46 protein-coding genes (2 of these 46 only partly in view) are annotated in these 57671 nt (G+C 32.8%); 19 read left to right on the top strand and 27 right to left on the bottom strand.

What is annotated here, in order from left to right:
- Together rho and KKQ79_RS10425 are read left to right on the top strand one after the other, a co-directional pair.
- Positions 1 to 1790 carry the 3' portion of a transcription termination factor Rho gene (gene rho / locus KKQ79_RS10430; protein WP_213190085.1) on the top strand. It extends 13 nt beyond the left edge of the window, so 1790 of the gene's 1803 nt are visible here — the last part of the coding sequence; the start codon falls outside the window, past its left edge; the stop codon is at positions 1788 to 1790.
- Positions 1791 to 1968: 178 nt separating this feature from the next.
- Positions 1969 to 2568 (top strand): superoxide dismutase, encoded by a 600-nt coding sequence (locus tag KKQ79_RS10425; RefSeq protein ID WP_213190084.1) that lies wholly within the window; start codon positions 1969 to 1971, stop codon positions 2566 to 2568.
- 69 nt (positions 2569 to 2637) lie between these two features.
- Here KKQ79_RS10425 and KKQ79_RS10420 read toward each other — a convergent pair whose 3' ends face one another.
- Together KKQ79_RS10420 and KKQ79_RS10415 are read right to left on the bottom strand one after the other, a co-directional pair.
- The gene (locus tag KKQ79_RS10420; RefSeq protein ID WP_213190083.1) at positions 2638 to 3057 is read right to left on the bottom strand and encodes a DUF6146 family protein; all 420 of its coding nucleotides are present in this window, start codon (positions 3055 to 3057) and stop codon (positions 2638 to 2640) included.
- A 95-nt stretch (positions 3058 to 3152) separates the two neighbouring features.
- On the bottom strand, positions 3153 to 4358 hold the full coding sequence (locus KKQ79_RS10415) for an endonuclease/exonuclease/phosphatase family protein (RefSeq protein ID WP_213190082.1): 1206 nt from the start codon (positions 4356 to 4358) through the stop codon (positions 3153 to 3155).
- A gap of 252 nt (positions 4359 to 4610) precedes the next feature.
- Between KKQ79_RS10415 and KKQ79_RS10410 the strand changes: the two genes are divergently transcribed.
- Positions 4611 to 7448: a carboxypeptidase-like regulatory domain-containing protein gene (locus KKQ79_RS10410; RefSeq protein ID WP_213190081.1), complete on the top strand. Its 2838-nt coding sequence runs from the start codon at positions 4611 to 4613 to the stop codon at positions 7446 to 7448.
- Between the two features lie 18 nt (positions 7449 to 7466).
- Positions 7467 to 9536, top strand: a complete 2070-nt coding sequence (locus KKQ79_RS10405) for a DUF5689 domain-containing protein (protein ID WP_213190080.1) — start codon at positions 7467 to 7469, stop codon at positions 9534 to 9536.
- Positions 9537 to 9773: 237 nt separating this feature from the next.
- On the opposite strand, the gene KKQ79_RS10400 is transcribed toward KKQ79_RS10405, so the two are convergent.
- From KKQ79_RS10400 to KKQ79_RS10375, 6 genes are all read right to left on the bottom strand, one after another.
- A complete protein-coding gene (locus KKQ79_RS10400) occupies positions 9774 to 10244 on the bottom strand; it encodes a DUF6702 family protein (protein WP_069800189.1) in 471 nt (156 codons plus the stop codon).
- Between the two features lie 79 nt (positions 10245 to 10323).
- Positions 10324 to 11043 (bottom strand): LOG family protein, encoded by a 720-nt coding sequence (locus tag KKQ79_RS10395; protein ID WP_213190079.1) that lies wholly within the window; start codon positions 11041 to 11043, stop codon positions 10324 to 10326.
- A 78-nt stretch (positions 11044 to 11121) separates the two neighbouring features.
- Positions 11122 to 11841, bottom strand: coding sequence for a nucleotidyltransferase family protein (locus tag KKQ79_RS10390; RefSeq protein ID WP_213190078.1), 720 nt, complete (start codon positions 11839 to 11841; stop codon positions 11122 to 11124).
- A 29-nt stretch (positions 11842 to 11870) separates the two neighbouring features.
- On the bottom strand, positions 11871 to 12281 hold the full coding sequence (locus KKQ79_RS10385) for a RapZ C-terminal domain-containing protein (protein WP_213190077.1): 411 nt from the start codon (positions 12279 to 12281) through the stop codon (positions 11871 to 11873).
- Positions 12282 to 12977: 696 nt separating this feature from the next.
- Positions 12978 to 13382 (bottom strand): GxxExxY protein, encoded by a 405-nt coding sequence (locus KKQ79_RS10380; RefSeq protein ID WP_213190076.1) that lies wholly within the window; start codon positions 13380 to 13382, stop codon positions 12978 to 12980.
- 254 nt (positions 13383 to 13636) lie between these two features.
- On the bottom strand, positions 13637 to 14662 hold the full coding sequence (locus KKQ79_RS10375) for an aminoglycoside phosphotransferase family protein (RefSeq protein WP_213190075.1): 1026 nt from the start codon (positions 14660 to 14662) through the stop codon (positions 13637 to 13639).
- Positions 14663 to 14717: 55 nt separating this feature from the next.
- On the opposite strand from KKQ79_RS10375, the gene xrtF reads away from it, so the two are divergent.
- Entirely contained in the window at positions 14718 to 15245 is a 528-nt protein-coding gene (gene xrtF, locus KKQ79_RS10370) for an exosortase family protein XrtF (RefSeq protein ID WP_213190074.1), read from the top strand.
- Positions 15229 to 15663, top strand: a complete 435-nt coding sequence (locus KKQ79_RS10365; RefSeq protein ID WP_213190073.1) for an exosortase F system-associated membrane protein — start codon at positions 15229 to 15231, stop codon at positions 15661 to 15663. The genes xrtF and KKQ79_RS10365 overlap by 17 nt, the downstream gene beginning before the upstream one ends.
- Here the strand turns inward: KKQ79_RS10365 and KKQ79_RS10360 are convergent.
- The 9 genes from KKQ79_RS10360 to KKQ79_RS10320 form a co-directional block, all read right to left on the bottom strand.
- On the bottom strand, positions 15660 to 16667 hold the full coding sequence (locus KKQ79_RS10360; protein ID WP_213190072.1) for a cation diffusion facilitator family transporter: 1008 nt from the start codon (positions 16665 to 16667) through the stop codon (positions 15660 to 15662). The genes KKQ79_RS10365 and KKQ79_RS10360 overlap by 4 nt on opposite strands.
- Positions 16668 to 16729: 62 nt before the next feature.
- Positions 16730 to 17737 (bottom strand): aspartate-semialdehyde dehydrogenase, encoded by a 1008-nt coding sequence (locus KKQ79_RS10355; protein ID WP_104793170.1) that lies wholly within the window; start codon positions 17735 to 17737, stop codon positions 16730 to 16732.
- Positions 17738 to 17931: 194 nt separating this feature from the next.
- Positions 17932 to 18369 (bottom strand): hypothetical protein, encoded by a 438-nt coding sequence (locus KKQ79_RS10350; protein WP_213190071.1) that lies wholly within the window; start codon positions 18367 to 18369, stop codon positions 17932 to 17934.
- Positions 18370 to 18447: 78 nt separating this feature from the next.
- Positions 18448 to 21066 (bottom strand): TonB-dependent receptor, encoded by a 2619-nt coding sequence (locus KKQ79_RS10345; protein WP_213190070.1) that lies wholly within the window; start codon positions 21064 to 21066, stop codon positions 18448 to 18450.
- A gap of 175 nt (positions 21067 to 21241) precedes the next feature.
- Complete coding sequence (gene nadC, locus KKQ79_RS10340) at positions 21242 to 22114, bottom strand: carboxylating nicotinate-nucleotide diphosphorylase (RefSeq protein ID WP_069800087.1); 873 nt, start codon at positions 22112 to 22114, stop codon at positions 21242 to 21244.
- Positions 22115 to 22150: 36 nt separating this feature from the next.
- Positions 22151 to 23725 (bottom strand): L-aspartate oxidase, encoded by a 1575-nt coding sequence (nadB, locus tag KKQ79_RS10335; RefSeq protein ID WP_213190069.1) that lies wholly within the window; start codon positions 23723 to 23725, stop codon positions 22151 to 22153.
- 116 nt (positions 23726 to 23841) lie between these two features.
- Complete coding sequence (gene rnhA, locus KKQ79_RS10330; protein WP_104793173.1) at positions 23842 to 24318, bottom strand: ribonuclease HI; 477 nt, start codon at positions 24316 to 24318, stop codon at positions 23842 to 23844.
- Positions 24319 to 24405: 87 nt separating this feature from the next.
- A complete protein-coding gene (gene dnaB / locus KKQ79_RS10325; protein ID WP_213190068.1) occupies positions 24406 to 25971 on the bottom strand; it encodes a replicative DNA helicase in 1566 nt (521 codons plus the stop codon).
- 164 nt (positions 25972 to 26135) lie between these two features.
- Entirely contained in the window at positions 26136 to 27371 is a 1236-nt protein-coding gene (locus tag KKQ79_RS10320) for an MFS transporter (RefSeq protein WP_213190067.1), read from the bottom strand.
- A gap of 59 nt (positions 27372 to 27430) precedes the next feature.
- Between KKQ79_RS10320 and KKQ79_RS10315 the strand changes: the two genes are divergently transcribed.
- Positions 27431 to 27766, top strand: coding sequence for a DMT family transporter (locus KKQ79_RS10315; RefSeq protein WP_104793176.1), 336 nt, complete (start codon positions 27431 to 27433; stop codon positions 27764 to 27766).
- Here the strand turns inward: KKQ79_RS10315 and KKQ79_RS10310 are convergent, their stop codons facing one another.
- Genes KKQ79_RS10310 through KKQ79_RS10300 form a run of 3 tightly spaced genes read right to left on the bottom strand, consistent with a single transcriptional unit; the run spans position 27767 to position 29838 of the window.
- The gene (locus KKQ79_RS10310; RefSeq protein ID WP_213190066.1) at positions 27767 to 28066 is read right to left on the bottom strand and encodes a type II toxin-antitoxin system RelE/ParE family toxin; all 300 of its coding nucleotides are present in this window, start codon (positions 28064 to 28066) and stop codon (positions 27767 to 27769) included. It lies immediately after the preceding gene.
- Positions 28050 to 28289 (bottom strand): hypothetical protein, encoded by a 240-nt coding sequence (locus KKQ79_RS10305; RefSeq protein WP_069800101.1) that lies wholly within the window; start codon positions 28287 to 28289, stop codon positions 28050 to 28052. Before KKQ79_RS10305 ends, KKQ79_RS10310 begins: the two co-directional genes overlap by 17 nt.
- A 46-nt stretch (positions 28290 to 28335) precedes the next feature.
- Positions 28336 to 29838, bottom strand: coding sequence for a GH3 auxin-responsive promoter family protein (locus KKQ79_RS10300; RefSeq protein WP_213190065.1), 1503 nt, complete (start codon positions 29836 to 29838; stop codon positions 28336 to 28338).
- A 136-nt stretch (positions 29839 to 29974) separates the two neighbouring features.
- Between KKQ79_RS10300 and mfd the strand changes: the two genes are divergently transcribed.
- Genes mfd through pth form a run of 3 tightly spaced genes read left to right on the top strand, consistent with a single transcriptional unit; the run spans position 29975 to position 34731 of the window.
- Entirely contained in the window at positions 29975 to 33325 is a 3351-nt protein-coding gene (gene mfd / locus KKQ79_RS10295; RefSeq protein WP_213190064.1) for a transcription-repair coupling factor, read from the top strand.
- 29 nt (positions 33326 to 33354) lie between these two features.
- Positions 33355 to 34128 (top strand): hypothetical protein, encoded by a 774-nt coding sequence (locus KKQ79_RS10290; RefSeq protein ID WP_213190063.1) that lies wholly within the window; start codon positions 33355 to 33357, stop codon positions 34126 to 34128.
- Positions 34129 to 34167: 39 nt separating this feature from the next.
- Positions 34168 to 34731, top strand: coding sequence for an aminoacyl-tRNA hydrolase (gene pth / locus KKQ79_RS10285; RefSeq protein ID WP_213190062.1), 564 nt, complete (start codon positions 34168 to 34170; stop codon positions 34729 to 34731).
- A 105-nt stretch (positions 34732 to 34836) separates the two neighbouring features.
- Here the strand turns inward: pth and KKQ79_RS10280 are convergent, their stop codons facing one another.
- The 6 genes from KKQ79_RS10280 to KKQ79_RS10255 form a co-directional block, all read right to left on the bottom strand.
- Complete coding sequence (locus KKQ79_RS10280; protein ID WP_213190061.1) at positions 34837 to 35961, bottom strand: hypothetical protein; 1125 nt, start codon at positions 35959 to 35961, stop codon at positions 34837 to 34839.
- A complete protein-coding gene (locus KKQ79_RS10275; protein WP_213190060.1) occupies positions 35945 to 36661 on the bottom strand; it encodes a phosphatase PAP2 family protein in 717 nt (238 codons plus the stop codon). The genes KKQ79_RS10280 and KKQ79_RS10275 overlap by 17 nt, the downstream gene beginning before the upstream one ends.
- Before the next feature lie 280 nt (positions 36662 to 36941).
- The gene (locus KKQ79_RS10270; RefSeq protein WP_213190059.1) at positions 36942 to 37577 is read right to left on the bottom strand and encodes a carbonic anhydrase; all 636 of its coding nucleotides are present in this window, start codon (positions 37575 to 37577) and stop codon (positions 36942 to 36944) included.
- A 103-nt stretch (positions 37578 to 37680) separates the two neighbouring features.
- Positions 37681 to 39270 carry a SulP family inorganic anion transporter gene (locus KKQ79_RS10265; RefSeq protein ID WP_213190058.1) on the bottom strand — a complete coding sequence of 530 codons (1590 nt, stop codon included), beginning with the start codon at positions 39268 to 39270 and terminating at the stop codon, positions 37681 to 37683.
- A 147-nt stretch (positions 39271 to 39417) separates the two neighbouring features.
- A complete protein-coding gene (locus tag KKQ79_RS10260) occupies positions 39418 to 39711 on the bottom strand; it encodes a hypothetical protein (protein WP_213190057.1) in 294 nt (97 codons plus the stop codon).
- Between the two features lie 13 nt (positions 39712 to 39724).
- The gene (locus KKQ79_RS10255; protein ID WP_213190056.1) at positions 39725 to 40402 is read right to left on the bottom strand and encodes a carbonic anhydrase; all 678 of its coding nucleotides are present in this window, start codon (positions 40400 to 40402) and stop codon (positions 39725 to 39727) included.
- Between the two features lie 332 nt (positions 40403 to 40734).
- Between KKQ79_RS10255 and rimP the strand changes: the two genes are divergently transcribed.
- From rimP to KKQ79_RS10225, 6 genes are all read left to right on the top strand, one after another.
- On the top strand, positions 40735 to 41202 hold the full coding sequence (gene rimP, locus KKQ79_RS10250) for a ribosome assembly cofactor RimP (RefSeq protein ID WP_213190725.1): 468 nt from the start codon (positions 40735 to 40737) through the stop codon (positions 41200 to 41202).
- A 56-nt stretch (positions 41203 to 41258) separates the two neighbouring features.
- Positions 41259 to 42494 (top strand): transcription termination factor NusA, encoded by a 1236-nt coding sequence (nusA, locus tag KKQ79_RS10245; RefSeq protein WP_213190055.1) that lies wholly within the window; start codon positions 41259 to 41261, stop codon positions 42492 to 42494.
- A 60-nt stretch (positions 42495 to 42554) separates the two neighbouring features.
- The gene (gene infB / locus KKQ79_RS10240; protein WP_213190054.1) at positions 42555 to 45428 is read left to right on the top strand and encodes a translation initiation factor IF-2; all 2874 of its coding nucleotides are present in this window, start codon (positions 42555 to 42557) and stop codon (positions 45426 to 45428) included.
- A 293-nt stretch (positions 45429 to 45721) separates the two neighbouring features.
- The gene (locus tag KKQ79_RS10235; protein ID WP_213190053.1) at positions 45722 to 48580 is read left to right on the top strand and encodes a SusC/RagA family TonB-linked outer membrane protein; all 2859 of its coding nucleotides are present in this window, start codon (positions 45722 to 45724) and stop codon (positions 48578 to 48580) included.
- 14 nt (positions 48581 to 48594) lie between these two features.
- Positions 48595 to 50145, top strand: coding sequence for a RagB/SusD family nutrient uptake outer membrane protein (locus KKQ79_RS10230; protein ID WP_213190052.1), 1551 nt, complete (start codon positions 48595 to 48597; stop codon positions 50143 to 50145).
- A 73-nt stretch (positions 50146 to 50218) separates the two neighbouring features.
- Positions 50219 to 51573 (top strand): IS3 family transposase gene (locus KKQ79_RS10225; RefSeq protein WP_213190656.1). Its coding sequence is split into 2 segments (ribosomal slippage): positions 50219 to 50693 and positions 50693 to 51573, totalling 1356 coding nucleotides; the frame shifts between segments, so codons are not numbered across the junction.
- A gap of 46 nt (positions 51574 to 51619) precedes the next feature.
- Here the strand turns inward: KKQ79_RS10225 and KKQ79_RS10220 are convergent.
- Complete coding sequence (locus KKQ79_RS10220; RefSeq protein ID WP_213190051.1) at positions 51620 to 52282, bottom strand: hypothetical protein; 663 nt, start codon at positions 52280 to 52282, stop codon at positions 51620 to 51622.
- 181 nt (positions 52283 to 52463) lie between these two features.
- Here KKQ79_RS10220 and KKQ79_RS10215 point away from each other — a divergent pair, with 181 nt between their 5' ends.
- The 3 genes in view from KKQ79_RS10215 to KKQ79_RS10205 are tightly spaced (at most 37 nt apart) and all read left to right on the top strand, a layout consistent with a single transcriptional unit that may run on beyond the window.
- On the top strand, positions 52464 to 54383 hold the full coding sequence (locus KKQ79_RS10215; protein ID WP_213190050.1) for a putative porin: 1920 nt from the start codon (positions 52464 to 52466) through the stop codon (positions 54381 to 54383).
- A 9-nt stretch (positions 54384 to 54392) separates the two neighbouring features.
- Entirely contained in the window at positions 54393 to 55961 is a 1569-nt protein-coding gene (bshC, locus tag KKQ79_RS10210; protein WP_213190049.1) for a bacillithiol biosynthesis cysteine-adding enzyme BshC, read from the top strand.
- A gap of 37 nt (positions 55962 to 55998) precedes the next feature.
- Positions 55999 to 57671 carry the 5' portion of an amino acid ABC transporter substrate-binding protein gene (locus KKQ79_RS10205; protein ID WP_213190048.1) on the top strand. It continues 226 nt past the right edge of the window, so 1673 of the gene's 1899 nt are visible here — the first part of the coding sequence; it begins with the start codon at positions 55999 to 56001; the stop codon falls past the right edge of the window.

The following is a 57671-nucleotide window of genomic DNA, read 5'->3' as shown; positions in this document are numbered from 1 at the left end:
AAACGTTAAGGTCTAAGTCCTTATCGGAACTGACCAAAATCTCAAAAGATTTAGGCGTTAAAATTCCTAGAAATAGTACTGAAGAAACCATCGTCTTTGCTATTTTAGATTTCCAAGCTTCTAATCCGAAAGTAACAAAGGAATATTTTAACGCTACCGAAAATACTATGGAAGAAAAACAAGAATCTCCAAAACCTAAAGCGAAAGCTCCTGCAAAAAAGAAAGTAGCGACTAAAACCGTAGAAAAACCTGCAGAACTCTTCGAAGAAACTACTCCTGAAGCGAAACCTGAAGAAGTAACAGAACCGAAAGTAGAAGCAGCAGAAAAACCTGCGGAAGCAAATACTTCTTCTAAAAAGCAAAGAAAAAGAATTGCTCCTAAAACAGAAGAAAAAGCTACAGAAACAGAAGCTGCTGCAGAAACTACAGAAACTACAGTAGTTGCAAAAGCCGAAGATACAGAGCCAGAAATTCCACAGGCTGCTTCTCATCAAAATCAGCAGAAGCAACAGAATCAGCAAAAGCAAAAACAGCACCTACAGAATCAGCAAAATCAACAAAAAAATAAAAACCGTAATCAAAACGGCAATGGTGCTCAAAATAACCAAAATCAAAATCAATCTCACGGAAACCAAGAAAACGCCGAAGAAAATCCACCTAAAAAAGATTTTAACTTTGACAATATTGTAACAGTAGAAGGTGTTTTAGAAATTTTACCAGACAACTACGGTTTCCTTCGTTCAGCAGACTTTTCTTACATTTCATCACCAGATGATGTATTTGTTTCTACACAACAAATCAGAAATTATGGACTTAAAACGGGTGACTCTGTAAAAGGAATTGTAAGATTACCTAAAGAAGGCGAAAAATATTTTTCTCTACAGAGAGCTTTAGAAGTAAATGGTAGAGATTTAGACTTTATAAAAGATAGAGTAGCATTTGAATACCTAACGCCACTTTTCCCGCAAGAAAAATTTAATTTAGCAGGTAAAAATGCTACGATCTCTACCAGAATTGTAGACCTTTTTGCTCCGATTGGTAAAGGACAACGTGCCATGATTGTTGCCCAACCAAAAACGGGTAAAACCATGCTATTGAAAGAAATTGCGAATTCTATTTCGGCGAACCATCCAGAAGCATATATGATGATTCTTTTGATTGACGAAAGACCAGAAGAAGTTACAGATATGGAACGCAGTGTAAATGCAGAAGTAATAGCTTCTACATTTGATGAATCTGCAGAAAAACACGTGAAAGTAGCGAATTTGGTTTTGGCAAAAGCACAAAGAATGGTAGAATGTGGTCATGATGTGGTGATTTTATTAGATTCTATCACCAGATTGGCAAGAGCTTACAACACCGTAACACCAGCTTCAGGGAAAGTGCTTTCTGGTGGTGTAGATGCAAATGCTATGCACAAACCAAAGAGATTTTTCGGGGCTGCTAGAAAAATAGAAAACGGCGGTTCACTTACCATTATTGCAACTGCACTTATTGATACAGGTTCTAAAATGGACGAAGTAATTTTCGAAGAATTTAAAGGAACGGGTAACATGGAACTTCAATTGGATAGAAAAATTTCTAACAAGCGTATTTTCCCAGCAGTAGATTTAGTGGCTTCTTCTACCAGAAGAGACGACTTATTGCATGATGACGTTACGCAACAAAGAATGTGGATTCTTAGAAAATATTTAGCAGATATGAATCCTCTAGAAGCAATGGAATTTGTACAAAAACAAATGCAAACCACTAGAAATAACGAAGAGTTCTTAATGTCTATGAATAGATAAAAGACTTTCAATATAAGATTTAGTTAAAAAGTAAGAACACGCATTTTGCGTGTTCTTTTTTTGTGAGGAAGGTAATATTTGGTTTCATCTATGTTAAGTATAAAATTTTTAAAAAAAATTATAAATGAAAGTATGATGAGAATTTTTATCTTTGGAGAAATTTAAAAACATAAACATTATGTCATTCGAATTACCAAAATTAAATTACGCTTATGATGCTCTTGAACCAGTAATTGATGCAAGAACTATGGAAATTCACCATACAAAACATCATCAAGCTTACGTAGATAACCTAAACAATGCTATAAAAGGTACAGAGCACGAAGGAAAATCAATAGAAGAAATTTGTAAAACAGCTTCTGATGTTCCTGCTATTAGAAATAATGGTGGAGGTCATTTTAATCACACGCTTTTCTGGGAAATTCTTACTCCAGGAGGAAGCAAAGAGCCTGTAGGAAATGTAAAAACAGCTATCGAAGCTTATGGTGGTTTTGAAAAATTCAAAGAAGATTTTTCTACGGCTGCTAAAACGAGATTCGGTTCTGGTTGGGCTTGGTTATGTAAAAAAGAAGATGGTAGCTTAGAAGTTTGTTCTTCGGCTAATCAAGATAATACTTTAATGCCAGGAGTGGGTTGCGGAAATCCTGCAATTCTAGGTTTAGACGTTTGGGAACATGCTTATTACTTGCATTACCAAAACAGAAGACCAGATTATGTTTCAGCATTTTTTGAAGTAATCAACTGGGATAAAGTAGAAGAAAATTATAATAAATTATAATCACTTTTAATTTCAATAAAAAGGTTCAGAGTAATTCTGAACCTTTTTTTGTTTTCTACATTTTAGAAATTATCTTACTTCTGTCATGCTTAAACCTTGTAGCTTTAGACCGTATTTCCATTGTACATACGCAAAAACCTGGTAAAGTTTATACTCGAATTTTAAGCCGTATTTTTCATTTGGGGCATAGTCAATAGAAGATTCTATGATGTTTCTATATCTTCCAGAATAGTAATAACTGTTCCATTCGTTTACAAGGAAAGTGTTTCTAGATTTCAAATATTCTTCGGAGTAAAAGCTCATTGGTTTTGCAATGGCGTTTAAGAAATAATCATATTGAGTATCAATTACGTCTAAATCCCATTCTCCATCATCATTTTTCTCTGGCTTCATTGCGGTTTGGTTATTGGCATCTTTAGCAATATTTTGTGGGCTACTACAGCTGATAATTAAGCATATTGTAGCAATAATTAGAAATAATTTTTTCATGATGAGGTGGTTTTATTTTAAAGTAAAGTTAATCATAAAAAACAAAAACCGCTCCAAAAGAATTGAAGCGGTCTAATATTTAATTTATTTACAGCTTATTGAGCTGGTGTAAATTCTTTTTGTAAAACTACTAAAGAAGGGAAGTGGTCACTATATCCTCCTGTGAAAGTATCTCCAGCCCAAGAACGGTAAGGATAACCTTTGTATTGTCCATCTGGAGTAATCAAATAAGAAGGAGCGTATACTTCAGCTTTGTAAACACTGTAATTTTTTTGAAGTGTATCAGATAAAGCATTTTTAGATACAATAATTTGGTCAAATAAGTTCGGAGCGTCTCTGTAACCTAATGATGCTACACCGCTTTTGAACATTTTATACATTAAATTATAGTAAGGTCTTTCTTCTGATAATTCTTTTTTATCACCTACAGCTCCTAAATGTTTAGTTAAGCTCACGTTTACAGGGTCGTCATTAAAGTCGCCCATTGCAAAAAGAAGTCTGTCTGGTTCTTCGGCTCTAATTTTATCCATTTCTGCTTTTAAAACTGCAGCAGCAGCATTTCTTCTCGGTGCAGATGCAGCTTCGCCGCCACTTCTACTTGGCCAGTGGTTCATGAAAACGGCTACTTTTTCTCCGTCTAATAAACCTTTTACTACCAGAACATCTCTGGTGTAACTTCTTCTGCCTTCGTCATTATAATTTACCACTTCTTTTTTATAAGAATCTGTTACGGTAAATCTTTTCTTTTGGTAAATTACAGCTACGTCTATTCCTCTCGCGTCATAAGAATTGTAATGTACAATTCCCCATTCTACTTTATTAAGCTCAGGTTGTTTGATTAAATCTTGAATAACCTGTCTGTTTTCTACCTCGATTAAACCTACGATTGCTGGTAAAGTTTTGGTGTATTGATATCCTAGTTCTGATATTACTTTTGCTTCGTTGGTAAGTTTAGTTTGGTAAACTTTAGAATTATAGTTTTTAGCACTTTTTGGAGTAAAATCATCTGCTAAGTTCTGGTATCTGATTACTTTTTTTCCGATAAGTAATTCGTCACTCCATTGTCCTTTATATTCTTCTGTTACAGGTAAAAATTTAAGAGAATCAATAGGTACGCTTCTATGGAAAGCAGGATTATTAATTGGTAAGGTTCCATCAATGTAATCAGCAGATGGAATGGTGTCCCAAAGGTTTTCTACATTTAGGAAAGCAATAGTAGCTCTTTTAACCTGAACTTGTGGTTTTTGAGCAAATCCTATAAAGAAAATCGCTATTGCAATAAGGCTAAAATATTTTCTCATTTTATAAAATTAAAAAGTGGGTTACAAATTTAAATCATTTAGTTCGAATAACGCATATAATTATTTGCAAATATATATCCAAAAAAATGCCAGATTAGCATGATATTAAACATTATTAAAAAAAATATGACAATTATTAGGTTTGATTTTTGTGAAAAAAAGATTAAAAAAAGTTAAAGTAAAGGAAATTTCACATAAATTTGTAGGTTCAATAGTTCACTATTGTAAAGAAGGAAAAAAATAAAATAAGTTATGATTAAGAAATTATCAATTATCTCAATATTTGGGATACTTTCTTTCTCAGCACTACAAGCGCAAACTACAGTTTATGCCTATCTAAAAGATGCACAAGGCAAACCAGTAGAGAATGCTGAAGTTGATTTGAGAGATTCAGACAATGATGTTACGGCTGATAAAATTGGCTACTTCCAATTGGTGGATATGAAACCGGGACATTATTCCATTACAATTTCGAAGCCGGGCTTTGAACACAAAATTATTGAATTTGATGTTTATGCAAATGAGAAGAAAAAAGATTTAGGTTCTATTTCTCTTGCTCCTTCGCTAGATATGGCAGATTTAGGAGTTATTACCATTGATGATTCTGATACTCAAGATTCAGACAATGGTAGCACTCAACCTACAGTAGGTTTGTTAAGCTCAGGTAGAGATGCTTTTGCTAATGTAGCAGCATTTGAACTTGGAGCATATTGGTTTAGACCAAGAGGTGTAGATAACCGTTTTGAAGATATTTTATTCAACGGTGTTTCTATGTCTAAAAATGATGATGGTAAAGTAGATTTTAGTAACTGGGGTGGTCTTAATGATATGACAAGGTATCCTCAAGAAAATGTAGAAAATCTTACTCCTTCAGAATTCACGTTTGGTAACTTAGGTGGTGTAACATATTACAATACTAGAGCTTCTTCTTATAGAAAAGGAACTTCATTAGCATATTCTTTTACTAATAGAAGTTATTTCCACAGAGCGATGGCTACTTATAACAGTGGACTTAATAAAAAAGGATGGGCTTATTCTTTCTCTGCAAGTAGAAGATGGGCAGAAGAAGGAGTGATAGAAGGAACTTATCAAGATGCATACGCTTATTTCTTATCAGTAGAAAAAAGATTAGGAGAAAGACATACTCTTAACTTTACAGCATTTGGTTCACCAACTTACAGAGGTTCTAACAGTCCAAATACACAAGAAGTATATGATTTAGCTGGTAAAAACTACAACTCTTATTGGGGATGGCAAGATGGAGAGAAAAGAAATTCTAGAATTAGAAACGTTTTCGAACCAGTTTTCCAAATGGCGCACTATTGGAAAATCGGAAAATCATCTAATTTAAATTCTACTTTCTCTTATCAACAAGGCGAAGATGCTAGAAGTAGATTAGATTGGTTCCACGGTGCGGATCCAAATCCAACTTATTATAGAAAACTGCCAAGCTACATTTTTGCTCCAACTACTTATGATACTAGTGATGGAGGGTATAATATTACAGCAGCAGAATTTAATGCATATTTACCACTTTATGCTAGAGGAATCTATGATTGGAGACAAAATAAAGCAGGACAACAAATTGACTGGGACTTTTTATATGAAGCAAACAGAAACAACCTTGAAAGAGGAGCTGTTTACACCATGGTAGAAGATGTAAATAGAGATAAAACCATTAATTTTGTTTCTCACTTTGACACCAGATTAAAAGACAATTGGAAATTAAATGTTAACTTTAACTACCAAAATCTAAGATCAGATAACTTTAGAAGAATTAAAGATTTGTTAGGTGCAGCTTATGCTAATAATCTAGATGCATTCGGTGGTGACAAGCCGTTTAATGTAGATGGAGCTAGCACTAGGGTCTACGAAGGCGATAGAACACAATATTCTTATCTTCTTAATAGAGATGTAGCAGCATTAAATATTTCTACAGAATTAGATTTAAAAAGATGGAATGTGGTATTATCTGGTTTCTCTTCATATTCAGAGTCATTTAGAGAAGGGTATTTTAGAAATCATTTTTATCTAAATAATTCTAAAGGAAAAAGTGATGTTTACGATTCTCAAGACTATGGGGTAAAAGGTAAACTTACTTATAAAATTAATGGTAGAAATTTCTTAGTGGCAAACGGAGCTTATTTCACATTAGCACCTACATTGAACGAGATTTTCATTAATCCAAGAGTAAACGATTTTGTAACTCCAAACTTGCAAAACCAAGAAATCACTTCTTCTGATTTCAGTTACATTACAAGAGGTCAAGTTCTTAAATTAAGATTAACGGGTTACTATACCTCAATCAAAAATTCTACAGAAATTTCTAGATATTTTGCAGAAGGTATTCAGTTAGGTACAGATGCAACTGCACAAGATGCTTTCGTGGCTGAGATTTTATCAGGAATTGATAAAAAATATATGGGAGCAGAATTTGCTGCAGATGTAAAAATTACCCCTACTTTAACATCAGTTTTAGTAGTAAGCTACGGTGATTATACTATTAGCAATAATCCTACTGCGTATGTTTCAATTGATTCAGATTTATATCCTAATGGTTATGACGAAATTGGAACAGCAAAACTTAAAGGTTATAAAGTTGCAGGAACTCCACAAAAAGCGGCTTCATTAAGCTTCAGATATAACTCACCTAAATATTGGTGGTTTGGTATGTCTGCAAACTATTTAATGGACCAATATTTAGATTTCTCTGCATTAAACAGAACTCCAAACTTCTACACAGATCCTAATACTGGTGATAATTACATTCATCCAGTTACAGGACAAGTGGTAACTCAGAGTGATGTAGACGCATTAAACAAACAAAAGAAATTTGATGACCAATTCATGCTAAACGCAAATGTTGGTAAATCATTCTTATTAGGCAAATATAGAATGGGATTAAGTTTAAGTGTAAACAATATCCTAAACAATAGAGATTATGTAACAGGTGGTTTTGAACAAGGTAGAAAATCTAACTTCACAGGATCATATGTAGATAATGTAATTTCACCAGTTTCATTATTTGGTCCGAAATTATGGTATGACAGAGGAACTACTTTCTTTGCTAATGTTTATTTAAGATTTTAATTTCATTAATATTAAAACATGAAAAAATATTTTTCAATTATAAGAATTTTCATTTTGTCACTTACGGTTTTTTTAACCAGTTGTGTACAAGATGATGTTTATTCGACACCAGATTTACAAGGAAAGTGTCAAGATTTAACACCTACTAAAACGATTGCAGAAGTAAAAACAGCTTTTGCAAATAACACAGCAACTATTACGGATGATATCATTATAGAAGGGTATGTCTCTTCTTCTGATGAGTCTGGGAATGTTTATAAAACGATTTATTTACAAGACGCGCCAGAAAACCCTACTCAAGGTTTAGTAGTAAGTGTAGATGCTGTAAGTACTTATACTTCTTTCCCACAAGGTTCTAAAGTATACATCAAACTAAAAGGCTTAGCTTTTGGTAGATATGGTAACGTTTTACAAGTTGGCTATAATAATATTGATCCCATTACCAATACTCCTACTTTTGGTAGAATTCCAGAAAAATTAGTAGCAAATCATTTGGTAAGATCTTGTGCTTCTAAAGTGAAGATAGTTCCTAAAGTAATAACTTTAGCAAGTTTAACGAATACTTCTACTGTTGATCCTCTAATTGGTGCTTTAGTACAAATAAATAATGCAGAATTTCCAATCAATTTACTTTGTAATATTTATGCACCAAATGGAACTACCGTAAATAGACAAATTGTAGACCCGACAATGACTACTCCAATAAATTCTAGAGTAGTAAGAAACAGTGGTTATGCTTCTTTTGCTGCAGACCAATTACCTTCTGGAAATGGTACTTTTATAGGTATTTTAAGTAAATTTAATTCTGATTATCAATTTTTTATTAATAGAGTTTCAGATCTTAACATGAAAGGGGCAAGATTAGACGGTACTACTCCTTCTTGTTCTTATAATACTGAAGGGAAAAAATTAATTTCTGTTTCAGAATTAAAATTATTATATACTTCTGGTAATTATACTCAAGTTACCGACAATGTATACCTAAAAGCCCAAGTAACTGCAAATGATAAAACGGGTAACTTATTTAAATACATTTATGTAGAAGACAAGACAGGTGGTATTAGAGTAAACATAGATATGACTTCTCTTTATGCTGACCCTAGATTTTTTGTAGGTAAACATTTATTAATAAACCTTAAGAATCTTTATGTAGGACCAGTTAATGGCGAAGTACAATTAGGGGAGTTATTTACAAATTCTAGTAATCAGACTTTAGTTGGTAGGGTTGCGCCTAGTAATGTATATAAATATTTCTTCCCAACTACAGACTTCACAGAAGTTGTAGCTACAGAAAAAACAATCGCGGGTCTTACTGATGCAGATGTAGGTAGATGGATCAAAATTAAAAACCTTCAATTCATTAATGATGATTTAGGGGAATCTTATGCTGGTGGTTCTAATACTTCTAGAACATTAGAAGATTGTTCAGGAGCTAAAATTTCTCTTACTACAAGTAGCTTTGCAAATTTTGCAAGCAGACAAATTGATAGTGGAAAAGGAGATCTCTATGGTGTTTTAACTAAGGCTAATGGTAAGTACGAAGTTTGGATTACCAATCCACTTGGAGCAGACTTTGATGGTAATAGATGTGATGGTTCTCCAGTACCAGTTTTTGAAAATATTTTTAATGAAGATTTTTCTGGAGCATTAACCAATAACTGGACTGCTGTAAGCGTTCTTGGAGCTGCTGTTTGGAATATCCAACAGTTTGGTAATCCAAAACCATGTGTTGTAATGAGCGGAAACGGCAATGAAGACTGGTTAATTTCTAAACCAATTACGCTTGCAGGATATAAAAATTACTACTTAAGTTTTGAAACTGATGGTAGAGCTAGTGTTCAATCAGATCAGTTAGAAGTTTATGTAACAGATAACTATACAGGTAGTTTAGATCCTAAAAATTGGACTAAACTTAACCCAACTTTAGACTCAGATATGAGTAAGTTTGCACCATTTGTAAACTCAGGTAAATTAGATATTTCTAATTTTGCAGGTAAAAATGTAGTAGTAGCATTTAAATATACTTCTACGGATACAGCTTCTGCAACTTGGGAGCTTGATAATGTAAAAGTAAGAGGTAGAAAATAAATCTAACTTCGCATATATGTTCATAAAACAGCTTCAGAAATGAAGCTGTTTTTTTGGTAAATATTGATGATGAAATCTCAAATAATTTGTTCTATTCTCTTAAAAAGTAGCTTATTTTTAGCCTAAAGATTTTGCTCCAAAAGCCAATAACTACATATAGAATATATCGTACAATTATGGTCGTAAAAAAAGCCTTACAAAATCTGTAAGGCTTACTCTTATCTTTAAAAATTGTTGTTAGAAAGAAACTTCGTTTACTTCTTTACCTCGCATAAAGGTCATGTTTTTTTGAGAACCTTTATAAGCAATGTTTACCAAGTTGAGTTGTTTAGGATAAGCTTCTAATAAAAGATTATTTTTAATTTTTAAACTAGAAATATCAGAAACGCCATTCGCTTCGAAATATACCCAAACACTTTCTCCATTCACTTGACTTCCTGTAAACGTAAGCGCTTTGTTTTGTCCGTTTACATACACGTCAAAATGGTCATTTACATATCTTTTCACTTCCGCTTCAAAAGCAGTAGTATTAGGATTAATTTTTAAAACTTCTGCTATGTGTCCAGAGTTTAATTTTGTAGTGAATTTTAGCGTTTTACTGCCTTCTACATAATCTACCTTGGTCATAGAAGAATAAAAATCTGAGAGTGTAAAACTCATCAGCATTGTGATTAAACCTATTGCGATTATTCCTATAAATTTTTTCATTTTTTTCTTATTTAATACTTTTTTCAAAGTTGTATTTTTTTCAAATGTATATAAAAAATGTCAAATCTTATGCCAAATTCTAGAAATTTACACTTACAGAGTATTTATCGTAGAAAGCTTTAATGTGAGCCACGGCTTCATCTGCTGTATCTACCACTCGGAAAAGACTTAAATCTTCTTCTTTAATCAAATGATTTTTCAGCAAAGTTCCGGTAAACCAATCCAGAAGTCCGCTCCAAAATTCTGTTCCCACCAAAACAATTGGGAATCTACCGATTTTATGCGTCTGAATTAATGTTAATGCTTCCGAAAGTTCATCCAGCGTTCCGAAACCTCCAGGTAAAACGATGAAGCCTTGAGAATACTTCACAAACATCACTTTTCTTACGAAAAAGTAATCAAAATTAATCGAGTAAGGCTTATCTATAAAAGCATTAAAATTCTGTTCAAATGGCAATTCTATGTTTAATCCAATGGATTTTCCGTTGCCTTCTCTCGCTCCTTTGTTTCCTGCTTCCATAATTCCAGGACCACCTCCTGTAATAACACCGAAACCGATTTCCGTAATTTTTCTGGCAATATCTACCGCCATTTGATAATAAGGGTCTTCTGGTTTTAACCTTGCAGAACCGAAAATAGAAACACAAGGTCCTATTTTGGCTAGTTTTTCGTAGCCATCTACAAATTCAGACATCACTTTGAAAACCATCCAAGAATCTTTGGTTACGGTTTCGTCCCAAGTTTTTTGTCTTAAACTTTCTTGTAATCTTTTATCTTCTGATGCGTTATCGTCTAGCATTTTTTTTAAAATTTAGTTTTATTTTACCATAAATTTCTTAATAATTTTCAAAATTTATTTGAAAACTTAATGGTTCATTTATTTAAAATATTTTTCCGCTTCTATCACAGATTCTGGTCTTCCTACATCTATTAATCTGGCTTCGTGCTGAAATCCTAAGATGTTATTTTCAAACATTAAATCCAAATATTCTTCCATGATAGAAAATTTTCCTCTTCTTTTTATTTTGTCAAAGATAGAAGAATTAATACAATGTATTCCGCTGAAAGCCAATTCTTTAAAATTATTATTGAATTCTGCCATTTTGGTTTCTCCAGAATTCTTGTTCATCCAACCTTTTAAAACCATTTCTGAGTTAAAGAAAAGTTTTCGGGAAGAATTTCTGTCTGAAACCGCTAAAGTAGCTAATGGAAGATGCGTTTCGTGGAATTTTACCAATTCATGAATGTTCAAATCAGTAAGAATATCAGCATTCATAATCAAGAAGTTTTCTTCATTTTCCAGATACTTTTGAGCAAAAAGCAAGCCTCCTCCTGTTTCTAGAAGTTCATCTTTTTCATCAGAAATATCAATTTTGGCTCCAAAATGATTGTTTTTTTCTAAAAATTCTACAATTTGTTCCCCGAAATGATGCACATTAATCACAAATTCTGTAACTCCAAAACTTTGCAGATATTTTATATTTCTTTCCAGCAACGGAACATCATTCACCAAAGCCAAAGCTTTGGGATGACTCTCTGTAAAAGGTTTCAACCGAGTTCCTTTTCCTGCTGCGAAAATGAGCGCTTTCTTAATCATGTAGAATGAATATTGCAGATTTTACGATGTTAATTAAGTTGAGGCTGTTCGTTATGTGTTACACTAACATTTACCAATTCTGGATATTTTCCCTGCAAAAATTCGCCTAGTTTAATGGCGCAATACACACTTCTGTGTTGACCACCAGTACAACCAAAAGCAATTTGCAAATGGTCAAAACCACGAGCGATATAATCATTGATGGTAATGCTTACTAAATTTTTGATGAGGTCTATAAATTGAGGCATTTCAGTTTTGGTTTCTAGAAATTCTTGAACGCCTTTATCATTGCCAGTTTGAGGTTTGTATTCTTCTATTCTTCCCGGATTGAGAATTCCTCTACAATCGAATACAAAACCGCCACCATTTCCACTGTTGTCTACTGGTATTCCACCTTTTTTATAAGAAAAACTGTAAATGTCTATGTTTAGTTTATTCATTTTTTTAAAATTAAGATTTTTATTTTTACCATTAAGTATTTATTAAGGTATTAAGAAAATTAAGTTTTTTTGATAAATCAAAAAATATTTTTAAGTAATTGCAACTCCATTATTTTCACTTAATGTTCTTAATTTCTTAATTAATTTTGAAATTTTAAAATCTTAATGGTTAATTTGTTTAGTTTCTATTTTAAGCTTATTCATTTTTTAAAATTAAGATTTTTATTTTTTACCATTAAGTATTTATTAAGGTATTAAGAAAATTAAGTTTTTTTGATAAATCAAAAAATATTTTTAAGTAATTGCAACTCCATTATTTTCACTTAATGTTCTTAATTTCTTAATTAATTTTGAAATTTTAAAATCTTAATGGTTAATTTGTTTAGTTTCTATTTTAAGCTTATTCATTTTTTAAAATTAAGATTTTTATTTTTTACCATTAAGTATTTATTAAGGTATTAAGAAAATTAAGTTTTTTTGATAAATCAAAAAATATTTTTAAGTAATTGCAACTCTATTATTTTCACTCAATGTTCTTAATTTCTTAATTAATTTTGAAATTTCAAAATCTTAATGGTTAATTTGTTTAGTTTCTATTTTAAGCTTATTCATTTTTTAAAATTAAGATTTTTATTTTTTACCATTAAGTATTTATTAAGGTGTTAAGAAAATTAAGTTTTTTTGATAAATCAAAAATCAATCAGGAAGCATGTTAAAATATTCATTAACAAAAGGCTTCATGGATTTTGTGATGTTTTTGGAGAAAAAATTTATCAATAATCCTTGTGGTTTTTTTAGAACTTTCATGTATGTTAGAAGTTGAGCTTCATGAATTGGTAATGTTTCTTCAATTGCTTTTAATTCAACAACAACAGTGTCATTTACTAACAAATCAACAACTAATTTAGTTTCCATAATTTTATTATCATAAATAATAGGAAAAGTTAACTGTTGTTTCACGTCATAGCCATTTTTTTCTAACTCATATTTTAAACAATCCTCATATATACTTTCTAATAAACCAGCGCCAAGTTCTTTATGAACTTTTATGGCAAGTCCTATTATTTCATATGATAATTGAGTTACTTTCTTTTTTGTCATTTTAAAAACTTTAGTTTTTAAACTTAATATTCTTAATTAATTTTGAAATTTCAAAATCTTAATGTGATTAGTTTCTATTTCAAGTTTAATCATTTTTTAAAATTAAATTTTTATATTTTAACCATTAAGGATTTTTAAGGTATTAAGGAAATTAAGTTTTTTTGATAAATCAAAAAATATTTTTAAGTAATTGCAACTCCATTATTTTTACTTAATGTTCTTAATTTCTTAATTAATTTTGAAATTTCAAAATCTTAATGGTTTAGATCAATTAATTTTTGAATTTTATTTTTAGTTTCTGTTGTGTTCAGTTGTAGAATTAAGTTTTTTAGCTCAGGATATTCATTCATTTCAAGTTCCGTTTTGGTAAATTCTACTAAATTTTGAATTCCTTGTTCTAAACTTGCGATAAAATGAGGCTTTCTCTGAATGAGTCCTCTAAAACCGTAGGCTCCTAAAACCTGAATAAAACGAATCATTTTACAATATTTCAAAGATTTTTCTAATTCATTTCTTTGTTCTAAAGGATGAAAAGAGAAGTAATATTCCAGCATTTCATTTTTGAAATTTTCAGAAAAATTGGCTTTAGCTTGGAAGAGAAAAGAAACCACATCGTATAGAGCAGGTCCTTCCATTGCCGCTTGATAATCGATGAAAAAAACTTCGTCTTTATCATTGACCAAAATATTTCTTGCCTGAAAATCTCTTATCATTAATGATTTTGGAGCTAAATTTTCTATTTTTTCTACAATTTTTTTGAATTCTTTCAGTAAAGTAGATTTGTGATAAGTCAACTCTAGAATGTCTATCAAATAATTTTTGAAGTAGTACAAATCATGTGTAATTGGTAGTTCGTCATACTTTTCGTACTCGAAAGTTTTAGAAAAATCTATTTTGTTTTGGGTCTTTTCTTGAAGTTCAAATAAATGTTTTAATGTTTGTTTGACCAAAGATTTTACTCTTTCAGATTCACCTTCTAGTGTGATGATTTCAGAAAGTGTTTTTTCGCCTAAAAATTCCTGAATGTAAAGTTTTCTTTCTTCGTTGATTTTAAAAATCTGAGGTGTATTCAACTTTAAATCTGAAAAAACCTGTGTGAAATAGAAAAACGCTTCGTTTTCTAGAAGATTTTCGTTGTAAGTAATCACGTAAGTTTCATTCGAGGATTTTCCAATGAAATTCATTCGCGCAGAACCACTTTGAGGCAATGCCAAAAATGCGGTTGCCTTTTCGCCTAAAAATTCTTCGAAAAAAAGTTGAGCTATTTCTTGATTTTTCATTACCAAGCAAATATAATAATTTGAAAAGGGATTTTTTGTGTATTTTTGTTATAATATGAAAGATTTCAAAGAAATATTGTGGGTTTTGCTTAGATTTTTGGGGATTTGGCTATTGCTATTTCTCCTGTATCAATGGTATCTGAACCAATTTTCTGGAAATATTGACGGCTTTACTAAAATTATTTCTGATCAAAGTGCCTTCTTGCTCAATTTTACAGGTTATGAAACCGTTACTAAAGATTTTCCAAGTCATGAAACCGTTCAGTTTTATATCAATGGAAAAGTGGCGACCAGAATGGTAGAAGGTTGTAATGCGGTTTCGGTGATGATCATGTTTTTGGCGTTTGTTTTTGCTTTTTATAAAGGCGTAAAAACGTTTTATTTCGCTTTTGCAGGAATTGTTTTGCTCTATATTTTAAATCTTTTTAGAATTTATGTGCTGAATGTGATTGTGGTAGATTTTCCTGCATTAACTAAACCTGCGCACGATTATTTTTTTCCTGCGATTATTTATGGTGGAGTAGTGGTTCTGTGGTTAATTTGGATTAATAAATTTGTCATTACCCATGAGAAAAATTCTTAATTGGCTGTTTGTTTTCGTAGGGATTTTAGGATTAATTTCTGTACGTTTTTTAGAAGATAAAATTTTCTACGACCCATTTTTAGCATTTTTCAAAGGAGATTACAAAGTGGCAACAATTCCAGATTTTGACTCGGTGAAATTAATGATAAGTCATTTGTTAAGATTTTTTTTGAATTTATTTTTCTCGGCAGTTGTAGTTCATTTTATGTTTTTAAATAAAAAATGGACTTTGCAAGCTGTTGCTTTAATGACGATAGCGTTTTTATTTTTCTTCCCGATTTATCTTTGGTGTTTGTATTCAAAAATGGAAGTAGGTTATCTTTTTACCTTTTCGGTGAGGAGATTCGTGATTCAACCGGTAATTTTACTGTTGATTATTCCAATTTTCTACTACAGAAAAAAACTTGGAAAAAATTAAGGATTGTTTTCCAGGCAATGTTTCGAAACTTGAGAAACGCTTTCTGGAGTCCATTCTATTTTCTTTTTAAAAGTATGAATTCTGTGCGCACATTCTAGTTGACAAATTTCGCAAGAATGTGGTTTGCAATCATCCATATGGAAGTTAAACTCTACGTGTCTTTCTGTTTCTGATGCTAAAGTTTTGATGATGTTTTCCATTTCTTGGTGAGATTCTCTAAGCGTATCATACCAAGGAAGCGTAATGTGAGCGTCGATATGTAAACCGCTTCCGTATTGTTGGATTTTCATGTTATGAATGTCAATCCATTCTTTTTTTCGGTTTATGGAGAGAACTTCTACTACAGCTTTCAATAAATCTGGGTCTGCTTCATCCATAATTCCACTGAGTGATTTTCTTACAATTTTGTACCCTACAAAGATGATGTAAGAACCAAAAACCAAAGCTACGGCTGCATCTATCCAATAAATTTTAGTAAAATACACTAGAACTAAACTGATGACTACGCCCAAAGTTGTCCAAGTGTCGGATTGAAGATGTTTTCCTGAAGAAATAAGAACCACAGAATTATCTCTTTCTCCTTTTTTGATGGAGAAGTATCCCATCAAATAATTGATAATGGCAGTTGCTAAAACAATAAGAATTCCATAATCTAATTTTTTTAAAGTATTGCCATGAAGCAAACTGTCCACAGCTTCTACAATAATCATAATCCCTGCAAAAATAATCAGCGAACCTTCTACTCCAGAAGTTACAAACTCTACTTTTCCGTGACCATAAGGATGGTTTTCGTCTTTCGGTTGAGCCGCTAAATACAAGGAATATAATCCCATGAAAGCCGAAATAATATTCACAATACTTTCCATTGCATCTGAAAAAACAGCATCAGAATTGGTAAGATGCCATGCAATCAGTTTTCCTATGAATAAAATGACACCTATTATGGCTACATTTCTCTGGAAAGTAAATTTTTGTTTGTTTTTATTGATGGTAGCGACTTCCATGTATTTAATTTTAAAAGTTTGAAGGTTCTAACAAAAAATCCCGCTTTTCGCGGGATGTTATTTTATGCTAATTGGTTTGCAATGAGATATTCTGCGATTTGTACCGCGTTCGTTGCGGCGCCTTTTCTCAGATTGTCTGCTACAATCCAGCAGTTCAGAGTGTTTGGCTGAGAAAGGTCTCTTCTGATTCTTCCTACGAAAACTTCGTCTTTTCCTTCAGAGTAGAAACACATAGGATAAACTTTATTTTCTACATCATCTTGAAGAACAACTCCTGGAGTATTGGCTAGAATATTTTTAACTTCTTCTAAGTCAAAATCATTTTCAAATTCTATGTTTACGCTTTCTGAGTGACCTCCTTGTACAGGAATTCTCACCGCAGTTGCTGTAATTTTAATAGAATCATCACCCATGATTTTTTTAGGTTCCTTGATGAGTTTAAGCTCTTCTTTGGTGTAATCATCTGCATCAAAAACGTCACACTGTGGTAAAGCATTTTTGAAAATTTGGTAAGGATAAACAGCGTTTACTTCTACAGAACCAGGATTTACAGCATTTGCAATTTCTGCGTTCAGTTGGTCTACAGCAGCTTTTCCTGTTCCTGAAACCGATTGGTAAGTAGAAACGATTACTCTTTTTACTTTGTATTTTAAATGAAGAGGATTAAGAACCATCACCATTTGAATGGTAGAGCAATTAGGGTTTGCGATGATTTTATCTTCTTTGGTTAAAACGTGAGCGTTAATTTCTGGAACTACTAATTTTTTTGTAGGGTCCATTCTCCAAGCCGAAGAATTGTCTATCACGGTGCAACCTACTTCAGCAAATTTAGGAGCGTATTCTAGTGAAGTAGAACCTCCTGCAGAGAAAATAGCAATTTCAGGTTTCATAGAAATCGCAGTTTCCATAGAAACGATGTCATACTGTTTACTCTTGAAAGTGATTTTCTTTCCTACAGATTTTTCTGACGCTACAGGAATTAATTCTGTAATAGGAAGATTTCTTTCTTCCAAAACTTTCAACATAACTTGGCCTACCATTCCGGTTGCGCCTACTACTGCGATTTTCATAATTGAAATTGTTTTAAATTTTTTAAAAAGTTAAAGGTGTAAAATATTGCTTAAATCTAATATTTAATAAAATTCGTTATAAATAATCCTTTTGAAAATTGTTTAATGGAAAATTTATCTAAATTTTTTACAAAGATAGTAAAAATTATCTTTTACGATAAAATGATTTAAATCAATTTTACACCTTTCCTTTTTTATGCTCCGAAAACTTTAGCCCAAGGGAAAGCGTAGCCAAATAATAGCAATGCCAGAACTCCCATGAAAACTACTTTTAGTGCTAAGGTTTCGTTCTTTTTTAAATATTTGTTGATAATGGTCAATAAAATAGCTGCCACGAGCATAGAAAAAGGATGCTCTACGAAAGTTACTCTATTGTAAGAATCGCTCATTAATGTTCCGCTATCTAATGCTGCTTTTAATCCTGGAGAAAAAACAAGCATAGCAATCCCGATTAAGAATTGTAGGTGAAACAAAATCATGGTAAAAAGAGTAGATTTTTTTAATAGCTTGCTGATTTTACCAGAATAACCAAACATAGCCAACAATAATGCTACGATGAAAACTAGTGCTGCTACTAAAATTAAATAACCGAAACCTTTGTGAGCTTCTCTAATAATGTTAAATGTATCCATATTTTTTATTTGTTACAAATATAAAAAATCCCGGCAAATATAGCCGGGATTCGTGATTTATAAAATCTAAAATTGTTTTTAGAAGTTGAATGAGAATGTTGCAGCCCAAGTTCTACCAAATCCAAAGAAAACTTGGTTTTGTTGAGAAACACCGTTCCATTCTCCTGCTTGTACATAGCTTGTGTAAGAAGGAGCAGAAGAACCATAAGCTGCGTAATCAGCTGCAGAAAGGTTGCTCTGGTAGTTAGTGTTAGATTCTGCAATGTAAACTTTATCAAAAACGTTATAAACGTTTGCTCTTAGAGTAAAGTATTGCTTAGCATTAAGGTTTACCTTGTAAGATGCACCTAAATCAAAAAGACCAAAACTAGGAAGTTTAAGAGCGCCTAGGTTTCCAGCAGCTTGACTTTGGAAGTTGATAGGGTTTACGTTAGCGTATAGATTGTTAACATATCTGTATGTTCCATCTAATTTGAAGTTTTTAGCTGGTTCAAGAACGAAACCTGCAGCATAAGTATTCTGAGCAGATCCTCCTACTTTTACTTTGTCTAAGTAAAGTGTGGTTCCAGCAAAGCTAGTTCCAGCGATTTCTTCGTTTGTTTCGGTGAAGTAAGTACCAGTTGCATTTCCTTCATAATACCAATCTCCTACAGAAACCATACCTGTGAAAGATAAATATTGGTTTACTTTTACGCTACCATCTACTTCTACACCTCTGTGAATTTCAGTAATTCCTGCGATGTTAGCATATGCATTAGTAAATGTTACACCAGCATTGTTTGGATCTGGAATATTTAAATTACCTCTTCTTAAGAATCTATCTTTCCAAGAAGTTCTATAAACGTTCACGTTAAGGTTTACAGCAGATGAACGGAAACCGTATCCTAATTCAGCACCAAAAATCTTTTCATTGGTAAGATTTGGGTTTAAGAAGTTTTTATTGTTAGGATAAACAGCGTTTAAGAAAGGTTGCTTAGAATAGTAACCGATGTTTCCAAAAACGTTATGGTGATCATTAATATTATAGTTGATTCCCCCTTTAATATTGTAACCAACTAAATTTTTGAATCCAGTTTTAGTATTAAGTGCTGGGTTTTTAGCAGTAGGTTGGTTAGTTGGAGATGCTAATGTTCCGTTTAATAAAGAAACACCATCTACGATAAAGTGGTCAATTCTTTGGAAACCTTGGTTAGAAACTGCACCTTGTACAAATGCTGATAAATTATCATTAGAATATTCTAACTGACCGAAACCACCATACCAAAGTACTTCTCCATCATTCCAGTAAGAAATCATATCTGCTTCTGGATCAATTTTTCCTCCAAAAGGATTCCAAGTAGGAGTAGCATCATGAGAATTTACGATAATTCTTTGACCAGTTGGGTTACTTGTAGAAATAGCATTTTTGTTAGTAGTATCTCTGAAACCAGTAGCACCTAAGAAGTCACTTACTACTTGGTAGTGGTAACCATAGTAATATCTACCATCAATACCTGCAGTAAGTTTTAAGTTGTCATTAATTTTTTGGTTAAAACTAGAGATGATGCCAAACCAGTTGTGAGAGTTGATAGAAGATCTTCTTACTAACACACCAGCTGTAGGTGTAGAAGCTGCATTTGCTGCATAAATCGCGTCAAAGTTAGCCGTTCCATCAGGAAGTCTCCAAGCTGCGTTTGAGAAGTTTTTACCTCCTACTGAACCAGTATCTCCAGTACCGCCACCTCTACCAAAAGAAGCGTAAACTACTGTATTAAGTTTAGAAGCAGAAGAAATGTTCCAGTCCCAGTTTAAAGACATTACTGGTTTGTGGTAATAGTTTCTTCTCATAGAGTATTCCTCTCCATTTAGAAGTCCCCAATCTGCATTATATTTTCTGTTTGGATCACCACCATTTACACCACCATATTTAATATAGTTAGCGATAGTAATGAAAGATGATCTTTGGTTGTGCCATTGTGGAGCACCAGTAATGGTAAATTGGAAATCATGTTTACCGTTTTGGTAACCTAATGCCCAATAATAATTATATCCTTCGAATTCTGTACCATTAGCATACATGTTACCAGCAGTTCTACTTAATAGGAAAGAAGTAGACCATCCTGTAGACATTTTACCGCTATTGTAAGCAAATAGAGTTTTTAAGTAATCGTCATTAGCAACACCTAAAGAAACAATTCCTCCTTGTTTTTTGTCAGCAGCTCTAGTTACTACGTTAATAGTACCACCGACAGAAGCAATAGCTAATTTAGATGAACCTAGACCTCTCTGTACTTGCATAGCAGAAGTTACATCTGATAGACCAGCCCAGTTAGACCAATATACAGCTCCGTTTTCCATGTCGTTTACAGGAACCCCATTGATCATTACCGCTACGTTTTCTTGAGCAAAACCTCTAATGTTAATTTTAGAGTCTCCAAAACCTCCACCAGATTTAGTTGCATACACAGAAGGAGTAGTGTTTAGGACTTCTGGGAATTCTTGGTTACCCAATTTCTCTACAATTTGTGCTTCTTTAATAGTAGAAACAGCAACTGGAGTTTTTCTGTCCTTTGCGATATCTGCCACCCCAGTAAGAACAACTTGTTCGATGTCTTTAGAGTTGATAGAATCTTTAGTTTTTTGCGCAAATGCTACACTAGCTGCACTTAATACAATAACCACAGAAAGTCTTGACTTTCCTAAATAGTTGATTTTCATAAAGTTATATTATTTCAAACATTTTTTTATCGAGATGCAAAATACATTATTTTTCTTTAACTAAAATTAACATAGTGTTAAAATTTTATGAAATCCATAATTTTTTATCCACAATGAAACTTTTGATTTTCAATTTGATACAAAAAAACACGCTATTAGCGTGTTTTTATTATTTTTAATTTTTTATGGCTTTTAAACTTAAATCTATATTTTCTGCGGAATGGGTAAGTGCTCCTGCCGAAATATAAGTGACACCTGTTCTGGCGATTTCGTTTAGTTGGTCTCTAGAAATTCCTCCAGAAGCTTCGGTCTCACACTTTCCTGCAATTATTTTTACCGCTTCTGTCATGGTTTTTACATCCATATTATCTAGCATAATTCTATCAATTCCTTTTCCTGCAAGTTTTGCAGCTTCTTCTACTTCGGCTAGATTTCGGGTTTCTACTTCTACCTTTAGTTTTAATTTATTTTTTTTGAGGTAGTCTTGCGTCATTTTCACTGCATTGGTAATGCTTCCGTTGTAATCTATATGATTGTCTTTCAGCATGATCATGTCATACAATCCATATCTGTGATTGGTTCCACCACCTATTGCAACTGCCCATTTTTCGCAAATTCTGAAATTTGGAGTAGTTTTTCTCGTATCAAGCAATTTGGTTTTGGTTCCTAAAAGTCTAGAGTCCCATTCATGAGTTAAAGTAGCAATTCCGCTCATTCTTTGCATACAATTCAGCACTAATCTTTCGGTAGAAAGGATAGAACGCGCACTTCCAGTAACGATGAAAGCAATGTCGCCAACTTTAGCATTTTCTCCATCTTTAATAAAAACCTCTACTTTTAAATCTTTGTCAAAAGTTTTAAAAATAATTTCTGCTAATTCTACACCAGCCAAAATACAGTCTTCTTTTACCAAAAGTTTAGCACTTTGTACCAATTCTTTAGGAATAGTTGAAAGAGTAGAGTGGTCACCGCTTTGAATATCTTCTTCTAAAGCAGATTTTATAAATTGTTTTAAGGCTTTATCGGTTACGTAATGTGGACGTTTCATAGATGTAAATTTCAAGTTTTTATCCGTGATGAATCTTTAAGCAAAATCTTTATTATAAAAAGCACCTTTGTTTTCTTTCATTGCCAAAGAATGCTTAATAATAAGGTAAGAAACATTCACCAGATTTCTTAATTCTGATAATTCTGGCGAAATTACTGAATAATTATACAATTCTGTAACCGCTTCGTAGATTTCTCTTTGTTTTTTTTGAGCCAGTTGTAATCTTTCGTTGCTTCTTACGATGCTTACCAAATCACTCATCATTTCTTGAAGTTGTTTTCTGAGATAAGTGATGAGCACTTTTTCTTCCATTACTTTCATGCCTTCTTCATTCCATTCTGGCACGTTTTCGAGGTCGAAGTAATTAAATTCGTCTTTGTGAAGCAATTCTACAGATTTCATCGCAGCATTATGACCATAAACCAAACCTTCCAAAAGTGAATTAGAAGCGAGACGATTCGCACCGTGCAATCCAGAGTTGGTACATTCTCCTACTGCAAAAAGATTTTTGATAGAAGATTGTCCGTCTTTATCTACCACGATTCCGCCCATTAAATAATGACTTGCAGGAACCACAGGAATCAATTGTTTAAATGGGTCAATTCCTTCATCCATGCATTTTTGATAAATATTAGGGAAATGTTCTATAAATTTTTCTTTATCCATTTCTCTACAATCGAGGCCTACATATTCATCACCAGAAATTTTCATTTCGTTGTCAATGGCTCTTGCTACAATATCTCGCGAAGCTAATTCTTCTCGCTCATCATATTTATGCATGAATTTTTCGCCATTTTTGGTTCTGAGTTTTGCGCCGTCACCACGAACTGCTTCCGAAATTAGGAAGAGCATTCCGTCATGTTTAGAATACATTGCGGTAGGGTGAAACTGAATGTATTGCATGTTAGAAACTTTACCGCGAGCTCTGTGAACAAAAGCAATTCCGTCTCCAGTTGCAATTTTTGGATTCGTGGTGTTTTTATAAACGTGACCAGCTCCTCCAGTTGCTACCATGGTTACTTTTGCGGTAATTTTCTTATTTTTCTTATTTTTTTGGTCTAGAACATAAGCTCCATAACAGTTCAAATTATCTTTGTCAAAAGTTTTATTCGGAATGTGGTGCTGTGTGATTAAATCAATAACGTAATGATAATCAAGAATTTCTATATTCGGAGATTTGTTGCAATATTCTAAAAGCGCACGTTCTATTTCCGCTCCAGTAATATCTTTATGGTGAACAATTCTAAATTCGGTGTGACCGCCTTCTCTTCCGAGTTTAAACTCGCCATCTTCTTTTTTGTCAAAATTTACGCCCCATTCTACAATTTCTTTGAAACGGTCTGGTCCTTCTTTGATAACCATTTCTACCACTTCTCTATTGTTTTCGTAATCTCCAGCGCGCATCGTGTCATCTATATGTTTCTGGAAATTATCTGTGTCTAAATCCATTACTACTGCTAAACCACCTTGAGCATATTTGGTGTTGGTTTCGTCTTCTTCCGCTTTGGTGACGATGGTGATTTTAGCATCTGGTAATTTTTCAGAAATTTTAATGGCGTAAGAAAGTCCCGAAATTCCTGAGCCAATTACCAATACATCTGTTTTTATCATTTTAAAAATTGAGATTTGAAATTAAAAAGTCTGTAAAACTACATTTCAAAAGTAAGGATTTTGAAAAGAATAGGCATAATTCTACTAGAGAAATTAACTATAATCTTTATTCCGATTTAAAACAATCCGCCCTCTTTTTGATTTTCAAAGAAGGTGTCAATTTTTAAATTTGATGATTGAGAAGCTTTTACAGCGAGTTGATCGCAGATTTCATTTTCAGGATGACCAGCATGACCTTTTATCCAATGAAATTCTATTTTATGTTTCCTAAAAAGCGGAATAAATCTTTGCCACAAATCAGGATTTTTTACATTTTTAAAGCCTTTTTTTATCCATCCAAAAATCCAATTTTGGTTAATGGCATCGGCTACATATTTAGAATCAGTGAAAACATGAACGTTTTCTTCGGGATTTTTTAACTTTTCAAGTGCTTCAATCACCGCCAAAAGTTCCATTCTGTTATTGGTGGTCAAACGGAAACCTTCGGAAAACGTTTTTTGGTATTTTTTTTCAGGAACACGCATGAGAATTCCATAGCCACCTTTTCCAGGATTGCCACTACAAGCGCCGTCTGTGTAAATTTCGATTTTCATGTAAGTAAATTCGTGAAACTGAAAATTCGTAAAATCGTGAGCAAAAATATACTTTTACAATTTTACGAATCTTCGATTTTACATTTTTTAGAACGGCATTTCAGCATCATCGTCATCGTCATTCATGGCAGAACCAGAAATATTTCCGTTATCTGGTAAGCCAAATGCTGCACCTGGATCTATGGAAACACGCAATTTATCAAAACCGCTTGGTTCATCCTGTTGCGCAAAACCAGAAGAATGATAGCTTCCGAAAACGTCTAAATCTGAGAATTTGGCTAAGCTTCCGTGGAAACTTAATCTTACATCTGCAATAGAACCGTTTCTGTGCTTCGCAATGATAAGTTCTGCTTGGTTCGCAGAAGGAGTTTCGTCTTCCCAAGTGTCAATTTTATAATATTCTGGTCTGTAGATGAAAGAAACGATATCTGCATCTTGCTCAATTGCTCCAGATTCTCTCAAATCCGAAAGTTGAGGTCTCTTATTTGGACGGGTTTCTACGGTTCTGGATAACTGAGAAAGTGCAATAACAGGAACGTTTAATTCTTTTGCAATCGCCTTTAATGAACGAGAAATGGTTGCAATTTCTTGCTCTCTGTTTCCGCCGCCTTTTCCTCCGGAATTTGCGGTCATCAACTGTAAATAATCCACCATGATGATTCTTACGCCATGTTGCATTACCAATCTTCTGCATTTTGCACGGAAATCAAATACTGAAAGAGCAGGTGTTTCGTCTATATAAAGCGGTGCGTTTTCGAGAGCGGCTACGTTTGAGAATAGTCTTTGCCATTCTTCTTCAGACATTTGTCCTTTTCTTAATTTTTCAGAAGAAATTCCCGTTTCAGAGGCAATCATCCTTGTAATGAGCTGTACAGATGCCATCTCCAGAGAGAATAGCGCCATCGGAATATTGTGTTCTACAGTGATGTTTCTCGCCATAGAAAGTAGAAATGCGGTTTTTCCCATTGCAGGACGTGCCGCGATGATGATTAAGTCAGAACTTTGCCATCCTCCTGTTTCTTTGTCTACATCTCTAAATCCTGATGGAATACCAGAAAGTCCTTCTTTGTCTTTTAAAGACTTAATTTTATCAATGGCTTCTTTTACCAAGGAATTGGCGGTGTCAAAACCTTTTTTGATGGTTCCATTGGTAATTTCAAAAAAAGATTGTTCGGCTTTGTCTAGCAATTCAAAAACGTCTGTAGATTCTTTGTAAGAACTGTCAATTACATTCGCAGAAACATTAATCAAGCTTCTGAGAATGAATTTTTCTAGAATTACACGAACATGATATTCTATGTGAGCGCTCGAAGAAACGCCCATAGTAAGGTCGATAATGTAATGGTCACCTCCGGCAAAACCTAGTTTTTCTTCTTTTTTGAGCTCTTGGATTACGGTCATTAAATCTACAGGCTCGTTTTTTTCGTACAATTTTAAGATTGCAGAAAAAATAACTTGATGTCTCGGGTCGTAAAAAACCTCGGGAGTTAATAAATCTATAGAATAATCTAATCCTTTTTTGTCAATCAAAAAAGTTCCAATAACCAATTTCTCGAATTCAACTGCATTAGGCGGCATTTTGCCTGCTGAAATAGAAAGTTCCTTCGCGAAATTACCATGTGTTAAACTTGATAATGTTTCCTTCTGTGCCATTGCACAAAGATAGAATTTTTAAAATTTTTTTGAGGTTAAATCTTCTTTTTGCGGATAATAATCTGCAAATGCTTTGTTAATGGAAGATGAGGCGAAATTCCGAATGTTGATAAGTTTTTGACTTATTGATATTTAAACTTTTTTGAAAATAATTCTAGGCTTTTTTAATATTCCATTTTTCTCAATTTTGGAACAAATTTCCCTACAAAAAGTGCAATAAGAACGGTCATGGTTCCGCCAAAAACGACTGATTTTACCACGCCTAAAAGTTTCGCAGCAACACCGCTTTCAAATTGTCCCATTTCGTTGCTAGACATAATGAAGATAGAATTTGCACTCATGACTCTTCCTCTAATGTGATCTGGAGTTTTCAACTGTACGATGGTTCCTCTTATCACGACTGAAATTCCGTCAAAAATTCCGCTTAACATAAGGAATAAGAAAGACAACCAATAGAGTTTTGACAAGCCGAAACCAATGATGCACAAACCAAATCCAGCTACTACACCAATTAAAATTTTGCCCTGATTTTTTCTTAACGGAATGAAAGAAAGCGTTACAATAATCATCATCGAGCCAATATCTGATGCAGCGTTGAGAATTCCAAAACCATCAGCTCCAACTTTTAAAATATCACTTGCGAAAACAGGAATCATGGCAACTGCACCGCCAAAAAGAACGGCAAACATATCTAAGCATAATGCTCCTAGAATTTCTTTCGTTCTATAAATGTAAGTGATTCCTTCTTTCATAGAAGCCCAAACTTGCAACTCATTTTTGTGGTATTCTGACTGTTGTTTTTTGATTTGAAAGAAAAATAAGGATGCCAATAAAATTAAAAATAAAATGATGACTAAAGTCCATTTTATAGTAATTAAAGCGATGAGAAATCCTCCAATTGCGTGTCCTGAAACAGATGCGGTAAGAAAAGTCGCTTGGTTTAAGGTAATGGCGTTTGCTAATTTTTCTTGTCCTACAATTTTGGGAATCATTACCGGAACAATCGGGCCGATGAAAGCTCTACAAATTCCTGTAAGAAATATAATTCCGTAGATGTAATAAGTGATTTCGTGACCTGTAAAATGAAGATTAGATGCGTAAAATGCAGGAATTAATAACAACGCAATCAGCACAAAATATCCCGAAGTGCACAAGAGAAGCATTCTTTTTTTCTCGTTCATGTCGATAACATGACCAGCGTACAAAGCTGTAGAAACCGCAGGAATAACTTCCGAAAGTCCTATCAAACCTATCGAAAAAGGATCTTTGGTGAGCTGATAAACCCACCATCCTAATAACGTGGCGAGCATTCTAAACGCTAGAATTAGAAAAAATCTTCCGGTAAGTAGGTTTCGGAACTCTTTATTTTTTAGAGTTTTAATGGGCTCAAGAGAAATCATTGAGCAAATATAAAGGAATTAGAAATATTTTTTTAATAGTTAAAGTCTATATTTGTGCTATGAATTGGTTAATACTCATCATCGCAGGATTATTCGAAACGGCATTTGCGTTTTGTTTAGGAAAAGCACAAGAAACCACAGGTAAAGAAAACCTTTATTGGTGGTCTGGTTTTGCAGTTTGCCTTTTTCTTTCTATGTTTCTCATGTACAAAGCTATTGCTGGCGAAAATGGTTTGCCAATCGGAACAGCTTACGCAGTTTGGACAGGAATTGGAGCGGTAGGAAGCGTTTTGATGGGAATCTTTTTCTTTAACGAACCTGCTACTTTCTGGCGCATCTTTTTCGTGTCAACTTTAATTATTTCAATTGTAGGATTGAAGTTTGTGAGTGAGTAGTTAGATTTTTCTTTTTTTAGGATTTTGTCTGTTAGAAAAGAAGGATAAAATTTCTACAGTATTGTTTAATTCTCGGTAATAGATTGAATTGTATTTAAGCAAGATTGCTTTGTGAATTCCTTTTTTGTCAGAAATGGGAAATATTTTAGGATTGATAGAAATTAGCTCTAAAGTTTCTTCTAATTTTATTAAAAGTTTTGAAATTTCTTTATCAGAAAATTCTGTTTGTAAATATTGAATGGTTTTTTCTAATTCAGAGGCTGCGTGTTCTGTCCAAAAAATTTTATAACCACTTTTCATATTTTTTTCTTATTTCAGAATGTGGTTTTAATTTTCCAGAATTGGCATCTTCTAATCCTTTTTCAATAGATTCTTTTTCTTCATCAGAAGTTTCGTCCCACCAATCTTTACTTTCTTTATTTTTGAGTTCTAGAATTTTATCAATCATAGAAACATCGTTCAATGAAGTTAACCATTGAATAAGTGCCAATTTTTTGCTTTCTATGTTAAAATCTAAATTCATATTCACAAAATATTAATCAAAGATAAGAAATTATTTCATCCAAAATCTAGATTTTAAAATTCTTTAAAAACTCACCAATTTTTCTATCATTCGCCAAACGTGGAATTTTGTTTTGTCCGCCCAGTTTTCCTTCAGATTTTGCATATTCTTGGAAGGCGTTTTTCTGCAATTTGGTAATTTTCAAAACTTGCAAAATATTTCCAGCAATTAAATCATCATAATACGTGTTTCTTTTGCGCATTTCCAAATCTAGATTTTGACGAAAATCTTCCAAATTTTCTGGCTCTTTTTCAAATTCTATAAACCATTCATGGTATGGCAATTCTCCATTTTCGGGATTTACTTGTGGCGCTAGATGAAACTCCGTAATCTGTGCTGGGAATTTTTCTACAGTTGCTTTCATCGCTTCTTCCACTTCAAATGCAATTACGTGTTCCCCAAAAGCTGAGGTGAAATGTTTGGTTCTTCCGGAAACTAAAATTCGGTGCGGATTTTTAGAAATAAATCGCACTACATCACCAATAGAATACGCCCAAAGTCCAGAATTTGTTGTCAAAATCAACGCATAATCTTTATTGAGTTCCACATCTTTCAAAGTCAATCTTGGAGCGTCTGGTTTACCATATAATTCCAGCGGAATAAATTCGTAGAAAATTCCGTGATTCGATTGTAGTAAAAGTCCTTCTTTTTCATAATCATCTTGAAAAGCAAAAAAGCCTTCACTTGCAGGAAATGTTTGAATAATATCTACTTTTCCGCCGAGAAGTTCTTCCATTTTTTCACGATAAGGTTCGTAGTTTACACCGCCTGTTACAATGAGTTGAAGATTCGGAAATAATTGTTTTATTTTTTTGCCATTTCTTTCGATGAGCTTTTCAAAATACATAATTAACCAAGGCGGAATTCCCGAAATCAAAGTCATGTTCTCTTTTTCGGTTTCTTCTACAATTTTGTCCACTTTAGTTTCCCAATCTTCTATGCAATTGGTTTCGTAGCTCGGCAATCTGTTTTTTTGCAAATATTTTGGGATGTGATGCGCTACAATTCCCGAAAGTCTGCCTGTTTTTATGTCGTTAATGTCTTCCAGTTCTGGTGAACCTTGCAAGAAAATCATTTTTCCGTTTACAAAATCAGCATTATTTTTTTGAGCAATATAATGGAAAAGCGCAGATTGCGCTGCTTTTACCTGATAGTCCATTCCTTCTTTAGTTAAAGGAATATATTTCGTTCCAGAAGTGGTTCCAGAAGTTTTGGCGAAATATTCTGGTTTTTCTGGCCAAAGAATATTTTTGTCGCCGTGTTTTACTTTTTCTATAAAAGGTTTTAGGTCTTCGTAGTCAGAGATTTTCACATTTTTTTGAAAATCTTCCACAGATTTAATTTCCGAAAAGTTATGCTGAAGTCCGAAAAGTGTTTTTTCGGATTTTTTGACCAAGTCTAATAACAATTTTTCCTGAAGAACTTCGGCGTTATTTTTGAAGTCTTTTGTTTTGGCAACATGGTTTTTCGCCCAAATTTTGGCGATGCTTTTCTTTAAGAAATTTATCATTTGCCAAAGTTAAAAATAAGTTTTGAAAAAACTATCTTTGCACCGTCAAACGATTTCGGAGCAACCCGAAATCGCTTTTGTCGTTTTATTAATTTTTGAAAAACGATGAAAAAAATTACAATTTTACGATATTACAATGCTGAAAAATATTAGTCAAACGCTTATTCCCGAGTTTTTAAGAAAGAATTTTGGAAAAGAACTTTTTGAGAATTTAGACCAAAACCAACATATTTCTGTGAAAGGTTTTGCAGGTTCTGTTCCGTCTATTTTGGTGGCAGAGTTATTTCTTACGCAGAAAAAAGATGTTCTTTTTATCATTGACGATAAAGAATCTTCTAATTATATCACTTCGGAATTAGAGGAAATGATAGGCGAAGAAAACATTTTGTATTTTCCTGAAACGCATTTAGAACCTTATCAAGTTGAGAAAACCCAAAATGCAAACATCGTTTTAAGAACAGAAGTTCTCAATCGTTTGAATTTTGATAAAAAGAAAAAAATTATCGTTGCCACCGCTTCTTCGCTTTCAGAAAAAGTGTTGAAAAAGGAAGATTTCAAAGCGATTTCTCACACGATAAAAGTTGGCGACCAACTGGATTTTGATTTTACGGAAGAATTACTCAATCAATTTAATTTTAATTATACCGATTTCGTTTCTGAACCTGGAGAATTTTCGGTTCGTGGCGGAATTGTAGATGTTTTTTCTTACGCTTACGAAAAACCTTTCAGAATTACTTTTTTCGGAAATGAAGTAGAAAGTATTAAGGAATTTGACATCGAAACTCAACTTTCCACAGGAAAAGTCAATGAGTTTGAATTGGTTTCTAATATGAATTTTGCGGTTTCAGGAAGCAAGGTTTCTCTACTTGATTTATTGCCAAAAGAGAGTTTCATTGTGACTAAAAATGCTTATCTCACCGTAAAAAATCTGAAAGATTTCTACGAAAAAGCAGAGCAAAAATTTGAAACGTTAAGTAAAGAAATTAAGCATCAAAAACCAGAAATTCTTTTCGTTTCTGATGAAGTTTTCCTGCAAAATTTAGAAAAATTTAAAGTCATCGATTTTACGACTCAACAACTTAACGATTTTACGACTTTACAACTCAATCAAACTTCACAACCCACTTTCCACAAAAATTTTGAGCTTCTCGCCGAAGATTTAAAAGAAAAAAAAGAAGAAGGTTATGAAACTTGGATTTCTTTTTCGGGAGAAAAACAAAAGGAAAGATTAGAGAGTATTTTTGAGGAATTGAACCATGATTTACCGTTTAAATCTTTCAAATCTGAGCTTCATGAAGGTTTTGTAGATTACGAACTAAAAGTTTCGGTGTATACAGATCATCAGATTTTTGACCGTTACCAAAGATATAAAGCCAAAAATTCTTTTGCCAAATCTGAGCAGTTAACCCTAAAAGATTTAATGTCTCTAAAAGTTGGGGATTACATTACGCATATTGACCACGGAATTGGTAAATTTATGGGATTGGTGAAAGTTACCAATGACGGAAAAACACAAGAATGTTTCAAATTGACGTATAAAAACAACGATTTGCTCTACGTTTCTATCCATTCACTTCATAAAATTTCAAAATATAACGGACCAGATGGAAGAGAAATCGTTCTCAATAAACTCGGTTCTCCAACTTGGAAAACTTTAAAGCAAAAAACCAAAGCAAAAGTTAAACAAATTGCATTTGACCTCATTAAATTATATGCTCAGAGAAAAACAGCAAAAGGTTTTTCGTTTTCGCCGGATTCTTATTTGCAGAACGAATTAGAGGCGAGTTTCATTTACGAAGATACTCCAGATCAGGAAAAAGCAACGCAAGATGTAAAAAATGACATGGAAAATGATGGCGTAATGGATCGCTTGATTTGTGGAGATGTAGGTTTCGGAAAAACGGAAGTGGCAATTCGTGCGGCTTTCAAAGCGGCAACTGATGGAAAGCAAGTTGCAGTCTTGGTTCCTACCACGATTTTGGCGTTTCAACATTACCGAAGTTTCAAAGAAAGGTTGAAAGATTTTCCTGTCAGTATTTCTTATTTGAACCGTTTCCGTTCTGCCAAACAAAAAAATGAAACCAAAGAAGGACTCAAAAATGGTAAAATTGATATTGTTATCGGAACGCATCAATTGGTGGGAAAAGATATAGAATTCAAAGATTTAGGATTATTGATTATTGACGAGGAACATAAATTCGGCGTAAATGTAAAAGATAAACTCAAAACGCTAAAAGCAAATATTGATACCTTGACTTTAACGGCAACTCCAATTCCGAGAACGCTTCAGTTTTCTTTGATGGCGGCAAGAGATTTATCGGTCATTAAAACGCCACCGCCAAATCGTCAACCAGTTGATACACAGATTATTGGATTTAATGAAGAAATTCTAAGAGATGCGATTTCTTACGAAATTCAAAGAGATGGACAGGTTTATTTCATCAATAATAGAATAGAAAATCTGAAAGATATTGCAGGTTTAATTCAGCGTTTGGTACCTGATGCGAGAGTCATTACAGGTCACGGACAAATGGAAGGAAAAGAATTGGAAGCCAGAATTCTGGATTTTATGGAAGGAAAATATGATGTTTTGGTTTCTACCACGATTGTAGAATCTGGAGTAGACGTTCCGAATGCGAACACGATTTTCATTAATGATGCGCAAAAATTCGGGATGGCAGATTTGCACCAAATGCGCGGTAGAGTTGGACGAAGCAATCGAAAAGCGTTTTGTTATCTGATTACGCCACCGTTTGATATGATGACTTCGGATGCTAGAAAACGTCTCGAAGCGATAGAGCAGTTTTCAGATTTGGGAAGTGGTTTCCAAATTGCGATGAAAGATTTAGAAATCAGAGGAGCTGGAGATTTATTAGGAGCAGAACAAAGTGGTTTTATCAATGAAATGGGCTTTGAAACCTATCAAAAATTGATGCAAGAAGCATTGGAAGAATTGCAAAACGAAGATGATTTCCAAGATTTATTTGAGAATGAAGAAGACCGTAAAAAATTATTCAAATCTCAGAAAGAAGTCAATATTGACACTGATTTTGAGTTGATGTTGCCAGATTCTTACGTGAATTCTACGGAAGAAAGACTGTCTTTATATCAAAAATTGGCAGAAATCCTTACTAAAGAAGAATTGCAGAAATTTGAAAATGAATTGGTTGATAGGTTTGGAAACTTGCCAAAAGAAGCCGTTAATTTATTGAAATCTGTAGAACTGAAATGGCTCGCAGCGGAAATAGGTTTTGATAAAATCGTCATGAAAAACGGAATTTTCCTCGGGTATTTTCCAGATAATCCGCAAGATAAATTCTACCAAAGTGAAAAATTCAGAAATATTATCGCTTATTTAAGTCAAAATCCTAAAGAAGCTCAACTGAAAGAAAAATCTGGTAAAGAAGGCAATCAATTGATGATGAGAAAAGACTGCGTGAAAAATGTAGATGAGGTGAATGTTTTGTTAAACAATATTTTGGGATAGTTTTTGTATTTTTAATAAAAATTCCAATAATGAAAAAATTTGTACAACTGTTCGCCGTTGTTTTTTCTGTTAACGTTTTTGCTTGTGTATGTGGAAATTGGGGAAAACAATTTGACTCTTATTCTTCGACTGAATTAGTTGCAGATGTTACGATTACTAGAGTTTATCCTGTTTTAAAAGGAAAATACTCAGATAAATATTTTAAGATAGATTTAAAATACAACGAATTATATAAAGGAACTCCCATAAAAACAATGTATGTTTATGGAGCGCTTCATATTAATAATAAGATTTATGGCTCTTGGACAAGTTGTAGTATGGGTGCAAAAGTAGGAGAAAGGCTAATTATTTTTGAGAGTAAGGACAAAGAAGGAAACTATGTTTTACATTATTGTGATCATAAAATATACAGTAATCATAAAAATTTTGCAGAGAGTAAATCACTTTTAAAATTAATAAAAGAAAAACAAATTGAAACCAATATTAAATACCATTATGTTAATTTTGGATTTGATAAAAATACCGGCAAAGATAATTTTGAAATTATAAAAGGATTGAATGCTAAAAATAAATTTGCAGCATTTGAAATTACATTAGATACAGATGGAACCTTCAAAAACGTTGAGCCAATTCAAAATTTTGGGAGTGATAAAGATGATTTGATTCTAGAAATTATTAAAAAATCTAAGATTTATGTAACGCCCAATTCGCAAATTGTTGATGGCGAAAAATTTACGTTGTTTATGTTTTATTATCCTAAAGAAAAACATAATTTAAGTTTTATATCACAAAATTTTTTGTAATAGGTTTATCTTTGCAAAATCAAATTTTAAATAGAAAAAGTGAAATACTTAATTGTAGGTTTAGGAAACAAAGGTGAAGAATACGCAGAAACGCGTCATAATATTGGTTTTAAAGTTGCTGAGAAAATTGCAGAAACTTTGGAAGCACCTTTTAAATCTGCCAATTTCGGCTGGGTTTCAGAAGGGAAATACAAAGGAAGAAAAGTTTTTGTGCTAAAACCAGATACATATATGAATCTTTCGGGAAATGCAGTAAGATTTTGGATGCAAAAAGAAAATATTCCGTTAGAAAATGTATTGGTAATTACCGATGATTTGGCACTTCCTTTTGGCACTTTAAGAATGAGAAAAAAAGGTTCTGATGCTGGACATAACGGTTTGAAAAATATTCAAGAAGTTTTACAAACACAAAATTTCGCAAGATTGCGTTTCGGGATTTCTGCAGATTTTTCCGAAGGGAAACAAGTAGATTACGTTCTCGGAAAATGGAACGAAGAAGAGCAAAAAACGTTGCAAGATAGGATAGAGTTATTTACAATAGCCAGTTTGTCTTTTGTTTTCGCAGGAGTTAATAATACGATGAATACTTTTAATGGGAAGTAGATTTTTGTAAAATCGTTGATTTGTAAAGTCGTAAAGTTGTTTTTTAATTTAACAGTTTTACGATTTTGCAACTTCACAACTTCACAACTTCACAACTTTACATTTTCATAATTTCTTCCTAAAAATACAATACTCTTTATATAGGTTAAAACCTTCCAATTTCTCAATTTCGCCACGCATTTTCAGGTTGTCTTTCATAATGAGATGAGAATCTACCGTTTTGAATCCTAATTTCAATGCAGAACCGAAAAGCAAGGTTGCTAAAACCGCATCCAGACCTTTGTTTTGATAATTGGGATGAATCGCGCCCAACAAAAGTTGAAGCCTTTTTGAAGTTTTCATTGCCCATAAAATTCTTGCCCAACCAAAAGGTAAAATTCTACCACGTGAATTTTTTATCGCTTCGCTTAAATCTGCCATTGCAATCACAAAAGCCAATAATTCGCCTTTTTCATCGGTAATCATTTTGATGAGTTTCGGGTTGAGAAGCGGTAAGAAACGTTCGGCAAATTCCGTCATTTCGTCTTCGGTGAGTTTGGTGAAACCGTAAATTTCGGTGTAGGTTTTGTTGATGAGGTCAAAAACAGGTTTTATATAAGGTTTTACCGCTTTTGTTGAGGTAAATTCTACCGTTTTTATCTTTAAATTTTTAGAAACTCTTTCGTTGAAATTTTTATATCTGTTCAAAATTTGAGTAGTAATCGGAACGTCATATTGGACTAAATCTACAAAATTTTCGTAATGATTTTCCTTGATGAAATCTACCATAAACGGAAAACTGTGATTGGTAACCAGCATTGCTTTTTCTTCGAAACCTTTGGTAAGAAAACCTTGAGGTTCTTTGTCTGAAAAAGCCATTGGTCCGATGATTTCTGTGCAGTTTTTAGATTTTGCCCAAGTTTCCACCGCAGTAATTAAAGCATTGAAAACTTTTTTATTTTCAAAACATTCAAAAAAAGAAAATCTGGCATCATTTTTCCCGTGAAATTTATTGTAATCGGTAGGAATTACGCCCATAATTCTGCCAACAGCTTTTCCGTTTTCGTATGCAAGGAAAAGTGTCGCTTCATTATGCTTAAAGAGTGAATTTTTGTCTTTGTCAAAGAATTTTTCATCATCCATATACAAAGGATGAAGCCAATTTTTATGGTTTTTATGAATTTTTTCGGGAAGATAAATAAACGTTTTTAAGTCTTCTCTGGTCTTAACTTCTTTAATTGAAACGGACATCCAATTTATGGTTTAAAAATTTGTAAAACTTAAAGGTAAGAAAAAATACAATCGGCGCAGAAATAAATCCAGCAACTACATCTACAAAATAATGTGCCTTAATGTAAACCGTAGAAAACATCAATAAAACAACAAATGGAATGAAATATTTTACTGATTTTCTAAAATTTTGATAAAGCCAAAAAATAACAATCCAAGAAATTCCTACGTGTGAACTTGGGAAAGCAGCAGTGGGAACTTCGCCGTTTTTTTGAATGAGTTTGACCATATTCCCGAAAATTCCTTTGGCTTCAATCGTGTTTTCTGGAAACGGAAAATAAAACTGAGGACCTTCTGCTGGAATTAATATAAAAGTGAAATAATACAGTAAAAATGAAGCGATTAAAATGAAGCTAAATTCTTCTATTTTCTGTGGAATTTTGAGATAAATTATCAAAAAAGTAGCCAATGGTAATAGGTAATATGAAAAATATCCGAAGTAAAATAATTCGCTGAAATACCAAGAATCAAAAGTTTCAGAAAATCTTACTGAGGGCTGAAAACCGAATATTTTTTGGTCTAAATGAGATAGAAAACCATCAATTTTTGGGAAAATTAAAGTATTTAAAATCGCAGTTTCTTTGTATAGAAAAGTCATCAAAGCGTAAATCGTAATTCCTTCGGTTAAGTAAAAAATTTTGGAAGAAATTTTATTTTTCAAAAAGAGAAATGCTAAAAAAATAATTAAAAATAAAACCCGAACTCCAAAAAAATTGAGGTCTAGAAAAAGGCTTGGTTGTGTAAAAAGTACTACCAATTCTATTCCGCAGAAATAGAAAAGAATGGGCAACCAAATTATAGATATGTTTTTCAAGAGGGTGAAAATTTCATCAAAAGTACAAAAAAAGCCCCTAATTAAGGGGCTATAGCGAGAAAGTGTTAATTAAAAATCAAAGTTATATGAAGAAATTCTCGCTTGTGTTATATGTTAGTCGCAAAAACTAGAGCCATGTTACAACTCCAGTTTCCACATCGTAATTTGCACCTACAATTTTTATCTTTCCTTCTTTCTCTAAATTTCTTAAAGTAGAACTTTGGTGACGAATATCTTCGATGGTTTTTTTGATATTGCAAAGCGTTAATCTATCTAATAAATCATCATTTTTAGAAGAACGTTCTTCTCCTTCTTTGATGATTTCGTGGATGCAAGATTCGAAATGATAGATAAGGTGATTAAGATTATCCATTCCAAGTCCTTCAATTTGAGGAGCATCTAATCCACCTTTTAAAGCGCCACATTTGGTATGTCCTAAAACCACTACCAATTTAGAACCTGCTACATTACAAGCAAATTCCATAGAGCCTAAAATATCTTGATTAGCAAAATTTCCTGCAATTCTGATGCTGAAAATATCTCCCAAACCTTGGTCGAAAATAAGTTCCGCAGAAGTTCTACTGTCGATACAACTGAGTACCGTTGCAAAAGGCCATTGTCCTTCTCTGGTATCGTTTACTTGCTCTAATAGGTTTCTGTTTACTTTAAGATTGTTTACAAATCTTTGGTTTCCTTCTTGTAAAAAAAGAAGTGCTTTTTCTGGGGTAATCGTAGATTGAGTTTCTGAAGTATGTGCTTTCATAATTTTTTCTTTTAATTTTTTTAAAAACCTTTTCGGAACACTGAAATTTGGCTCCGAAAAGGACACAATGTTAATTTAATAGGTATGAAGTTATGATATTTTTTTAAATTACTCTTCTGTGTGAGATGGTAATATGTGAATGTTGGTCGTTTTCATATTCTTTGTAAGAAGTTTTAAATCCTTCTAAAACCACTTCTATATCTTCTTCTCTGGCTCTTACGTTAGCAAAATCCGAGATTAAGTCTATAATATCATCAGAGACATAAGAAGTTTTCTTAGCATTAATAATCACTCTAGAGTTGGGTTTAATATTTTTAAGCGTTTTTTTGATGGCTGCTTTGTTTAAGAATGAAACTTCTTCTGCCAAATCTATGGTGATTTCATCAGCGCTTTCTAGATCTTCTCTGCTCAAATAATATGCGCGTTTCATGTTTCCAAGTAGCAAGAAAAGAATACTGATGGCTAAACCAATTCCTACTCCTTTTAATAAATCTAATGCTACCACTGCAATAATTGTTGCAATAAAAGGGATGAACTGATATTTTCCTTTGCTCCAGAAATGGCTAAGTTTTGCAGGACTTGCTAATTTATAACCTACCATTAATAAAACTGCTGCTAAAGTCGCCAAAGGAATTTTGTTCAATAAAAATGGAATAGATAAAACAGATACTAACAATAAAAAACCATGAACAATAGCCGAAATTTTACTTGTTGCACCAGCATTAGCATTTGCAGAAGTTCTTACTACCACCGAAGTCATAGGTAAACCTCCAATAAATGAAGAAACTAAGTTGCCAATACCTTGTGCTTTTAATTCTAAGTTAGTATCTGTTATTCTTTTATGTACATCCATTCTATCTGCAGCTTCTATACATAATAATGTTTCTATGGAAGCTACTACTGCTATTGTTGCACCAATAATCCAAACTTGCGGATTCAGGAATCCTGAGAAATCTGGAAAAGTGACTAAGTTTTTAAAATCTTCTACCGATTGTGGAACCGGAAGTGTTACCAAATGTTCATTAGAAATTTCTAGGGCGCTTCCTCTGAAAACTTCATTGAATAAAATCCCAACAATTACCGCTACTAAAGCTCCCGGTAAAAGTTTTATTTTTTTGAGGAAATTTACTTTTTCCCAAGTAATAAGAATAGCTAAGGAAATAATCGTCACTAAAACCGCTCCTGGCGTAACAGCATTTGCTAATCCAGATAAATATTCAGATAGATTAAAGCCATCAAAAATCTGAAGGTTTCCTTCAAAATCTTTGTCGTAACCTAAAGCGTGAGGAATTTGTTTTAAAATAATAATGACTCCAATTCCGGCTAACATTCCTTCGATAACGTTATTGGGGAAATAGTTAGAAATACTTCCTGCTCTTAGAAAACCAAGTGCCAATTGTATAAAACCTGCAATTAAACCTGCAGTTAAAAATAGTTCGAAGCTTCCTAAGTCGGTTATGGCTCCTAAAACGATGGCTGCTAAACCTGCAGCTGGTCCAGAAACGGAAATTGGAGAGTTGCTGATAAATCCTATCACTAGTCCGCCTACAATTCCTGCTAAAATCCCAGAAAGTGGTGGAGCACCAGATGCTAATGCAATACCTAAACAGAGTGGTAATGCTACGAGAAATACTACAATTCCCGAAGGAATATTTTCTTTTATTCCGCCGAATAAAGTGTTTGTTTTTTTCATTGTATGAATATCGATATGAGTTTACAATCAATTACTTAGATGTGAGTAATCAATTCTAATGTTTGAAAATTTAATTTGTTAAAAAGCGTCAAGGAACAGCCCATTTTTTTGAAAAAAGGGCATAATTTTCCTATGAAATTTTAGAAATTAAACTTCTGGTGGCGGAGAAAATATCGATTTGAAAGGACTTAGATGAATAGAATCGTCCTTAAGGATGTGTGCGTTAGATGTATTATCTGAAAAGAAAACTCCCATAAAATCTTTGAAATTATAAGGTTTTGGGGGAAACTTTTCGTTATAATTGGCGAGATTATTCTTAACCTCTTCTTCTGAAATATTATTATTGAGCGTAGGAATTTCCCAATCAAATATCACAGCGATACTTGGTAAAGCTGTAAAATTGATGAAAACTGCCAGAACAAAAATGCTCAAATACTTCATATAGTAAACTTTCTTAGAAGTTTTTATTATTTTTTCTGCTCATCACCCAATCAGAATTGGTTAGGTCATAAACTTTTTGAATATTTTTCAATATTTCTTCGAAATCTATATTTAAGTCAATTAACTTCCCTGTTTTTAGGTCGAAAACCCAACCGTGAACTATAGGATAATGGTCTAAAATATATCTTTCTTGAACCGAAGCCATTTTAATAACGTTGATGCATTGTTCTTGAACATTCAGTTCAATCAATCTATCATAGCGCAATTGCTCTTCTTTTATTGAATCTAGTTCTTCTTGGTGCAATCTGTAAACATCTCTGATGGTTCTGAGCCAAGGATTCATTAATCCAAAATCTTGAGGCGTCATTGCTGCTTTTACACCACCGCAACCATAATGGCCACACACAATAATGTGTTTTACCTTTAAATGTTGTACTGCATATTGAATTACAGCAGTAGAACTCATGTCTAGGGTGTTCACTAAATTGGCAATATTTCTATGCACAAAAACTTCGCCGGGTTTCATGCCCATTAATTCTTCTGCGGTTGCACGACTGTCGCTGCAACCTATGTAAAGATATTCTGGACTTTGACCTTCTGCTAATTTTTTAAAAAAATCAGCATCTTGACCTAGTTTTTCTTCAACCCATTTTCTATTATTTTCGAAAATAGTTTCGTAGCTTTTACCCATAATTTTTCATTTACAAATGTAGAATAAAAAATTTCTAAATACATCTAAATTCCGATAGATAGCATCAATTTTTATTCCAAAATAAGGACTTTAAGACTTTTTAACACTTTTAATGTTAAAAAATTTTGAGTAATCTCCAAGTTTACTATTGGAGATTTATCGGGGCAAAGTTAATGATTTTTTGAGTTCTTGTGGAAATTCTTAATGTTTTGAAAACCAACAATCTTTGTAAAATTGAAAATTATTATGTATATTTGCCACGGATTAACGGAAAAGAAATGAGAAGGCTTCGAAAGAAAGCCTTTTTTCGTAGCGTAACCTCAAATGTGATTATGGATTTTAGAGCAAAAGTAGAACAACTCGTTCATGAGTTTTTAGAAACTAGAAAAGACCTGTATCTCGTTGATTTAAAGATTTCTGCAGGAGATGATATTACGGTAATTTTAGATGGCGATGAAGGGTTGAGTCTTCAGGATTGTCTTGATGCAAGTAGAGCAGTAGAATTTAATCTTGACAGAGAAGAGCATGATTTTTCTTTGCAAGTCATGAGTCCTGGATTAAGTGAGCCGTTGAAACTTTCTCGTCAGTTTAAGAAAAACATGGGCAGAGAAATAGAAGTTCTTCTGAATTCTGATGAGAAAATACAAGGTGAAGTAGTAGCGGTAGATGAAGATAAAGTAACCATTGTGTTAAGATACAGAAGACCTAAATTAATAGGGAAGGGGAAAGAAGATGTAGTAGAGAACAAAGAAATTCCTTATACTGAAATAAAAAAGGCTCTTGTAGTCATTAAATTTTAGTCTTTTTAGGGCTAAAATGGTTTAAATAACATTAAAATTAATATAAAAAAATTAAAATGGACAATTTAGCGTTGATTGAATCCTTTGGTGATTTTAAAGACGAAAAAGGGATTAGTAAGATTGATTTAATGGCCATCATTGAAGATTCATTGAAAACTCTTTTGAGAAAAAGATATGATTCTGATGACCATTTTGACGTAATTGTAAACCCTGATAAAGGAGATTTTCAGATATTTCTAAATAAAACAATTGTGGAAGATGAAATGTCAGAAGATGATGATTTAGAAATAGAAATTTCAGAAGCGAAAAAAATAGACCCTACTTTCGAAGTAGGTGAAGAATATACTCAAGAAATTCCTGTAGCACAACTAGGAAGAAGAAATATTTTAACCCTTAAACAAATTCTAGCAACTAAATTGCAAGAGCATAACAATGCAATGCTTTATGAGCAGTTTAAAGATAGAATTGGAGAATTGGCCATCGGTGAAGTGCATCATATTCGTCACAAACATGTAATTTTGCTAGATGACGAAGGAAATGAATACATTTTACCAAAAGAAAACCAAATTCCTTCTGACTTTTTCAGAAAAGGAGATAATGTAAGAGCGATAATCGAAACGGTAGATTTCAAAGGTTCTAAGCCTCAAATTATCGTTTCTAGAACTGCTCCTAAATTCTTAGAAAAGTTATTAGAACTTGAGATTCCAGAAATTCAAGATGGTACTATTATTTTGAAAAAAGTAGTGAGAATTCCTGGTGAAAAAGCGAAAATCGCGGTAGATGCTTATGATGATAGAATAGACCCAGTTGGAGCTTGTGTTGGGGTAAAAGGTTCTAGAATTCATGGTGTAGTAAGAGAATTGAAAAATGAAAATATAGACGTTATTCAATGGTCTAGAAATTCAGAAATTCTTGTGAAGAGAGCACTTGGTAATGTAACGATTAATAAAGTAGAAATCAATGAAGATGAAAACTACGCATTAGTTTATACGCCAGTAGAAGAAATTTCTAAAGTAATCGGAAAACAAGGTCAAAACATTAGATTGGCATCTTGGTTATCTGGTTTTGAAATAGATGTTTACAGAGAAAAACAAGCAGATGATGATGTAGAATTAACAGAATTCGATGATGAAATCGAAGCTTGGATTATTGCTGAGTTTAAGAAAGTAGGTTTAGAAACTGCGAAAAGTGTATTAGATAAAGATACAGAAGCGCTAGTAAACATGACAGACTTAGAGGAAGAAACGATAGAAGAAGTAAAAAGAATTCTAAAAGCAGAATTCGAAGATTAATATCTTTAATTTTATAACAAAAATAATTTGGCTTAATAGCCTAAAAGCAATTTACAATCAATGCCAAAAATTAGATTAAATAAAGCGGTAAAGGAATTTAATATCTCGATGTCTAGATTAGTAGAGTTTCTACAATCAAGAGGCTTCGAAGTAGAAAGCAATCCAAACGCTCAATTAGAAGAAGCGGCATATGCAGCATTAGAAGCGGAGTTTGCTAGAGATAGCGAACAGCGTAAAGCTTCTCATGAGGTAGTGATTTCTAAGGTTCCAGAAGAAAAATTAGAAATTGAACCTAAAAAACCAGAAGTAATCAAAGCGAAAGCTCCATCTATCGGTGAGGCTAGAGTTTTGGGTAAAATAGAATTAGAAAAACCTAAGGCAGAAGTTCCTGCGGCAGAGCCTGTAGTTGATCCAGAGGAACCTAAAAAGGAAGAAATCCAAAAAGTAGAGCCTAAAAAAGAGGAACCTGTAGAACTTAAAGTTTTGGATAAAATTGATTTAAGTAAAATAGAATCTAATAAACCAAAACCTTCTCCTAAAAAAGAAGAAAAACCTAAACAAGAGGCTCCAAAATTTGAGAAAAAGGAACTTCCGAAGCCAGAAGTGAAAAAAGAGCAACCTAAAGCTCCGGTAAAAGAAGAGACTACTTCTGTGAAATTTGATGAACCTGAAAAAATTAAAACGGTTTATCAAAAACTTGATGGTCCCAAAATTGTCTCTACAGAAAAAATAGACCTTTCTCAGTTCCAAACGAGACCTTCTAAACCAGACCCAAATAAGAAGAAGCAGAGAAAAAGAATTAATAATGGTCCGGCTCCTACACAAGGTCAAAATCAACAAGGTCAAGGTGGTAACAATAACCAACAGGGAGGCGATAAGAAACCTTTTAACAGAGATAATAACAATCGTCCGAACCAAGGCGGTGGAAACAACAACCAAGGCGGAGCGAACAGAAACAGACCTCATAGCCCTAATTATAAAGGAGGAGGTGCTCATAAAGGCAGAGAAAAAGTAATGCCTGTAGAACTTTCTGATGAGCAAATTAAAAATCAAATTAAAGAAACTTTAGAAAAACTCACCAATAAAGGAGGTAAATCTAAAGGTTCTAAATATAGAAAAGAAAAGAGAACCTACCGTAGAGAGCAGGATGAATTGCAGCAAGAGCTAGAAGCAGCGGACAGAACACTTCGTGTTACTGAATTTATCACTGTTTCAGAGTTGGCATCTTTAATGGATGTAAGTGCTACAGAAGTAATTTCTGCATGTTTCTCTTTAGGTGTAATGGTTACCATGAACCAAAGATTAGAAGCAGATACACTTACTTTAGTGGCTGATGAATTTGGTTACAAAATAGAATTTGCAGATGCAGATTTAGAAGCAGAATCTGAAGAAGAAGTTCAAGATACTGAAGAAGATTTATTACCAAGAGCTCCTATTGTGACCGTAATGGGACACGTAGACCACGGTAAAACTTCATTATTAGACTACATCAGAAAAACCAATGTAATTGCTGGGGAATCTGGAGGTATTACACAGCATATTGGTGCATACAATGTGAAATTAGAAGGAGGACAAAGAATTACATTCTTAGATACACCAGGTCACGAAGCCTTTACAGCGATGAGAGCGAGAGGTGCACAAGTTACCGACATCGTAATTATTGTAGTAGCTGCGGATGATGATGTAATGCCACAAACCAAAGAAGCGATTGCTCACGCACAAGCTGCTGGTGTTCCTATGATTATCGCAATCAATAAAGTAGATAAACCAAACGCTAATCCAGACAATATTCGTCAACAACTTTCTGGAATGAATATTCTAGTTGAAGAATGGGGAGGAAATGTACAAGCACAAGAAATCTCTGCAAAATTTGGTAATAATGTAGATTTATTATTAGAAAAAGTATTGCTTCAAGCAGAAATGTTAGAATTAAAAGCTAATCCTAATAAAAATGCAAGTGGTGCAATCATTGAAGCATCTTTAGATAAAGGAAGAGGTTATGTTTCTACCGTATTAGTACAAGCTGGTACGCTTAGAGTAGGAGATTATGTAGTAGCGGGTAAAAATCATGGTAAGATTAAAGCTATGCTAGATGAAAGAGGAAGACAGCTTACTGAAGCAGGTCCTTCTATTCCTGTAACGATTCTAGGCTTAGATGGAGCTCCAACTGCTGGGGATAAATTTAAAGTTTACGAAGACGAAAGAGAAGCGAAATCTATTGCTAATAAACGTGAACAATTACAGAGAGAACAAACCATCAGAACTAAAAAACATCTTACTTTAGATGAATTAGGAAGAAGAATTGCTCTAGGTGATTTCAAAGAATTGAATATTATCCTAAAAGGAGACGTGGATGGGTCTGTAGAAGCACTTTCTGATCAGTTACAAAGACTTTCTACTGCTGAAATCAGCGTGAATATTATTCACAAAGGTGTAGGTCAAATCACTGAGTCAGACGTATTATTAGCTGCAGCATCAGATGCTATTATGATAGGATTTAATGTAAGGGCTGGTGCTAATGCAAAAGAATTGGCAGATAGAGAAGAAATAGAAATCAGAACTTATTCTATTATCTATGCAGCAATAGATGATGTAAAAGAAGCGATGGAAGGTATGCTTTCTCCGGAAATCAGAGAGCAAGTAATAGGAAATGTAGAAATTAGAGAAACGTTCAAGATTTCTAAAGTGGGTACTATTGCAGGTTGTATGGTTCTAAACGGAAAAGTAACCCGTAATTCTAAAATTAGACTTCTACGCGATGGAATTGTAAAATTCGATGGTGAATTAGAATCTCTAAAACGTTTCAAAGATGATGTAAAAGAAGTAACCAAGGGCTATGAATGTGGTCTTAACATTAAAGGCTATAATGACATAGAAGTAGGTGATATCTTAGAAGTCTATGAAGAAATAGAAGTAAAGAAAAAACTTAAATAGTTTATTTACAATAGCAAATCCCGAGTAAAATCGGGATTTTTTATTATCATCTCTATTATTTATATTAATTCTAAATAAAATTTATTTTTTTATTTTTTTTTGAAAAAATTAACATTTAAAAAATTATAAATTTAAAAATCATTAATTATATAAAATTTTTATGAACACTTTTTAATAAAAGGTAAATATGTTGTTTAAAATGATAAAATATAATATTATTTATTTAACTTAAAATTTGGCTATGTTAAAATTTATTAACATTTTTGTTTATTAAAATATTAAATATTGTTAATATGAATGTAAAATTAAAAGTTTTAACAGTTGGTGCTCTATTTTTTATAGGAGGACAAACTGTTATGGCGCAAAAGAAAAAAGATTCTTTAGGAGAAAAAAAGATTGACGAAGTTGTAATATTAGGTTATAACAAAAGTTCAACTAAACCTAAGGATGTATCTGCGAATACTACGATCACTGCGGATGTATTAGATAGTCGTCCAAATGTTTCGTTTCTCAATTCCATTCAAGGTTCTGCTCCTGGTGTAACAATTGCATCTAACTCTGGCTCTCCAGGTAGTGCAAGGATTGATGTTATTATTAGAGGTATTTCTTCTATTAATGCAAGTACAGAGCCGTTAGTAGTAATTGATGGGGTTCCTACTAACGCAAATCAATTTCGAAACTTAAATCCTGAAGACATAGAATCTGTTTCTATTTTGAGGGATGCTGCTGCAACATCTATCTATGGTAACAGAGGCGCAAATGGAGTTTTGGTTGTAAAAACAAAACAAGCCAAATTCGGTTCAGGGTTTAGATTTACTTATTCGGGAACTACAGGGGTAAGCTTCATGCCAGATAATAGATACAACATTGCGGATGCTAGAGAGTTGCTGACAATTCAAAAGAGAAGAAATGTTTTGTTAGGTAGGACTTTAACAGATGCTCAAATTGCAGACTATCCAATAGATACTAATTGGAAAGATGTTTTTTTTAATGCGGACCTTACTCAGCAGCATAATCTTACAATTTCCAGTGGTGGAGAAAATTTGAGCAATTATACTTCATTAGGTTATTTCCAGCAAGGAGGCTTAGTTCCAAATACAAATTTTCAAAGATTTACTTTGAGAAATAATATTAATGCAAAGTCTTCTAATAATAAGTTAACTTTTAATGCACAAGTAGGATTAGCTTTTTCTAAAAGAAATCAATTAAATCAAGAAACTAATTCTGGAATTAATGGTAACACAGTTCAGAATCCATTATTAGGTTCTTTGATGGCACTTCCTTATTTAGAGGCAAATAGATTCAAGAACCCAGGAGATTTATTTAATACTATTGGAACAAATTCTGGAGGCGTAGGTAACTTTGTTTATATTTTAGAAGATGTTTTAAAAACAGGGCATATTCCAAACAGAATTTTTGATACAAATATATTTACAAGTACAACTACTACTTACAAAATTACAGACGATCTTTCTTTAACAAATAGATCGGGTATGGATTTTAAGAATACAGATCAATGGAACGCTAGAGCACCTTGGTCTTATTTAGCGCAAGTAGTAGCTGCTAGTAATTCTACTCAATATGGTGGTTTTGAAACTATAAGTAATAGTAAAGAGTTTAACTTTAATTCTGTAACAAGTGCTAACTATTCTAAAACATTTGGAGATCACCAAATAGATTTAGGGGCTTATTTAGAATATACAAAGGTTCATTATCTATTCTCTTCTAGAACCCAAAATGGGTTAAATCCACTTAACTGGGCTTTAGGTGCGGGTACGGGATATGTCCCTTATAATGCAGCTGATCCAAATAAATATGTTCCTTCTGTATCAGCTCAAAAAGTTAATGCAGGAGCTTTAGCTTTCTTCGGAACTTTAGATTATGATTATAAATCTAAATATGGTTTTGGTGCGGTTTTGAGAAGAGATGCAAGTTATAGATTTGCAGAGAATAATAAATGGGCAACATTCTGGTCAGTAGCTGGTAGATGGAATATAGATAAAGAAAATTTCATGGAAGGTTCTGTTTTTAATTTATTAAAACTAAGAGCCTCTTATGGTACTCAAGGAAATGCTAACGTAGTTGCACCTGCAGCTGGTTCAAATGCTATGCTATTAGGAACCCAAATTGTTAGAGATCTTAATACTGTTAATAATGGGTATGATAATAATGTAGGATATGCTGTTTCAAGTATTGGAAACCTTTCACTTCAGTGGGAAGAGGTAACACAGGCAAATATTGGTCTTGATTTTAAAGTTTTTTCTAATAAATTAGAAGGTAACGTAGATGTGTATAGAAAGCAAACAGATAAGCTTTATAACGACATTAAATCTTCTGCAATTACAAGTTTCTATGATTATAGAGGTAATTTAGGAGGATTGAAAAATGAAGGTGTAGAAGTTGCTCTAAGATATAACATAGCAAATACAAAAGATTTAAGATTTAGTTTATTTGTAAATGGGGCTTATAATAAAAATACCCTTACTGACTTAGCTGTTCCAGTATTAACTGGGTCATTGATTAATGAAGTTGGAGGTACTCTTAACCAATGGAATTTAGTGAGATATGTAGGTGTAAATCCGGCAAATGGTAATGAACAATTCTTAGATGCAAATGGAAACCTTACTGAAAATCCAGTTGATGCGGATAGAGTTAAAACGGGTAAAAACTATTTCCCTAAATATACAGGAGGATTTGGATTAAATTCTGAATATAAAGGATTTTTCTTAGATGCGATTTTCGCATTCCAAGCTGATTTATGGAGAATTGACAATCAGATGATTTGGGCATATAACCCAGCATATATGGCAAGTGGCTTTAATGTTTCTGCAGATTTACTAAACGCATGGACTCCTACTAATACTATTACGGATATTCCTGCATTAACAGCTCCTTTAAGATCTTCTACTTCAGATAGATTTTTATATGATGCTTCTTTCCTAAGATTTAAGACTCTATCATTTGGATATTCTGTTCCTAAAGAGTTATTAAAAGGAAATTTTGTTAAATCACTTAAAGTGTATGTTCAAGGAGAAAATCTTGCAGTTTGGACTAAATGGAAAGGATTCGATCCCGAAGGTTTAGGTACTTTCCCTTTGAGTGTTTATCCTAACCCTAGGACAGTATCTATAGGAACAAATATTGAATTCTAATTAACTTTTAAATTATGAAAAATATAATCAAAATATCATTAATTTCTTTGATAACATTATCTTTTTTTAACTCATGTAGAGACGCAATTGATATAGTACAAGATGGAGAAATTAATAATCAACAGACTTTCAAAAGTGTTACTGATTTGCAAAAATATTTGTTCGGTGATGTTTATACAACTATGAGTAATACAGGACCAGTTACAGTTTCTGCTTTCCTTACAGACGAAACTGGTTTGGGATCGGCGAATTCTACTTTAACACCAGGGATGCATCAGTTTTTCTTAGATCCTTCGGATGCTACGTCTAGTAGCTTATGGCTGTCTAATTATGCAACTATTAATAGAGTAAACAGATTATTAGCTGCCGCTGAACTTATTACGCCAGCAACAAGTGCAGAACAAATTACATATAATTCTGTAATTGCCCAAGCTAGAGTTATTAGAGCTTTTGCCTATTTTACTTTAGAAACTTATTTCTCTACTGATTTGAAAAATGATGACGCATTAGGCGTTATATTAACTACAAAGGTACCAGTCAATGATGAAAAATTACCTAGAGTAAAAAACTCTGAAATTTTTGCTTTAATTGATAGTGATTTAAGTTTTGCTGATACTAACTTAGTAGATAATACTAATTATTTTTATATTTCAAAAAATTTCATTAATGCATTTAAAGCAAGATATTACCTTTACAGAGGAAAACATGCACTTGCAAAGCAATTCGCTACTAAAGTAATTAATGAGTCTGGATTAAGCTTAGTAGGTGTTAATACTTTACCAACCTCTACACCAGGATCTTCTGCATGGCATGTCAGCTTGAATTCTTATGCATCTACAAGCGCTATTGCAAAAATGTATAATGATAAAGAAAGAGGAGAAATTATTTTTGCTTTAAGTAGACCAACTTCAGGTTCATGGACTAACATTGGAACTATTTTTAATACCAATAATTCAACTCTGGGAGGTAGTCCTCTTTATGATATGGGAAGAAACTTATTTAATATTTTAGATTCAACCCCTGGAGATATTAGAAGATATATATATGTAGATCCTACATCTAAAATTGACGCTAATTATGCTACAAATCCTGACTATAAAAATTCAGATGTTTTGGTTATTGATAAATATCCAGGTAAATATCAAGGAACTAACCCATTAAGAAATGATGAAAAAGTTTTCAGACTCTCTGAAATGTACTTAATTCTTGCAGAATGTGCTGTAGTTGAAAATGACTTTGTAACAGCAGCAGGATACATTAAGCAGATTAGAGACAAGAGAAATTATTTAGGTCCTGTGACTTTGCCTACATATACTTCTGCTGCTCAGGCATATTCTGATATATTGCTTGAGAGAAGAGTAGAGTTAGCTTTTGAAGGTCATAGATATATTGATTTAAAGAGATTAGGAGCTTTGGCCAATAAATCTATTGATAGACATCCTACGGATGATGTATCTACTGTACCTACAACTTTACCAGTTACTGATTACAGGTTTACACTACCAATTCCTAGAAATGAGGTACAAGGTAATCCAACTATTACTCAAAATCCTGGTTATAAATAATTAATAAATAAAAAAAACCACTAGAGAATTGGACTGCCCCCAAAAAGTTAGACACTTTTTAGGGGCATTTTTTATGGGGAAAAGTAAATATTCATTAGACTTTAAATTAAAAGCTATAAAGAGATATCACAAAGGGGATATTGGAACAGACGATTTAGGAAAACGCATTGGAGTTTGTGGTTCCTTGGTTCGTAAATGGATAAAATTTTATGAACTTTATGGAGTTTCAGGACTTGTTCGGCTTTCCAATACGCATTACACAAAAGATTTTAAATTAAAGATTTTATCAGTAATTGAGAAAGAGAATTTAAGTTTAAAAGAAGCGTCGAGAAGGTTTAATATTCCTGCGGAGTCCAGTATTCTTAGTTGGCAGCGTAATTACAAAAAAAATGGTATTTTAGGTTTAGAAAACATACCCAGAGGAAGACCTAAAACCATGAGTAATTACACGCGAAAAAAAAAGAAAACAGGCAAACCCTTAACAAGGGAGGAAGAACTGTTGGAGAGGATTTATTATTTAGAAGCCGAGAACGCCATTTTAAAAAAGTTAGACGCCTTAATTCAGGAAAGGAAAAATCCAAAGCCATCGAAGAGTTAAGGCAGGACTTTGATTTAGCAGTACTACTGCATTGTACATCGATGGCAAGAAGCAGTTTTTATTACTATCAAAAACGCTTTCAAATGAAAGATAAATATGCGGAAATAAAAGAAATGATTAAGCAGATTTATCATCGTCACAAAGGAAGGTTGGGCTATAGAAGAATTACTTTGCTTTTGAAAGAAAAAGGAATTTTGATTAATCACAAAACTGTTTTACGACTTATGAAAATATTAGGTTTAAAGAGTATTATCCGAGTGAAGAAATATAAATCTTACAAGGGAGAGCAAGGGAAAATTGCGCCCAATGTTCTACAGAGGAATTTCAAATCGGACACTCCTAATCAGAAATGGGCAACCGATGTTACAGAGTTTAATGTATCGGGTAATAAACTTTATCTATCTCCAATCATCGATTTATTTAATGGTGAAATTGTCAGTTTTGACTTATCTGAAAGACCTGTGTTTAGCCAAATCATCAGAATGCTAAAGAAATCATTCAGAAAAGTAAAATCTACACAAAACATCATTCTACATTCTGATCAAGGTTGGCAATATCAAATGAAACATTACCAAAACTTGTTAAAAGAAAAAGGTATTATTCAAAGTATGTCCCGAAAAGGAAACTGTTTGGACAATGCGGTGATAGAAAACTTTTTTGGAACGATAAAATCAGAAATGTTTTATGCCAGAAAGTTTGGTTCCATTCAGGAACTTAAGATGGAAATAGTGAAGTACATTCACTATTACAACAATGATAGAATAAGACTCAATCTCAAAGGAAAGAGTCCGGTACAGTACCGAACTCTTTCCTTTGAAAATATTGTTTAATTTTGTCTAAACTTTTGGGTGCAGTCTAAAATCTAGTGGTTTTTTTTTATTTATTAATTAAATTTATTAGTTTTATTAAATCTTGATCTTTTTTAATACTTAGTTTTTCTTTTTTTAATATTTCTTTGATATTATATCCTTTTTTTTCTAAATCTCCTTCTATTTTTTTTAATTTATTGGATGCAATTAAATTATTTTCTATAAAAAAGTAATAAATTGGCTCATCTTCAATATATCTAGAATTTCTATCCAGATCATAAGAATTTTGTGAAGTTCTCCCTTTCTCTAAGTGTATTTTCAGTTTTTTAAGTAATTGTCTTCCATTATTATTAAAAAGTTCTAAATAATACCCTTTATTACCATTAATATCCTTTAAAACGAGGGTAGTATTATAATTAATAAATCTAATTCTAGCGAGGTCTGATGTTTTATTGAGAGCAAGAAGTTGACCGTTTTTTACAAATTCTATTTCATCACTGAATATGTTATATTTTACATTGATTTCATCTTTGTAATCTCCTATTTTAGATAAATTATACTCATTAAATAAATAAGGTGAACCCTCTATTTTAACTTCGTTTTTTTTGTCAACTAGATTATTTTGATTAATAACTCTACTGTAATTAGCGTCATTACTTATAATGCCTAGAGCATCTGTTTGTGAAAAAGCCGTATTTGCTATAAATAGCATAAAAAATGTTATTTTCATATTAATTTTTTTTATTACCATTACAAATGTAAATTCTATTTATTAATAATAAAAAAAAATAAAGATTATTTCAAAAATAAATTATTTTAAAAGAGTTAATTTGTAGAGACTAAAATTTGAAAATAAAATCGGGTAACTTTATTCTTTTAATTTCCTTACTTTTGTACTTCAAAATATTAAAATGAAATACATCTTATTCATCATATTTTTTGCAGTACATTTTTTAGGCGCTCAAATTGTTAATAAAACCGATGGAAATGTTCCTTCTGATACATTAATAATAGATAAAGGTGGTAAAGATTCTTTGAAAATCTTTAAGCCAACCATAAATGACTACCAGCATTATACTCAGTTTTCTGAAAAGAAAATTTTTGATACCGTTTTTACAATAGACAAATCTTATCAATTTACACAATACAATAACCAAGACAACTTTGGGAAAATCCAATTTGCCAACATCGGTTCTGGATTTCAAGATTTAATGTTTCGTGTCAATAAAGAACAAAACTTAGCGTTATTACCTACTCGAAAATCACATTTTATTTTGGGAGTAGATGATGTTAAATATTATGATGTAAAAACGCCCACTACATCTTTCATCTACCATAATGCTATGAAACAAGGAGCAGCATTGAAAACTACTTATACTCAAAATGTAGGAAAAAATTTCAACGTAGCCTTAGAATATATGGGATTACGTTCTCAAGGTGTATACCAAAGAGAATTAGCCGCTTCTAATAATTTCGTTTTATCTTCTCGTTTTAATTCTAAGAATAATCGTTATCGATTTTTCACACATTACATTCACCAGAACGTAAACAACGAAGAAAATGGTGGAATAGAAGATTTAAGCCTTTTTTTAGGAGATGACACTCGTTTTAATAATAGACAGAATCTTGCCGTAAACCTTACATCTACGGATTCAAGATTTTCGTACAGAAGATATTATTTCTCTCAGGAATTTCAGTTTGTAAATTCAGAGAAATATCCTTTTAAAGTGAGACATACTATTTTCCATCAAGCCAATAAATATTGGTATAAACAACAAGGTTTTGAGTCGTTTTATGATTCAGATGTTGTAGAAGATTATGGAACGTCTGCTTATAAATTTTCTAAAAACTTGAGCAATACTTTCACCTTACTTTTTGATAAACCTACTTTCAAATTAGAAGCAGGAGTTCGTCATCAAATGATTAATTTAGGAACAGACAAAGAACTTCCAGCCATTGTTGGTGTCAGTATTCCTTTAGATAATAAAGAAAACAGATTTGGTGCAGTGGGGAATTTAGAAATCAAATTATGGGACAAGGTAGATTTAAAATCTAATGTAGAATATTCTAACGGAAGTACTTTTGGCAACTTTCTTCGTTCAGAAAACAACTTGAAATTAGAACCGATTAAAGATTATGTTTTAGATGCTCATGTAAATTTGCAAACCTCTAAACCGAGTTTTAATTATTTAATCAATCCATCTTTTTACCAAAATTTCAATTATAATTTTTTAGACGCTAAAAACGAAAGCACTTTAGAAATCGGAGGTAAAGTCAATCTAAAGTGGTTCCAAAGTTCAGTTTTTGCTAATTATTTTAGAATAGAAAATTACACGTACATTGGCGCTGATTATCAGTCTAAGCAAAGCGAGTCATCGCTCAACATTTCTCAAATTGGTGGCGAAGCTACTTTTTCTTATTGGAGACTTAATTTCAATACCAAATTACTTTTCCAATCGGCTTTGTCTGAGAAAAATCTTTACCCGATGCCTAGTTTTATCGGTAGATTAAATGCTTATTACCAAGCAAAAGCGTTCAAAGATGCTGCGGAAATTCAAACAGGAATAAAAGTGTATTATTTCTCTAAATTTAATTCCAGAGAATATTTCCCAGTACTCAATGAATTTGCAGTTTCTGCAAATACCGCTTCTATTGGTGGTCAACCTATTGCAGATGCTTATTTTAATATGAAGGTAAAAAGAATGCTTATTTATGCAGAAGCGCAGCATGTAAACACTACTTTTATGAAAAATAAATCATTCGCTGCTCCCAATTATCCTATTTATGATTTTCGATTGAATTTAGGAATTGTTTGGTATTTATTTCACTAAATTTGCTTCATGCCGAAGTTTAAATTTCCGTTTCAAGATTTAGAAACCATCCCGAAATTAATCAAAGACTTTCTTCAACAAGAAATTCCGCATTTTTCTGCATATCAGTTTACCCTAGAAAACGCATTGTTACAAGCAGAAAAAAAAGCAAATAACTATACATTAGAGCAAAGAAAAATACTGGTAGACGTTCTTAGAGCGCAGCATCAGCATTTAGATTTAAGTGCTAAGCAATCACAGCATTTAGATTTGCTCTTATCCGAAAATACTTTTACTGTAACTACAGGTCATCAGTTGAATTTATTTTCTGGGCCAGTATTTTTTGTCTACAAAATTTTACAAACCATCAAAACGGCCGATTTTTTAACTCAAAATTCAGATAAAAATTTTGTTCCTATTTTTTGGTTGGCTACAGAAGACCACGATTTTGAGGAGATTAATCATTTTAAAACTGCAAATGGATTTTATCAAGTCAAAGGAAATTCTGGTGGTGCAGTTGGCAGAATTATTATAGAAGACAATAGTTTTTTAGAAGAATTCGAAAAAGAGTTTAAAGATGATGTTTTCGGAACACAGCTTATTCTTCTTGCCAAAAAAGCTTATCAAAAAGGAAGAACTTTTGCCGAAGCTACAAAGATTTTGGTTCAAGAAATTTTTGCAGAGTTTGGACTTTTAATGATAGATGGAGACGATGTTTTGCTCAAAAATCAAATGCAAAATATCTTTAAGGAAGAATTGGTGAACCAAACTACCCATTATTTTTCTCAAGAAAATGTAAAATTCCTAACCGAGAAATACGGAAAAGTACAAGTAAACCCTAGAGAAATTAACCTTTTCTACTTGTCTGATACCAGAAATAGAATAGAATTTGATGGGGAACAATTTCAGATTGTAGATAAAAATCTCACGTTTGCTTTAGAAGAATTAGCAGAAGATTGGTCTAAAATTTCACCGAATGCTTTGCTAAGACCAGTTTTTCAAGAAAAAGTTTTGCCCAATATTGCATACATTGGTGGGAATGCAGAAATCATGTATTGGTTAGAGATGCCAAAGGTTTTTGAGAAATTTGGGATAGAATTTCCTCTTTTGGTTCCTAGAAACTCTATGTTGTTCCTAAGAAAGAAAACTTTAGATAAAATAGAAAAATCTGGAGTAGCACTAAAATACTTTTTAGGAGATTTCCAGAAATTCTTAAATCAAAAATTGCTGAAAGAATCAGAATTGAATGCCGATTTAGAAAACCGAGAGCAATTGTTAAAAGAAAATTTTGAAATTTTAAAAAATAAAGCTTCACTTACTGCCGTTACCTTTAGGAATATGGTAGAAGCAGAAGAAACAAGACAATTGAAGTCTTTTCAGAAATTTAAGAAAAGATTGTTACGTGCAGAAAAAATTCTTCACGCAGATAAAATAGATTATCTTCAGCGTTTGTATTCAGAAATTCACCCTGCTAATAATTGGCAAGAAAGAAGCCTCAATTTCAGTGTCTTTTTCGCAGAAAATGGCGAAAAATGGCTCGAAAATTGTTACCAAAAAATGGAGGTTTTAAATTCTGTCTTAATTGTTAGCGAATTTTAGCCCGAAAAACATTAATTTTGCATTTTAAATAACAAGGATGAAAAAATATCTTGTATTCATATATACGTTAATAGGTTTTGTAGCTTTTGCACAGAAAACACACACTGTAGCAAAAGGTGATACTCCGTATAATATTTCTAAAAAATATGGCGTAACACTAGACGAACTCACGAAGCTAAATCCTCAAATCAAAGAGGGAAAATTAGCGATTGGAGATGTTTTAATCATCACTAAGAAAAACTCAGAAGTTGTAAAAACTACTGAAAAAGCGGTGGCTACTACCAATCAAAAATTAGGCAAAATCGTACTTCAACCGAAGCAAACGATTTACGGAATTACCAAACAATATCATATTTCTGAAGTGGATTTAAGAAAATTGAATCCTAACTTAGACCAGCATATGAAAATTGGTGACGAGATAACGTTACCTGCTGAAAATATCAAAAAATATGCAGATCAAAATGCATTCGTAAAAACAGAAGTTCCAGTAGAAAAACCTGTTGAAAAGGCAATAGAAAAGCCAAAAGCAGATGAAGGAACTTATGTGATTCAGCCAAAAGATAACTATTACAGAATTACCAAAAGTTTTAACCTTACTCAAGAGGAATTATTTGCCATCAATCCTGGTTTAGAAGAAAAAGGATTGCAACCTGGTGAAGTCATTAATGTGAAAAAACCTCAAAATTCTAAGGTTAAAGAAACAGTAACTTGGCAAGAAGATAAAAAAACCGAAAAAGCAGAAGTTCAGAATGTAGTTGCAGACGAATACCAAACATACACGGTTCAGAATGGCGATACTGTTTTCGGAATTCTTAATAAATTTAATGTTTCGCTAGACCAATTATTAGAACTCAATCCTAAACTTTCAGAAGGTTTAAAACCAGGAATGGTTCTAAAAGTGAAGAAGCTAGAAGCGGGTTATGTTAAAAAATCTGGTGATGAGTTAAATGTAGTTTTAATGTTGCCATTCGGTTTTGATGATGGTGACAGTAAATACAGAACTATGGCTGCTGATTTCTTAACGGGTGCAAAACTAGCTATCGAAAGAAATGCTAAAGCTGGTCAAAAACTAGATGTAAAAGTAGTAGACGCAGGAAGTGAAGCAAGTTTTAAAAATTCACTTACCCAAATTAATCAAAATAATACAGACTTAATCATAGGGCCGTTTTTCAAGTCAAACGTTTTAGAAGTTTTAGACTATGTAAAAACTCAAAAAATTCCTGTGGTAGCTCCGTTTGCAAATTCTCCAGAGCTTAGAAATTATAGCAATTTGGTGATTATCGAAACGGAACAAAGTGTTTTTGCAGACAGAATTGTAAAAGAAGTTTCTCTGGCTTATTCTGACCAAAAAATATATATCGTGGCAGATTCTGACAAGACGTATGCCAATTATATGAAGAAACAATTAGAAGGTCAGTTGAAAAATGCAAACATCACCGTAGTAAATTCTTCTGCAGATATTCAGTTAGATACGAATATGATGACCGGTCAAACCGCTCCAGTGATTGCTATTTTGGCAAATGATAATGATGACGCAGGAAGTGATTTTTCAAAAAGAATCATTGATTTGGCTAAAGAAACCAGCGGAATGAAATCATTCAGTATGTATTATCATCCATCTTTTGAAAAAAATATTGCAGAACTCAGCAATGCGAGCTTGGTGTATTTGATGGATAGAAAAATTAACACAGACGGTGACTTCGAAAAAGA

Source organism: Cloacibacterium caeni (assembly GCF_907163125.1).
In the GTDB taxonomy this organism is placed as follows: Bacteria; Bacteroidota; Bacteroidia; order Flavobacteriales; family Weeksellaceae; genus Cloacibacterium; species Cloacibacterium caeni_B.
Note: the sequence above shows the minus strand (reverse complement) of the source record. Positions and strands in the feature narration are given on the sequence as shown.

Excerpts from the sequence above, each read along its gene's own strand:
- xrtF (WP_213190074.1), top strand. The coding sequence starts at position 14,718 with ATGAAAGATTTCAAAGAAATATTGTGGGTTTTGCTTAGATTTTTGGGG.
- KKQ79_RS10290 (WP_213190063.1), top strand. The coding sequence starts at position 33,355 with ATGAAAAAATTTGTACAACTGTTCGCCGTTGTTTTTTCTGTTAACGTT.
- KKQ79_RS10410 (WP_213190081.1), top strand. The coding sequence starts at position 4,611 with ATGATTAAGAAATTATCAATTATCTCAATATTTGGGATACTTTCTTTC.
- KKQ79_RS10305 (WP_069800101.1), bottom strand. The coding sequence starts at position 28,289 with ATGAATTTAGATTTTAACATAGAAAGCAAAAAATTGGCACTTATTCAA.
- KKQ79_RS10215 (WP_213190050.1), top strand. The coding sequence starts at position 52,464 with ATGAAATACATCTTATTCATCATATTTTTTGCAGTACATTTTTTAGGC.
- KKQ79_RS10265 (WP_213190058.1), bottom strand. The coding sequence starts at position 39,270 with ATGAAAAAAACAAACACTTTATTCGGCGGAATAAAAGAAAATATTCCT.
- KKQ79_RS10350 (WP_213190071.1), bottom strand. The coding sequence starts at position 18,369 with ATGGATACATTTAACATTATTAGAGAAGCTCACAAAGGTTTCGGTTAT.
- infB (WP_213190054.1), top strand. The coding sequence starts at position 42,555 with ATGCCAAAAATTAGATTAAATAAAGCGGTAAAGGAATTTAATATCTCG.
- KKQ79_RS10360 (WP_213190072.1), bottom strand. The coding sequence starts at position 16,667 with ATGGAAGTCGCTACCATCAATAAAAACAAACAAAAATTTACTTTCCAG.
- KKQ79_RS10235 (WP_213190053.1), top strand. The coding sequence starts at position 45,722 with ATGAATGTAAAATTAAAAGTTTTAACAGTTGGTGCTCTATTTTTTATA.
- bshC (WP_213190049.1), top strand. The coding sequence starts at position 54,393 with ATGCCGAAGTTTAAATTTCCGTTTCAAGATTTAGAAACCATCCCGAAA.
- KKQ79_RS10380 (WP_213190076.1), bottom strand. The coding sequence starts at position 13,382 with ATGACAAAAAAGAAAGTAACTCAATTATCATATGAAATAATAGGACTT.
- KKQ79_RS10345 (WP_213190070.1), bottom strand. The coding sequence starts at position 21,066 with ATGAAAATCAACTATTTAGGAAAGTCAAGACTTTCTGTGGTTATTGTA.
- KKQ79_RS10255 (WP_213190056.1), bottom strand. The coding sequence starts at position 40,402 with ATGGGTAAAAGCTACGAAACTATTTTCGAAAATAATAGAAAATGGGTT.
- nadC (WP_069800087.1), bottom strand. The coding sequence starts at position 22,114 with ATGAAACGTCCACATTACGTAACCGATAAAGCCTTAAAACAATTTATA.
- mfd (WP_213190064.1), top strand. The coding sequence starts at position 29,975 with ATGCTGAAAAATATTAGTCAAACGCTTATTCCCGAGTTTTTAAGAAAG.
- KKQ79_RS10230 (WP_213190052.1), top strand. The coding sequence starts at position 48,595 with ATGAAAAATATAATCAAAATATCATTAATTTCTTTGATAACATTATCT.
- KKQ79_RS10310 (WP_213190066.1), bottom strand. The coding sequence starts at position 28,066 with ATGAAAAGTGGTTATAAAATTTTTTGGACAGAACACGCAGCCTCTGAA.
- dnaB (WP_213190068.1), bottom strand. The coding sequence starts at position 25,971 with ATGGCACAGAAGGAAACATTATCAAGTTTAACACATGGTAATTTCGCG.
- nusA (WP_213190055.1), top strand. The coding sequence starts at position 41,259 with ATGGACAATTTAGCGTTGATTGAATCCTTTGGTGATTTTAAAGACGAA.
- KKQ79_RS10300 (WP_213190065.1), bottom strand. The coding sequence starts at position 29,838 with ATGATAAATTTCTTAAAGAAAAGCATCGCCAAAATTTGGGCGAAAAAC.
- KKQ79_RS10260 (WP_213190057.1), bottom strand. The coding sequence starts at position 39,711 with ATGAAGTATTTGAGCATTTTTGTTCTGGCAGTTTTCATCAATTTTACA.
- KKQ79_RS10365 (WP_213190073.1), top strand. The coding sequence starts at position 15,229 with ATGAGAAAAATTCTTAATTGGCTGTTTGTTTTCGTAGGGATTTTAGGA.
- rnhA (WP_104793173.1), bottom strand. The coding sequence starts at position 24,318 with ATGAAAATCGAAATTTACACAGACGGCGCTTGTAGTGGCAATCCTGGA.
- KKQ79_RS10375 (WP_213190075.1), bottom strand. The coding sequence starts at position 14,662 with ATGAAAAATCAAGAAATAGCTCAACTTTTTTTCGAAGAATTTTTAGGC.
- KKQ79_RS10400 (WP_069800189.1), bottom strand. The coding sequence starts at position 10,244 with ATGAAAAAATTTATAGGAATAATCGCAATAGGTTTAATCACAATGCTG.
- KKQ79_RS10320 (WP_213190067.1), bottom strand. The coding sequence starts at position 27,371 with ATGATTTCTCTTGAGCCCATTAAAACTCTAAAAAATAAAGAGTTCCGA.
- rimP (WP_213190725.1), top strand. The coding sequence starts at position 40,735 with ATGGATTTTAGAGCAAAAGTAGAACAACTCGTTCATGAGTTTTTAGAA.
- KKQ79_RS10420 (WP_213190083.1), bottom strand. The coding sequence starts at position 3,057 with ATGAAAAAATTATTTCTAATTATTGCTACAATATGCTTAATTATCAGC.
- KKQ79_RS10385 (WP_213190077.1), bottom strand. The coding sequence starts at position 12,281 with ATGAATAAACTAAACATAGACATTTACAGTTTTTCTTATAAAAAAGGT.
- KKQ79_RS10390 (WP_213190078.1), bottom strand. The coding sequence starts at position 11,841 with ATGATTAAGAAAGCGCTCATTTTCGCAGCAGGAAAAGGAACTCGGTTG.
- KKQ79_RS10220 (WP_213190051.1), bottom strand. The coding sequence starts at position 52,282 with ATGAAAATAACATTTTTTATGCTATTTATAGCAAATACGGCTTTTTCA.
- KKQ79_RS10395 (WP_213190079.1), bottom strand. The coding sequence starts at position 11,043 with ATGCTAGACGATAACGCATCAGAAGATAAAAGATTACAAGAAAGTTTA.
- KKQ79_RS10270 (WP_213190059.1), bottom strand. The coding sequence starts at position 37,577 with ATGAAAGCACATACTTCAGAAACTCAATCTACGATTACCCCAGAAAAA.
- KKQ79_RS10280 (WP_213190061.1), bottom strand. The coding sequence starts at position 35,961 with ATGTCCGTTTCAATTAAAGAAGTTAAGACCAGAGAAGACTTAAAAACG.
- KKQ79_RS10405 (WP_213190080.1), top strand. The coding sequence starts at position 7,467 with ATGAAAAAATATTTTTCAATTATAAGAATTTTCATTTTGTCACTTACG.
- KKQ79_RS10315 (WP_104793176.1), top strand. The coding sequence starts at position 27,431 with ATGAATTGGTTAATACTCATCATCGCAGGATTATTCGAAACGGCATTT.
- KKQ79_RS10415 (WP_213190082.1), bottom strand. The coding sequence starts at position 4,358 with ATGAGAAAATATTTTAGCCTTATTGCAATAGCGATTTTCTTTATAGGA.
- KKQ79_RS10355 (WP_104793170.1), bottom strand. The coding sequence starts at position 17,737 with ATGAAAATCGCAGTAGTAGGCGCAACCGGAATGGTAGGCCAAGTTATG.
- KKQ79_RS10425 (WP_213190084.1), top strand. The coding sequence starts at position 1,969 with ATGTCATTCGAATTACCAAAATTAAATTACGCTTATGATGCTCTTGAA.
- nadB (WP_213190069.1), bottom strand. The coding sequence starts at position 23,725 with ATGATAAAAACAGATGTATTGGTAATTGGCTCAGGAATTTCGGGACTT.